This window comes from Paenibacillus sp. TAF43_2 (assembly GCF_052113545.1).
Taxonomy (GTDB): domain Bacteria; phylum Bacillota; class Bacilli; order Paenibacillales; family Paenibacillaceae; genus Pristimantibacillus.
Window position 1 is genome coordinate 1 of record NZ_JBFRDK010000038.1, and the last position, 41,976, is coordinate 41,976.

The window sequence follows — 41,976 nt, forward strand, 5'->3', positions numbered from 1 at the left end:
CTGTACCGTTATCAACCGATAACAATGAGACGACGAAGCCGGATACGATGACCCAGGATAAAAAATAAGGCAGGTAGCTAACCGTTTGAATGATGCGCTTAAACGCCATATTTCGAATCTCATTAAGCATGAGAGCCAAAATAATCGGTGCTGGGAAAGAAATGAGCAGCTTTAAAAAACTGATAGCTATCGTGTTGCGCAGCACATTAAAAAATTCCGGAGCATTAAAAAATAGCCGAAAATTAGTCCATCCCACCCAACGGCTATCCCAAATCCCTGCGAAAATGTCATATTGCTGAAAAGCCATTAACACCCCATACATCGGAATATAACTGAATACAAATACGAAAATGATTCCGGGTAAAACCATAGATTGAAGATCCCATTGTTTCATAAATAGGCTGCGTCTAGTTGGCTTTGAGTTGATTTTCATTCGCCTTTTGCTCCTTTGCCAAGATTAAATAAATCAGACAACATAGGTATTTAATATCTCTATTAATACTAGTTCGATCCGCTTCTAACTGCTGCTACTGCTGCAGTTCATCCTTCCGATAGGAATAGTTCTAACAATGCTATGGAACCGCTTTCAGCAAACGAAAGATTCAATGGCACCAAATTTGATCAGGAGCATAGCTGGCATGATTCGATTACAGATAATTCCCACTCACTATAATTATTTTTCACATCGTTTTTTGAACATTTTGAATATTTCGAATATTTTTTAGCTTAAATTCGGTTAAGCTATTCATAATATCGGGTGATACCTCCTCACCACTGCTCTCCATGGCTAGAATGAGAGCACCAACCACCGGCTCTGTATTTAAAATAGTAATCGAACAACGCGGCGCTGCTTGCTTAGCCTTTCGTTCAATAATACTCCGCAGCAGCCCGTCCTGATCGCCGCGTGTCAATATACTGCCTGCCAAGACAATATCGAATTTCTCCTCGTTCATAGCTAATCGATTGATAGTTGCTGCGGCCGCTAAACCCAATTCTTCGCCCTGCTTTACCAAGATACGCCTCGCTACTTCATCCCCTTGCTGCACGGCATCGAACAACAATCTTGCAACTTCGACAGGCAAATAGTTGGAGTAATCAAGGAAATTATCCCTTAACGCCTCGACGCTTTCATACCCTAATTTATTTATCAGCAAATTCGATAAGCTCGTTTCTTCCTCTCTTCCCTCCCAGGCACGCATTACGCTGCGGAATACCTCTATACTCAAATCTTGCCCTCCGCCAAAGTCGCCGAACATATAGCCGAATCCCCCGCATTGAAAGGATTCGCCTTTTCTGTTCATTCCCGAGCAATTCACCCCTGTTCCACAGATAAGAACAACACCAAATGGATGATTCGTTCCTGCTCGAAGCGCTATTGTTGTATCACACGAAATATTTGTATTCGGAAGATTCATCTTCTGAATGATTGGCCTTAAGATGCGATAGTCGCTTTCTCTGTCCGCACCAGCTAAGCCAAACCAAGCAAATTCGATTTGATCAACGGTTAATTGGGCTTGCCGTAATGCATCTGAGACTGCACTACGCAGGGTATCTTCCGCTTGATCACGATTTGTTTGGTGATTGCCGTTTCCCCCACTTCCTACACTCRGAATGGTTCCCTCAGAATTAGCGACGAGGGCATAGGTTTTACTTCCCCCTGCATCAATACCCATATAGTATTTCAAGTAAATCGTCACTCCTATTTATATCGAGTTATTTTTTCTCAAGTAGGCCGTTGATTCTCTAATTAATAATTGGGGCGTAAGCTTGGTGATCGTCGTTTCCTGAATCGTGCCGTTAATATGCTTCAGGAGCAGTTCAACACCGATAGTGCCTAATTGTGCTTCAGGCTGCCTTACAGTCGTTAATCTTGGGAAAAACCCAGCAGCCAGCACCTGATCATCATAACCTACGACTGAAATATCATGAGGAACACTTAGCCCTTCTTCGCTTAGAGCATGGATAACCCCAAGTGCAATGAAGTCATCTGCTGCGAATATGGCCGTCGGCAGGCTGTCATCTCTAATCCATTTCTTAGCTACCTTGTAACCATCACTTACCGTAAACTGACTATACTCAATAGCAAATGGGGTTAGGCCTGCTTCGGACAAGGCTTGCAAGTACCCCCTTCTTCGCTCCTTGACACTCAAGAACAGCGTTGGTCCCCCAATATGGGCAATCTCCTTATGTCCTAGATCTATCAAGTGCTTCGTTGCCTCATACCCACCTAAATAATTGTCTACAACCACACTCGATACATCCTCATGCTCTTCTTGATTATCCAGTAGAACGAAAGGAATATTTTTTCTTTTCAACTCGGCGATATAGCTTTCTTCTTCAATCGGGGAGAGGACAATAATGCCATCCACCCTGTCCTTCTGAAATAAGAAATTGCTGGTGTCCCCTTCCCCCTCATTTTCCGATATAGACAAGGTTAGAAAGTATCCTTGCTCTGCTAATTTCCGATTGGCTGCCTTAATCACTCTATCGTAAAAAGAATCGTTAAGATTCATAATGGTCATGCCAATAATTCCGGTCTTTCCTCGAATCAGGCTTTGGGCAGCGGAGTTGGGCTGATAATTCAATTCTTCCATCGCCTTTAATACCTTCTCCCTGTTCTTTTCACGAACAGACGGTGCATTATTGATGACTCGGGAAACCGTTACAACAGATAAGCCGGATTTTTTTGCCACATCATGTATATTCACTGTAATGTTGTTCTCCTTTTAGTAAGTATTAAAGTTAAATCCTTTTAATTTCAATGTGATGCTAGCATCCATCCAGCATTGTGTCAATCCTGGATGGATGCTAAGCGTTGTGTATCCTATAAATAGCTGCTTAACGCACAATCTTAACCTCATTGAACAAGGCCTGATTGGAGGTAGAACTGCCTGGATTGCTTAGAGCCAGCCCAATGTAAGCTCCGCTGTTCATGGTCAACGTGCGTCTGCCAACCTCTGTCCAGCTGACCCCGTTGGAGGAGATATAGCCAATGAATTGATTGTTTATTCGCTCCAGCTTAACCCAGCGAGGCAAGGACGCGGCAGTTACAGTGTCCGTTGTTACGCCTCCAGCTGCCTGCCTGTATTGAAATGATGCTCCATTGCTAGGGGTGATAAGCATGTCGACATGCCTCGCATTGGCACCCAAAGTCTCACGAATCATGACTCCCGCTTTTGCCCATCCGTTCATATTTGTCATATTGGAAACCTTAGCGATAATCGATCCATTACCGGTTAACGGAAGATAAGCGTATCGCATTTTGTCTGCGGTTCCCCATATATCAGTGTCTCTGCTCGATAAAGTATAAGTTCCTGACTGAAAATGGGCAGCTCCTGTAGTCGAGTTAATATCCGTGGTTTTCCACAGTACAGGCAAAGCGCCGCTAAGCGAGACATGATCGATTATCGCTTGACTATTGGCCGAGCTGCTCGAATTGCTCAGTGCCAAACCTATATACACATTACTGCCCATTGCGATTGATGCGCTGCTCACTGCGGTCCAGTTCTCCCCATCTGTAGATATCGAGCCTGTGAACTGATTGCCGCTGCGCTCCAGCATTAACCACGACGGAGGAGCTTCAGCTATAATATGATCGACTGTGTTCCCTTGGTTAGCTGCGCGGTATTGAAATGCGGCTCCATTCACAGGAGTTACGATCATGTCCGCATGTTTAGCATCCACAGCAAGCGTTTCACGGATCATTAAGCCTGCTTTCGCCCAGCCATCCATATTATTCATTCCTGCAACCCTAGCAACAATCGCTCCATCCCCTTGCAGAGATTGATAGATGTAGTTTAATTGATCCTCATTGCCCCATATATCCGATGCGTTGCCAGACAATGTGAAGACCCCGCCGCTATAGCTAGCACTACCTGGCTTAAAGCCAATATTTCTTGCCTTCCATTCCGTTGGAATATTCGCTGCATAGTCTTGTGCCACAGGCCAGGTCCTTCGCGAATTAATATCGCTTAGCACGTTCTCATCCCAAGCTCCATAGGAGAAGAAGGAGAGATGAGTCACTTGTGGAAAGTGATCTCTAATACCGCCATATACCTCCTGATATTCATTCACTGTCCAATCGTTATCCAGTGTTGGAACAATCGTTACTCCAGAGCCAGCAAACGACGATGTATCTGACAAAATCCCATTGGCGCCATAGACCCATTCCGTATTAAATTCCCAATCATCAAAATAAGCCATTGGTGCAACAAAATCAATCGCATCCTTGAACTTCGCAACATTCTGACCAACCTCTGTAAATTCCGGCGGTAAAATATAAACACCGAGCTCCATATCTGCTTTTATCTGATCGATGTCTTCACGAACGTCCTGCACATAGCCGCCGATTTGATCCGTTCTCCATTCATTCCATTCATTCCTGCGATTAGAATCCACATTAAAGTTAATATCGAGCGGAGAAAATCCGTAAATACTCTCGTATAGGTTAACCGTGTAGCTGCTTACATCCATGTTGTAATCGTCAAATCTCAACCAATCGAGTACCACGCCATCTATATCATAGTTGCTTACAACCTCTTCAATTATCGAGCGCTCATAGGCTTGAACATCGGGATGGATCGGGTTGACGAAATATTCACTGCCATTCGAGCCTGTAAAAGGGACTACATTGCCGTCAACGAAAGCGTGCATTTGCCAGCTTGGATCCTTAAGAAATGCTGCCTGATCATGGAACTGGGGAATCCATGCACGAACTTTGATACYATACTGATGCGCCTGCGTGATCACATGCGAAAGCGCGTCGAAATTCTCATAGCCGGCGGCAATCGGGGCAATCGCACTGTCATAGAATACATGACCAGAAGGCACCTCATCGTCTTCATCCTGCTTCACGTTCATACTAATAATATCGACATTGTACTGAACAGCTTTTTGAATGAATGCCGTTACGTCAGCTACATTTCTAAATTGGTTAACGGTCCGCACAATGATCTCGGTTCCGAACGGTGCTTGTTGGCTTGCCTGAACTCCTAATGAATGAGTAGGAAATAGAACACTGACAATTAACACAAACACCAGCAATTTCAAACCTTTTGTTTTAATCACCCTAACATCTCCACCTTTTTCGTTAAAAGTTTAAAGCATTTAACTTTCAGGCTAAAAAAAATGTTAAAACCGTGAGATCACATTTTGAACGACTAACTGTTTGATGATTAAGTCCTAATATTGGTTAGTTTTTCAAGTTGTTATTCAAACTACTGCAAGCATCTCGAAAGTTTAAAGCTTTTAACTTTAGCTAGATATTATCACTCAATCGGAAATACGTCAATAACTGGAAGAAAAAATATTGTTCTTCAGTGCTAAGTGATTCGGTACTATACTGACAAGAGGAACACTACATTCAGGATGTGTATCAGGTGCCTCGCATTTATCCGATCACGTTCGCAGTGGACACAAAGGGAATAAGGGGGTAGAAAAAGGAAAAGAACTCCTTACACCCGTCCCCAAGCGGAGCGTGCAAGAAGTTCCTATCGAAATATTGGAGTTACAGCATCTACTTGTTCAACCTAAGCTTCTTCGACATACTCCCAATCTGGATAAAAACTACATTATTTAACGACGCCATGGGGATCTATAACAAATTTCCGGGAAACGCCGCGATCAAAATCTTGATACGCTTTTGGTGCATCATTTAATGAGATAAGTGTGGCATTCACGGCTTTAGCAATTTGTGCACGTCCGCTCATGATCGCCATCATTAATTCTCTGTTGTATTTCATAACTGGCGTTTGGCCTGTCACAAACGTGTGGGACTTCGCCCAACCGAGACCAAAACGAATTTTCAATGTTCCAATTTTCGAATCCTCATCCACAGCACCCGGATCCCCTGTTACATAAAGTCCCGGAATTCCTAAGCTGCCGCCTGCACGAGTAACTTCCATAATGGAGTTCAATACCGTTGCTGGCGCTTCGCCATGCCCCTCCCCATGCCCATGCGCTTCAAAACCAACACAATCTATCGCCGAATCTACTTCAGGAGATCCCAAAATTTGATCAATTTGTCCAGCCAAATCACCATTCTCACGCAGATTAATCGTCTCACAACCAAAGCTTTTCGCTTGGGCTAGACGCTCTGCATTCAAATCGCCGACGATAACAACCGCTGCCCCTAGCAATTGAGCAGAATGCGCTGCAGCAAGACCTACCGGACCTGCACCGGCAACATATACCGTTGAACCCGGGCGAACCCCAGCACTAACTGCACCATGGTAACCTGTTGGGAAAATATCGGAGAGCATCGTTAAATCCAGAATTTTTTCCATTGCTTTCTCTTTATCTGGGAACTTCAATAACTGAAAGTCTGCATAGGGAACCATGACATATTCGGATTGCCCGCCCACCCATCCGCCCATATCCACATAACCATAAGCAGAACCAGGACGGTCTGGATTGACATTTAAACATATATTTGTATTACGTTCTTTACAACTGCGACAACGTCCGCAGGCAATATTAAAAGGAACAGAGACCAAGTCACCTTTTTTTATAAACTCGACATCACGACCTACTTCAATGACTTCACCTGTTATCTCATGACCTAAGATAAGACCGGATGGAGCCGTTGTCCTTCCTCTAACCATGTGCTGATCGCTTCCGCAAATATTCGTTGTAATCACTTTCAGAATAACCCCATGCTCACATTTACGACCTACATTCAATGGATTGACACCCGGTCCATCCTTCAATACCAAGTCTGGATAAGCGGTGTCTCGTACCTCAACACTTCCCGGCTTGCTATAAACAACTGCCTTGTTTCCAGACATGTTCTCATCTCCATTTACTAGATTATTTAATTACAGTTTAGATGCTTTATCAGCCTGTATGCCTAAATAATGAAGATTCTTTACCACGAAATTATGCAAGTGCAAGCTTAGTTATACGTCCATCGAAAATCCATTCCGCAACATAGACAGAACCCTTGGAATCCACACAAATACCATGTGGTGAACTAAATTTATTATCCCTGTAGTAAGACTTAGGCAAATTCGGCCAGCCTGCTTGTTTGTAAGCCTGCTGATCTTCACCTAAATGACAGATCAACCGATCATTTTTGTCGAAGATCGTAATCCGACTGTTTAAGTCTGGGAAGAAGATATCGTCTCCGTGATAATAGAAGCTGCAGGGCTGATCCATATCATCGACGATGGCTCTTTTGAAATCGCCCTGTAGAGTGAAGACTTGAATCCGATGATTGCCACGATCAGCTACATAAACTTCTTCCATACCGCTGCGAATATCAATCGAAATACCATGCGGGCAGTTCAACTGTCCTAGTTCCGTACCTTTCCCACCCCACGAACGGATATATTCTCCTGCTGCTGTATATTGATGAATCCAGCTTTGTCCATACCCATCGGATACATAAATATCACCATTTGCCGAAACGGCTACATCTGTAGGGACATATTTAAGCTCCTCGTTATAAATATCAGGACGATCAGGTGTTCCCAATGTCAATAAGTGCTTTCCGCTCAAATCCATTTTCACAACATTACCGCGAGCTGTGTCTGTGATATAAAGGTATTCGCTATTTTGCTCCTTATGAAGATAAAATCCGTGTGCGCCACCCTCGAACTCTTCGCCCCAAGCCGCTTGAAATTGTCCAGTCTGATCAAATTTGAAAATGGAGGGTTTTCCTGTATGAAAGACATAAACATTATCCTGTTGATCTACGACGATTCCATGTGTATAGCCAAACTCCAAGTGAGAAGGAAGCTTTGCCCAGCCTTGAACAAGATCGTAGCTGCGTGCCGTATTTCCTAATTGCGGTGTTTTGTTTGTGATCATATTTAAATCCTCTTTTCCTTAGTTGAGTGATTAACTTTTTTGTTAGCAAACGCTATCATGAATTGGCTCATCATTTGATTTAAGATCAGCTTCTACCCGCCCGCGAATCAACAAATGATAGTGTTGTCTGATATGATAAACTCCCAAACTAAATTAGTCTTTGAACTGACGAGACTTAATTTTGCACTATGTGGACATTTTGATAAAAAAACGGAGATTTGATCATTGCTTCTTCATTAAAAGAAGAAGGGAAGGCTTTTCTGCCTCTCCCCTCTGTACGAAAAGGCAGGCGCTTTTTCTGCAAACGACGCTTTCGGAGACAAGCAGGACACACACAGGAACAAAGCCAGACTGAAAGGCACAATCAGTTACTATTCTTTAATTCATTGATATAATCAGCCATCAAAATAACTCGGCTTTCCAAACGCGATTTTTCAGCGGCGAAAGCAATCAGATGGCTCTTTACAGAGACACCTGCACCTGTAAGCCCTTCTTCCTTCCCATCACTCCGAACAAGACGTACGAAATCRCTCATTATACCTGTATCACCGCCGCCATGACCTGCCAAGTCCGTATCCAAAGTGATAGTCTCCGTCTCCCGAGTAACGAAGCTCGTCACTTCAATTACATTCTTCTCCATATCGCCTCTGATCTGACCATGAGTGCCCATTAGCTTCACCGAGCGTCCGCCTTCATAAGTAAATGCGCTCATTGTAAACGCAACCGTCACTTCATTTGCAAATTCCATGTTCACTACCTGATGATCGACCACATTGTTATCGCAATGATACACGCATCTTCCATATGGCCCATTTTTCAGTGCTCGAAGCACTCCCTCATCACTTGTATCGTTGCTAACAACCGTGCGAAGCACTTCACCCACCCAATCATCTCGTTCAATATACATTTTAGGTGCATAATAAGGGCAGCTGTCCTGTACCGGGCAACCGTCCAAACAGTACTTAGGCGCGCCTTCCGGCGCACTTTCTTTGMGGAAATGAGTTAATGAGCCGAAAGATGAAACTTTAGTACAATCTGCATCAACAAGCCATTGTAATATATCCATGTCATGGCAGCTTTTTGCCAGAATCATTGGACTCGAAACCTCTGAAGCACTCCAGTTTCCTCTTACAAAGCTATGTGCTTGGTGCCGATGTTCTACATTTTCAGTATGTTGAATTGAAACGAGTTTGCCGATTTTTCCCTCCGTAATAATCTGCTTGATCGTTGAAAAAAAGTCCGTATACCTAAGTACATGACATATCGAAAATACCCGATTATATTTCTCAGCATATTCCCCCATGACAATACATTCTCTTGGATCGGGTGACATCGGCTTTTCCATTAGCACATGGTACCCTTTCTCCAATGCTTTCAACGCAGGCTCATAGTGCATTTTATCCTGAGTACAGATGAGAATCGCATCGGCTAGCTTCGGCCCTGCAAGCAGATCCTCCCAGTTCAAGTAACAATTCTCATTCAGAACACCATGGTCTTTTTGGAATCGCTCTATTCGCTCAGGATCGATATCCGCAACGGCAACGAATTGAATGTCGTCTGGATGTTGCAAGGCATATGGAGCGTAAGCCCCTCCCCCTCTTTGTCCAGCTCCAATTAATACAGCAGTAATTTTTTTCATTCCTGTGCTCCACTCCATCTCTATTGTTAGTTAATATCAGCTTAAATAGGTTCGTCCATTTTGAAAATAATAAAAAGTTTGTATTTCTTCGAAAAGTAATACAAATCGACTACTATTTAATATCTTTTCTCTGAATGCAATCTGATAACTTTCAAGTTAATAAAAAAAGCCCAATATCCGCAATGGAATCAGGCTCTTCAGAACGATGCTAATATTGAAATGGCATATCATTTTCATGATCTATCTCTTGCCCAAGCTGCAGTCTGTAATCACTCAAAGACATGCCAAAATGCTTTTTAAATCGCGTGTAAAAATAATTATTTCTCTCTAGTCCCACCTTTTCAATAATGGATGTTAAAGGAAGCTGCGTATTGCGCATATATTCGTCCAGTTTTTGCATTCGCGTATCGAAAATATACTGCGCAATAGACTGCCCATGTGCAGTTTTGAATATATGGCCGACATAGTTAGATGATAACCGTAATTTTTCGGCGATAGAGCTCAGGCATAATTCTGTATTGGAATATTCCTGCTCGACAATTGCGACAATACGTTGGATTAGATGGTCATTACTATTGGAAGTGTTCCTGAGAACCTCCACTTTATTACACAGCTTCTGTAAAAATGAATCCATTACGCTGTCCATATCTGTACTCACTTCTGCATTTTGAATCCCGCGCAAAAACTTTTGTAGAGTTAAATCCTGGCTATCCTTTACTGCAGGCATCTTGCTTAGCACACTGGAGTAAACACTGTAAATCAAATGAACAATGCAATACAAAATTTCGTCGTAAGTGTATTGATATAACTTTGGACTGATACTTTGATAGATTGCGGCAGCAGATTCATAATTGCCCTCGAGTACTTTCTCAACCAACTGCTCTTCTTTCTTGACGGGTATATGAAAATTATCCGTGTTGATTTCATCCATCATGTAAGGAGTAATAATACAACCATGTCCGTAGCGCATCTTCAACAGAATGGAGCCCTTCATATTATTATACATGCTAGGTAAATGCTCAATCCCCTGAAACATCGTGCTGTACGCCATAGATAAAGAAATACGAAGATACTTAAGTGTATTACTGTGTACCTCGAGCAAGTAACGCTCCATTTTCTCCTGCAGCACTTTATATTGGGTTACTGTGGAACAATCCATAATCACYACGAATTTATCGGGCTCACTGCTGAAAATTTCGCACACACCATAGTCCGCTGCCAGTTCTGTTGCAATATTCACAATAGCATAGCGTAGTGCCCATCGTTCCTTCTGGCTATTCACAGATACAAATTGGCTGTAATTATCGATTTTAATGAGGCACATGCACAACTGACTGGTGGCGATATAATCCAGTTTGATGTCATGTAGTTTCTCCTGCACTTGGTCTATAGAGTGTGTAGTACTATCACTTAATAGTGCATTAAGAAAGTCTTGTTTGACCGCATAGCCAGCTTCATGGATTATTTTATCAAGCTGTTGATTTCTCTCCTTCATAGACTCGAATACAGACAAAATAAATTGAAATTCTTCCATTCTCGAAATGACTACATCGTTTTTCTCAGAAGCTTCGCCGTTAATAATTTTCGTAATCGTTTGAATCGGATGATTCAGTCTGCGAGCCAAGTACAGACAAATTATTGCGCAAATGATAAATACAACAACTACGATACCCGCAGACACCATTGATGCTTTAATTACATCCTTAAACGTTTCTTTTACAGGAGTAAGACCCATAATATACCAATTGTTTGCGTTGCTTTTACTGCTGGATACCAAATAGCTGATACCCCCAATTTCTCGTATCTGATTATTGCTTCTAACAAGTTCATTTGCTTGCTGGCTTAATCCGCCTACTTCACTCATATTATGCTCAAACTCCGTTGTGAGCGTCTTACTTAGAATAGAGCCGTTTGAATCAACGACTAAAAAAGAAGATTTCGTTTCAGGGTCATTGCCATTGATCGCTTGAATAGATTCCGTAAGCGCTTTCGTGCGAATGTTGACGACAATAGCATTTTTCAAGCCCGATAAAGTCTCCCCCGGTTCAAATAAGATATAGGAACATGTATCGGCCGATTGCGTTGCTTCTTCTACAGATGTCACAATAGGCCGACCACGATACTCCGCTATAAAGTTTTTATCAGTTAGCAGCGCTACAATCGCTTGATCTGAGAAGGTAGAGGCTGATTGGCGTTCACCGCTCCTTGAAGAATAAAACAAATCCGCCCCCGCATTGTAAAGATAAACGCTATCGATATCTTTTAGTGTCAGAAAGTGCTTGTCAATGACCTTGCTTGCTAAAATCGCCACGATCTCATCATTTTTCTTCATATTAATAAATTGGATGATATCTTTATCGCTGTACAGTGCATTTCCTAATTTTTTTGCAGTCTCATCTAGGTAGGTAATACTGTAATTGTAATGTTCAATCAGCTCATGATTGAAGCGGTTAATCATCGAGATACTCGTGCGTAAATAAGTAATGGTCAAGAAAACAGTAAGCAATACAGTGATGAGGATCGTAATAATCAGAAAGGAGAAGAATGATTTGCGAAAAAAGCTCGTACTGTTTTTTTCCAATATCCTCGGTAGCTTCATTGTGATCCCCCAGTTCATACGACTTCGATTTTCTATGTATTTACAATTATCATCATAATAGCATAAGTATCCATTTAGCATCACAACGATTAAAGCTCTTTGTAGATTTCATTATTTTTTAGAGATGCCATCTGTCGAAAAACTAAGAGAATGATGGTTTTGATTGTTGTGGATAAAAGTACCACTAAATACAATGAGGGAAGTAAAAGATTAATTGCAAGGAAGGGGGTGAACTCAATGAAACTAACTACAAGACCAATTCATAACAGAACATTGCGCAGCGTACGTAAACAGTTTCCTTTCTATTTAATGATGTCACCTGGTCTACTATTCATTGCAATCATGTGTTATATCCCAATGGGCGGTGTCATAATCGCCTTCAAAGATTACAATGCACGCGATGGTATATTCGGAAGCGCATGGATGGATCCGCTGTTCAAAAACTTCGAATTTTTCTTTAAATCCGAAACAGCGAGAATTGTTACGTTCAATACACTTTTCTACAATATCATAGAGATGGTTACCGTTACGCTCGGTGCACTAATATTGGCCATTCTATTGAGCGAAGTGAAAAATAAAAAGCTCTCAGCCACCTATAAAGGTGCTTTATTGCTGCCAGTTTTCCTTTCATGGATTGTAGTTCAGTATATTGTGTTCGGTATGCTTAGTGTAGACCGAGGTATTGTCAACAATATTATCGAATCAAATGGTGGAGAAGCTATTTACTGGTACAGTGAGCCTTCACATTGGCACTATATTCTTCCCTTAGCCTATTTGTGGAAGAATATCGGTTACTATTCGGTATTGTATGTAGCAGCGATCGCGGGGATTAATACGGACTATTATGAAGCTGCTCAATTGGATGGCGCTTCGAAGTGGCAGCAAGTCAAATATGTTACACTGCCGCTGCTGAAACCAATAATTATCGTCCTCATGTTGTTATGGGTAGGTAAGTTGTTCAATGGCGGATTGGGCGACTGGAATGGATTCTATACCCTTTCCAATGATTCAGGAGCACTATATGGTGCAACAGATGTTATAGACACCCTTGTATTCCGCTCTCTGAAAAAGCTGAACGACTATGGCATGTCGTCTGCAATTGGTCTATATCAGGCAGTGATTGGTCTCGTTCTTGTCCTGATTTCTAACTATATTATTAAAAAAACAGACCCCGACAGCGCCTTATTTTAATCGATCAGCGTAGAGAAAGGGAGGGATTTTCATTTTAGCAAGAAACTTTCACGTGTCAAAGATCGTGATTCATCTCATATTCATTGTATCAGCACTAACCTGTATTATTCCGCTGCTATTAGTTGTATCGATATCGTTTACAGCTGAAAAGTCGCTTATGGTCGACGGATACAATTTTTGGCCCAAAGTGTTTGATATTTCAGCTTATCGATACGTATTTAGCGGAGCAGGCTCGATTGCCAATGCATACGCAGTAACGATCTTTGTAACCGTTGTTGGTACGCTGCTGCATTTACTTGTTACTTCGATGCTGTCCTATTCGTTGACGCGACCTGAAGTTACCTATCGAAATGCACTCACTTTATTCGTGTACCTTCCCGTGCTGTTCAATGGCGGACTTGTTCCCTCCTACATTTTAATAACACGATATTTACATCTTAAGAATACCATCTGGGTTCTCATTGTCGTCTTCCTTGTGTCAGCGATCAACGTGCTCATTATGAAAAACTTTTTCAAATCGATTCCTAGTTCCTTGTTCGAGTCTGCACGCATAGACGGCTCAGGTGAAATTCGTACTTTTTTCAGTATTGCACTTCCACTTTCAAAACCGTCACTGGCGACTATCGGTCTGTTCACAGCGATTTCCTACTGGAATGACTGGACGACCACTGCCTTGTATATCGAAAAGCCGAAGCTGTACACATTGCAATATTTACTGCAATCTTTAATGAACAATATCGGCTATTTGCAAGCCAATGAAGCAGCCTCTAAATCTATGGAATCCGCTATCGGCATGCTTCCTAGTGAAGGAGCACGGATGGCGACCTGTGTACTTGCCATCGGTCCGATTATATTACTGTATCCTTTTCTACAGAAGTATTTCGAGAAAGGCTTAACAATAGGTGCTGTAAAAGAGTAATTTTACAAGAATCTAGTTGAGAATAAAATTAGTTTTTAGGGGGATATCAATGAAAAGAATTTCTATGTTGTTGATCAGCGTAACTCTGCTTCTCACCATGATCCTGTCTGGCTGCTCGAAGGCTTCACCAAACGCTAACGGCGATTCTACGACTCCAGCACCTGATACTAAAAATGCTGAAAAAGAAAAGGAAAAAGAAGAACTCGTTACCCTTAACTTCTATATGTCGAACAGCCCTGTCAATGACTTTGACCGCATCATGAACAAAGCTAATAAAATTATTGCTGAAAAAATCAATGCCAAATTGAATTTAGTACTTGTAGACGGCAGTACTTATGCAGATAAAATGAATCTGATGATCAATTCGGGCGACGACTGGGATCTTGCTTTCACTGCATTCTGGGGTGGAATTAATTACTTTGGAAACGCCGCAAAGGGAGCGTATGCTGACTTAACTGACCTTCTTCCTGTACATGCGCCTGAAACGTTTTCCCGCATCCCTCAAGGTCTATGGGATGGTGTGAAAATAAATGATCGTATTTATGCAGTTGTCAATTATCAGCAATGGGGCGTTGCCAAGCGCAGTGGCTTTATCTTCCGCGAAGATGTTCTCAAAGAAACGGGGTTTGACTGGAAAGCTGTTAAAGGCAAGCCAACCATAGAAGCTCTCGAAATGGTAGGACCATTCCTTGGCGAAGCGTTAGCTAAGCATCCTGATATGATCGGATTTGAAACTAGCGCTAATCATAGTTTTTTTGCCAATGAGCCGCTTTACTGGGATATGGAGCCTGTAGGTGATTTGCTAACTCCTGGCTGGGTCAATCTCAATGCGCCAGACAAAGTTATCAACCAGTTTGAAACTCCTGAGTTCGCTAAATACGCAGAAATTATGCGTGACTGGTTCAATAAAGGCTATGTGCGCAAAGATGGTGCAACGGTAAAAGATACAACTCCTGATCGTAAAGCTGGCAAAATTGTTTTTGCGATGCACTATGGCTGGCCTGACAGCATCGATCTTCCAGGTCAAGAGCAAGCTATGTCCATGACAGAATACAAAGATTTCCCTGCTCTATCCGTATCTACTACTCGTACATTGATTTCAGCTGGAGCTGCCTCCAATGCAGCTATTGCTATCAATTCAGGTTCAAAAAACGTTGAAAAGGCTTTGCAATTAATTGAGTTGCTAAACACTGATGATGATCTATACAAACTCATTACATTAGGAGAAAAAGACGTTGACTACACCTACAACGAAAAAGGTGACTTCACTCAAATTGAAGGCAAATATAATTTCAACTGGAATGAATGGCAAATCGGTCAATCCTTCAGCCCAACATTCAACCGTGCCGATCATGCCGAAAATGCGGCTGGCGACATGAAGAGAAAAGCTCAGTCAATCGTTTTTGAAAATGATCTGACAGCAGATGTTTCGCCATTATCAGGCTTTGTATTTGACCCAACTCCTGTAAAAACGCAAGTTGCCAACGTAGCTTCCGTTATGACTGAGATGATCCCGGCTATCAGCTCTGGTTCGATTGACCCGACTACAGCCGTGCCTAAATTCCTCGAGCGTTTGAAAACTGCTGGCGTAGATGACATCATCAAAGAAAAACAAGCTCAATATGACACTTGGAAAAAATAAAAATCTATCACTCAGTAATGAAATCCGGTGTATCGCTTACACCGGATTTCTATTTAATGAGCCAAGTAGAAGGGAATACGCTATTCGTTATTCATTTATGTGTAAATCTTTTTCACGCTATTCTTTCGATCGAGTCAACTTGTAATGCCCTTACATTTTCTAATGCCAGCAGCCACTCTTTAGTTTTTTGTTCTAATACCTCATAACAACCATTAAAAAAACGATCAAACTGAGCGCCATACAGCCGGCGAACTTGTAATTCGGTGCAGCTATCTCAAACACTGATTTCTTTAGTAAACCGGACAGCAAGTTGTTTACAGCCGAAGCCGGCGAGATGGGATTAGACAAAGCCCAGCTTCCAAGCAGCAGCACCGCAAAATAAGTTGGGCTGATTTGCACGCTCACGGGATCAATGGCTCCAGCGAGCATAGTCACTGGCACGATTGGATGGAGACCAATTATTGAAGTGCTTGCAATCAAAAGAACGGTTAATATCGTGAATGTGAAGGAAATCGGCATTGGAACAAATTCAAGCAAATTCGGAACCTTTGAGCCGAAGTTCGTAATCCCAATTGCGCCACTGAAAAAGCCGGCGGCCAGAAAAAGCGTAATCTCTTTCTGCAAAGCCGGCAAAGTGATTGTTATATGATTTATAATTCCTTCTCTGTATATACTCATGCTCCCCTTTATAATACACCAGAACAAGGGGAAAGCTGCTGCAGCCATACAGATTAATAAGACCATTGGCAGCTTGATCATACGTTCCATGGTTAAGATGACAATAATGGCGCCTATTAAATAGATTCCGAGTCCAACTGGAAAATTCGAGTTCTCCTTTTTGTCTACTGCCTCTTCAAATTCATCTAGACTAGCGTCACGCAATTCCCGAAAATCGACTGCCCAGCTTATGCCGAGGCTAAGAATGGCGAGTCCAAGCATATAGGGCAGAACGGACGACCAGGACAGTCCTATCGTAGAAGTCACTAGTGTCATGGCAGCGAAATAAGGTGACCAGAGAATCGCTCCTGCAAACCCTCGGTTGAGCGCATTTGCAAGCAAACGGCTCATCCCTGGCTGCGGTTTAATAAAGACCATTTGATAAACAACCGGTATCGAACCCACGTTGATAAATACGCCCATAATTTGAGTGAGCAGCTGCGTTCCCAAGAATAGAGCGGCCTTGCTGTGCAGGTTAGCTTCGTAAAACCGCTTCAAGGCCTTAACGTATTCAGGAATACGAACTGGAATTCCGAACAACGGGGCGAATAGGAAAAGCGTTACAATGGTCACGTTTATTCCAGCCGACTCGAACCAAATCCTAGCATTTGCTTTCTGAAGCGCAAGAAGTACAACTCCAATAGTCACAAAGAAAATCGTGAGCCAAAACGTCATCCCCYTCAGTTTTGGCAACAGCAAAGCGATTGCAGTAAACACCAATCCACCGAGCAGAAAGACCAGCATTTCAAGCTGCGCCGCTTGCAACGCAATATACACAGCGGCAATGGAAAATATTATTATTCTCTCCGCTGCCGTCTTAATTGCGGATGTCATCCGATCCGCCCTCTTTCATTTCATCTTAATTGAATTGCCAGCAGCTTAAGCTTAGGTTGCCGTATTGGTAGCTGCGGTGAAGAAGTTTTGCGTTGCGGTTGACGTCACCTGCTCCCATGGCGAGAAGAAGCGGAATGAAGTGCTCATTCGTCGGTACGGCCTCTTGGGCATGGGGAGCGAGCTCACGGTATTGAAACAGGGCTTCGGTATCCCATGACTCCAGCTTACTTTGAATCCAGTTGTCGAATTGCTCCCCCCACTCGTCAATTCCCTCGGACCGCCAGTTCAATTTCCGTAAATTATGAACGGTCCCACCGCTTCCGATGATAAGAACATCCTGCTCGCGAAGTTCTGCTAATGCCTTGCCGATTTGATATTGTCTTTCATTAGATAGATAACGATTTACGGATAGCGCTACGACCGGAATATCTGCATCCGGATACAGTAGTTTTAGAACAGCCCATGCCCCGTGGTCCAAACCTCGTTTTTCATTTTGAACGTTCTCAATACCATGCTTTGTAAACAAGTTTTGAATCTGATTTACTAATGATCGGTCGCTTTGTGCCGGATAGGTCATCTGGTAAAGCTCATCTTGGAACCCGCCAAAATCATAAATGGTTTCATAAGTTTCTGCGGCGCTAACCGTCTGTATCGATTCCTCCCAATGAGCGGAGAAGAGAACGATAGCTTTCGGTCTTGGCGCGTGCTCTTTAAATTGCTTAAGCAACATTGTATATTCGTTATCATCGAGCACGATTGATGGTGCACCGTGCGCGAAAAAATAGGATGGCATCATGTGATCTCACTCCTTATTTATGTTTAATTCCGCATCCTTCTTAATCCACTTCATAAAATCTAGCTGGTTCTCTTCAGATATGCCGTGGTCGGTCGGATATAGTTTGAAAGTTAAGCGCTCCATCTGGTCTTTTAAATAGGCAGCTGTCTCGTGCCCGATACGAACCGGGAATACGGAGTCGAATTCTCCATGCGAGACAAATACGGAAACATCCTTAGCACTTCGAAGTGAATACTCCGTTTTCACAAACTCAGGAATATATCCGTTCAACGCTACGATTCCCTTTAATTGATCTCCCATTGTAAGTGCAAGCGTCATGGACAGGATTGCGCCTTGGCTAAAGCCGAGCAAATAACGTTTGTCAGGATCGATTGGATACTCCTCAGTCGCATAATGAATGAATGCTTCGAGATCTGTAACCGCTTGGTCATACATCTCTCGAATTGGGTTTCCTAAGCTTTTCAAATCGTAATATTGGAATCCCGTACCAAGCGGCAAATTACCGCGAATCCCTATGATGATGAAATCTTCAGCCAATGGAGCAACCAAACCGAACATATTTTGTTCATTCGATCCTTTGCCGTGGAAGGTGAAGATCGTCGGATATTTCTTTCCTTGCTCTAGTTTAACCGGTAAGTGAACGTCATATTGATATTTCGGATTCATCTTCGTTTCCTCCATGCTGTAAGTTATTCACTTCGCTTGCGCATAATAAAACCGTCAACAGAGAACGGTGATCGATCGGCAACAACCAGATACAACGAGACCAAGATGAATCCAAGATCCAGCTCATAACCAGCCATTTGACCGTTACCAAGAAGTCCAGCCGATAATTTCGCGGTTATAATTGCACCGATGAGTATAATGACAAACAATCCTGCTGCATAACGAGTAAACAGCCCCAAGATCAACAATATACCGCCGATAAGTTCAATCGCTGCAACAACATAAGCTAAAACTCCCGGGATGCCTATCGAACTGAACCACGCTTCTACATTGCTTATTCCCTGAAACTTATCCACTCCGTGAAATATAAATATGATGCCCAACACCACACGCATGATAATGGAAACAAAAGCTGTTTTAGTCATTCTTTTTTCCTCCAAAAATATTAGTAATAGAAATATATTTTCTATAGGTGTAATTTAAAACGATTTACATTGACTTGTCAATATAAATATTGATAATATAAAATTAAATTTAGTATTACAAATATTCTAGAGGTGTGATTAGATGGATATTGGCTCCACTATACGAGCGATCCGGAAGCGAAAAAATATCACAATCGCTCAAATATGCGAAACAACCGGCCTGTCTCAAGGATTTATGAGTCAGGTTGAAACGAATAAGACCTCACCGTCCATCTCAACATTAGAAAGTATAGCTCAAGCACTTAAAGTGCCACTTGCCTACTTGCTTCTAAAGAAAGAAGAGCGAATGAGAATTGTTCGGAAAAACGAGAGGACAATCACTACAAGCGGTTCAGAAAATCTAAAAGTCGAACACTTGAGTTCCACAAAAAACGTACGGATGATGATTATAGAGTTTCCTCCTGGTTCTACGACTGGCAGTACTCCTCATGCACATGAAGGCGAGGAGGTTCATGTGGTCATTAAAGGGAGAATTTACGCGGAACAAGGGGAAGATAAGGCTGAATTTGGAGAAGGTGATTCCTTTAGTTGGAATGCTTGTACGCCACATTTAGTAAGAAATATAGGTGAAGATAAGGCAATCGTGCTGATCTCCATCTATAAAGAGAATGAAAATGAAAATGAGAATGGATAGGACCTCATCTAACTAAGCCAAAAACCCACAATCGAGCCAGATAGGCCGAATGTGGGTTTTTTTAATAACTTTTGAATACCGTTATGAGGTAAATTCGAAGCAGATGGAATTTCCAACGATTTAAGGCAGCCGCAATCAGATGGAACCAAGAACAACGCCTAAATCTTATACGCCTTCATAGCCTTGCGGATTTCTTTCAAGCTAGGGCGTGTGCCGTACATAAGTACGCCGGTGCGATAGATCTTAGCGGAGATGTAGACCGCTGCGTAGATCGAGACGAGCAAGATGCCGAAAGAGAGAAGCGTCTGCCACATCGGCACTTCCGTCAGCCCAAGGCGGAGCAGCATGACAAATGGCGAGAAGACCGGAATGTAAGACGTCACCTTCACAAGCATGCTGTCCGGCGCGCTTATGCTGAAGATTGCGATGTAGAAGCCCGCTAGAGAGACGAATGTCAGCGGCATGACCGCTTGACCCAGGTCTTCCGTCCGGCTTACGATCGAACCGACCGCCGCGTACAGCGTAGCGAACAGGAAGAAACCCGTCAGGAAGAACAGCAGCGCGTAGATGAGCAGAATCGGATCGACGAGCGACAAGTCGATGTCGAGATTGCCTAATGCCCCTTTGTTATGCGGCATGGATATGTTCGTCAGAATGACGGCTAAGTAGAATGTGACCTGCACGATGACGACGACGAACATGCCGAATATTTTGCCGAACATTTGCTTCAGCGGCGATACGCTCGTAATGAGAATTTCCATGACACGCGAGCTTTTCTCCGCCGTAATCTCCGACGCGATCATGTTGCCGGAGGTCATGATTGCCATGAACAGGAAGATAATCATGACATAGATGACGCCCATGTTGACGCCTTGCTCTGCCGGTGTTCTGCCCGTGTTGCCGCTGCCCGAACCTTCGCCGGTATAAATCTGAACGGTGCCGATCTTGATTGGAGCCGATAGCTGCGCCATTTGCTCGGCCGTAAGGCCCGCATCCTGGAGCACGTTCGTTTGGCGAATTTGCAAAAGCGCGCCCTGCAGTGATTCCGTCATGCCGAATTCCATCAGCTTCTCGGATTTGTAAGTCATTTCCGGGAAACCGCTGTCCGTCATATCGCCGAACTCAAGGTAGCCTTTGATTTCCCCTTCATCGATTGCTTTTTTCAACTGCTTCTCGTTTGCCGAAGCATCGTCTTTGTCCTCAAAAGGAACCATCACGATGTTCGAATTTCCTTGTTTCTCGTAGTACGCCTTCAAGCTGTCGCCTGTTGCCGTGCCGCTCGCCGCTTGTTCGCTCTGCGACTGGATATAGCCGATATTTGTTACTTTGTCGCCTTTATCAAACTGTGCAATGATATAAGGAAGATTAATGCCGATGCTGATAATTAACGCGATAATCAACGTAGTAATGACGAAAGCTTTGCCTTTGACCTTATTCCGGATCGTAAACCCTACTACCGTCCAGAAACTATTCATGACGATCACCCACCATTCGGATAAAGATTTCATTTAGCGTCGGTTCCTTGATTTCGAAATGATTCACGTTCGCCTGCTCCATCGCCAAACGCAGAATGTCAGCGCCCGCCGCTTCGTAGGAGATGGCAATGTCGTAGCCGCGCTCCGTGCGCGTGACGCCGGTTACGCCGGCCAGCCGATCGAGTCCGCTAATTTCTTTGTCAGCGCCAAGGATGACCCGTTCTCTCGGGAATTGTTTTTTAATATCCTTCAAACTGCCCTTTAAGACCGTGTTCGATCGATGCAAAATCGTAATGTTGCGGCACAGCTCCTCGACATGCTCCATCCGGTGCGTCGAGAACAGGATGCTCGAGCCGGAGTCGCGCAGCTCCTTCACCGTCGACTTCAACAATTCGACGTTGACGGGGTCAAGTCCGCTGAACGCTTCATCCATGACGACGATGCGTGGTTTGTGGTTGACAGCCGCGATGAACTGAATCTTCTGCTGATTCCCCTTCGAGAGCTCTTCGACCTTCTTGTTGTAATATTCCGGCACCTCGAACCTCTCCAGCCACTGCTTCAGGTTGCGGTCGGCATCCGCCTTCGACATTCCTCTGAGCTGCGACAGATAGATGATCTGATCGCTGACCTTCACCTTCGGATACAGCCCGCGCTCCTCCGGCAAATACCCGAGCAGGCTAAGCTGCTCATTGCTGTAAGGCTTTCCGTTGTAGAGAATCCGCCCTTCGTCCGGATAGATCAAGCCGAGCACCATCCGCATCGTCGTTGTTTTGCCGGCGCCGTTGGCCCCGAGCAGGCCGTAAATCTCGCCCTCGCTTACCTCCAAGCTAATTTCGTTGACTGCTGTTTTATCCCCGTATTGCTTAACTACCTTTTCTACTATTAATGGATTCATTTCATTACTCCCCTCTATTAGTTCATTCTTGTATTTAATCTATCTTGTGTAAGCAAAGCATTCATAATCTCATCCAGCTCAAGTGCCTGCCTGCTTACAATCTGATAGCCTTCCTCAGCACACCATGCTTCAGCTTCTGCAGCCTGATTTGTCGCAATTCGATAGGTCGTACCGCCTGCATGCTCTACAACAGTTTGACCTGGGATTAATGCTGCTTTCTTCGGAGTCAGATCCGCTCCACTTACAAATAACGTAAACCAACTGCTGAATAGCTCATCCTTCTCGTACATGCCAAGCACTCTGCCTTGAGCCATAAATATTATAAAATCAGCAAGTCGTTTCACCTCTTCGATGATATGGGAGGTCATAAGAATGGTACGGTCTCCTCGATCCATGTACCGATGAAGCACCTCAATCATCGTTTTCCATGCAAGCGGATCAAGCCCCGAGGAAGGCTCGTCGAGCAGGATCAGCTCCGGATTATGTGTTAGGGCTAGTGCAAATTCAAATTTGCGACGCATCCCCTTCGACATTTTGCCAAGCAGCTGATTATCATCGACCTCAAGAATGCGAAGCAGCTCCCGATAACGATTCACATCCCATTTGTCATACCAGAAGCGATGAAACTCAGCTTTCTCCGTCCCCTTCATGTTGTCCTCATGCGGGGAGGATTGATCATGCAGGTAACCAATTCGTTTTTTAACCTCTGTGCTGAGCCCATTCTCCACTTGCTCTCCAAGCAGCTGAATGGTGCCCTCATCCGCTTTATCCAGATCAAGCATTAAGCGAAAGGTGGAGCTCTTACCGCATCCGTTCGGCCCAACAATGGCAGTGATGTAACCCTGTGGAATACTCATATGGACCGGCCCTAGTTTGAAGCTCGCACGATTTTGCACAACGCCGTCTAATTGTATCGCCATCGTCTCATTCATCATATGTCCCACCCTTTAATCAAAATGCTTGCTCATCGCTTCTTTAAACATCGTCTGCAGCTCTTCCTCTGTGCACTGAACCCGCTTGCCGGCTACAACTGCCAGCTCTAGCGCTTCAATAACAGCAGCAAGACGATGCCGGTCACGTTCCTGATCACCAACCTGTGCTACATAGGTGCCAGTTCCTTGCCTTGTTCGAAGCAGCCCTTCCGCTTCCAAATCGTTATATACTCTTTTTACTGTAATCACGCTGCACTTGACGGTTTGGGCAAGCTCGCGTATCGATGGCAGCAGCATCCCTTCCGAAAGTTGGCCGCTGACGATTAATGCTCGCAATTGTACTTCGATCTGATGATAAAGCGGCTCTGCACTTTGTTCATTAATTTGGATCGGCAGCCGCATGAGGTTCACCTTCTTCCATTCTCAAATATCTATGCTCTGTAGGTTCTTTTCTCCAGCCTATTTTCAATTCGTTTAACGCCGAGGAACGCAGCAGCAACACCAATAGTTAAGGTTATGATTGGCAGCCACCAGCTGCCGTTCTCGATTGCATGCAGCGAACTTGAAACAATATTTCCAATATCCAGAAAGGCTAGACTGATTGATAAGATAAGCAGAAAAGCGAGATAAGTGATGTTGAAGAAAAAATATGTTTTTCCTGAATGCCCCAATTCCCAGTATACATAACCAGTCCCCATTGTCAGTGAATAGCCAAACCAGCTTGCTCCATATAACACGAAGCTTAAGGCTGAAATATCAACGCCCATATTCCGTGCAATGATAAATTGCAATAGGAAGAAAATAAGTTGAGCAGCAAACAATACGATAGCCAGCTGAATGATTCTCCCTAGTGCAATTTGTTTCGATGAAATCGGCAGCGTTCTCCATTGTGCGATCTTCCTCGTATAGGAATTCTCTTTCCAGGAACGCATCATTGTCTTATTAGCAATGAACCCTAGAACAGGCAGAATCGAAAGGTAAATGAAATCGAGTGACCAGTTTCCGAATGGGCCATTTTCCCCTATGAAGCCATCCCGCATTAAAGGAACGGTAAATAACAATAGATATCCGATAAAAAATAATGTAAAAAGACTTTTCCAACGATCTTTAGCCAGCTCATGCTTCGCTAAATACCATGCACCCTTCCATAACCCCACAGCATTTGCTCCCTTCAATCGCTTAGCGAATATACTGTATATATCCTTATACACAGTATATTCAGTGTATACACTGTTGTCAAGTACTTCCATAAAAAGATTTTTGGAGGAGAATTCCCTTCTACGGTAAATACTCCTGTACAATGGCAATCCCCCTATTTACAAGCCAATCACTTCTGCAAAAACATAAAAAAAGCCATGTTCTCAAAAGAGTAGTCTCTTTTGAAAACATGGCTTACACATTGTCGTTCTATCCGAAAATAGCATCAATAACGGGTTTCGTATGGCCGCCTGGATACATAAGATACAGCAATACGTACACCGCTGTGCCTGTAATAGCTGTAATAAACCAAACCACTGAAGTTACTTTACCCCATTTGCGATGCTTGGCAAACTTCTTCTTATAACCAAGCGTTAGTGTTGTAATTCCGAATGCGCCGCCAACTGTAGCAAGCACGATATGGAACAATAAGAAGACAAAATAGTAAGGCTTTAAGCTGTCTGGGCCGCCCCAGATTGTATTTCCTACGAATATCGAACGCGATACATATACGATAAAGAAGATCGTTGCTGACACTGCTGCATAGAACATAACCTTCTGATGCTCCGCCAGCCTGCGCTTAATCGCGAGCCTCCAGCCTACGGCTACCAGCACCGCACTAAGCACGATGAAGAAAGTACTGATTGTCGGTACAATATTATATTTGTCCACTTTTACCCCACCTAATGTTCGTTAAATAATTGGTATTAAGCTGTTCCTGTATTCGTATTCGGCAATTCATCGTCCTTATGCTCACGCTTGAACCATTGCTTGAATATATACGCCAATATAATGCCGTACATAATTTCCTGCACGAACTTCATGACGATTCCGCCAAGCTGCTGGTCTTCAACAACGTCCATAATATTAAAAAATTGCGGACCGCTAAAGCTCTCCAGCAAACGGCTCGGATCACCCGATACACAGTACCCCATCGCTGTAACCCAAACATTAGGATCGCTATAAATCGCATACATAGACGTTTTGGCAAAAATGATTAAAGCACAAGCTGGTGTCAGAAGCATGCCGTTCGCAAACACATAAGCCATTCTCTTCACATCGCTAAGTCTGCTCCACTCCGGAACAGGTGAGGCAATCTGCCACCACATCATAAACGACGTTACAAGCAAAATAAAATAATAAAGACGATGCACAGAGAAGTGCGTCATCACATAGTCATGGACAATTGGGACATGATAAACCGAGAACAAAATATTAAACAACAAAAGACAAATAATAGGATGCATCATGAAGCTCAGTTTTTTCCAAAACGGAGTGGAGAACATTTTTCGCCATAAGAAGCTTGGAACCCCAAGCAATACTAGCGGCGGTACAACTAAATAAGATACTGACATATTGACCATATGAAATGTAAACATAAGGTGACCTAATAGATTTAAAGGCCCTCCGTGAACCATATAAAACATAATAGCAGCCGAAACAAACATAAACTTCTGAAGCTTTGTCGCTGCATCAGCTTCAGGAGCATTCTTCTCGCGCCATGGTCCAATTAAGTAGAAATATAGAATGACGATTGCGGCCATTCCGAATAGAAACATGGGGGTCCACAATTCCTCGAAGCGAAAATATTGTAAGCCAAGCATCGTGGAAACTCCTTTCAATTACGCTAACTTTTTTACAAAAGAGGAGGGACCCAAGCCTCGGGACCCTCCTCTCCTCCAATAGTTAAATCGGTTACCACCAAGCCCAGTATTCAGCCATAATGACACATGTGAAGACGATGAATACACCAGTCAAAATCCCAATAATTGCGAAAGTATGACCACGGTCTTTCATGTGCATCCAGAATGCCATTTGTACGAACACTTGCAATACCGCTAAGCCGATCAAAATGATGTAGATAAAATCTTTGTTAATTTCTCCGCTTATTACAGTCGCGAATGCGATGAACGTAAGCAAGATCGAGAAAATAAACGCGATAATATGCTTCTTAGGTCCTTCGACCTTATGACGCTTGGGGCTTTCCTCAGTGGCTGTATGATTGCTTGCCATGGATTAAACCACCTTTCCCATCAAGTAAACGACGGTGAAAATGAATACCCATACAACATCGATAAAGTGCCAGTACATACCAGCTACATATACCTTAGGTGCTGTTACTACAGTCAAGCCTTTTCTTGCTAATTGAATAATGATCAATGTGATCCATGTAATACCGAAAGCAACGTGTGCTCCGTGGAAGCCTACCAGCGTATAGAACGAGGAGCTGAATGCGCTCGTTGTAAAGCCGTGGCCTTCATGTACATAGTGCCAGAACTCGTAAATTTCAAGAGCAAGGAAACCTGCGCCAAGAATGACCGTAATAATCAGCCAGTTAATTAACGCCTTCACTCTGTTTGTATGCAGCGCATGAACAGCGAACACGCTTGTTAAGCTTGACGTAAGCAAAAGTGCTGTCGCAAGCGCAACGAGTGGAAGCTGGAACAATTCATGTGCTGGCGGTCCATCAAGGACTTGATTCCGTAGTGCTAGGAACGCTGAGAACAACGTTCCGAACAATACAGTTTCTCCGCCAAGGAAAAGCCAAAAGCCTAATACTTTATTGCGTCCCTCGAGGGTCGCCTTTTCGGGCTCATGAGGCAATTGCCCCTCTACATGCGAATGCGCACTCATGCTTTACCCCCCATATCTCTAAGGATTTCTTCTTCTTCAATGTGGAAGCCGTGATCATCGATTACGGAACGAAGGAACATGCAACCGAACAAGATCAGCAAACCAACAATACCGAGAGCATAACCTGATTTGAATGATCCAAACAAGTTGCCCCAATCTTTAGCGTACATGAAACCTAAACCTGCGATAAACAATCCAAATCCCATGAAGAAAGGCAGGATCGAAGGAGAAGGCATATGAATTGGACCAATTGGCTCCGCAGGCGTCATGCCTTTGTGACCGTCCGTTTTTTCTTTCCAGTATGCATCATAGCCGCGAACAAGCGGTGTTTGTGCAAAGTTGTATTCAGGAGGTGGAGATGGAATCGTCCACTCTAGAGTACGACCGTCTTCCCATGGATCAGCTGGTGCATTTTGTGGTTTGAAAGCTGTGATAACAACGTTCAACAAGAAGAAAATTGTACCAAAGCCCATCAAGAATGCGCCTACTGTACTGATCATGTTCATTTCGTTGAAACCAAGACCGTCGAGATATGTCCAAATACGACGAGGCATACCTAGCAAGCCAAGGAAATGTTGAATAAAGAATGTTAAGTGGAAGCCAATAAAGAATGTCCAGAACGTCAATTTACCAAGTGTTTCATTCAGCATGCGTCCGAACATTTTTGGCCACCAGTAGTGAAGGCCTGAGAAAATACCCAGTACCAAACCACCTACGATAACATAGTGGAAATGCGCTACGACAAAATAAGAATCATGATATTGGAAGTCAGCAGGTGCTGCTGCCAGCATGACGCCGGTAACGCCGCCCATTACGAAGGTTGGTATAAATCCGACAGCGAACAAGTTAGCTGTCGTGAATTTAATGGAACCGCCCCACATCGTAAATAGCCAGTTGAAAATTTTGATACCTGTTGGAACCGCGATAAGCATCGTTGCAATGGAGAACAGCGCATTCGCAACCGGTCCAAGACCAACCGTGAACATGTGATGCGCCCAAACCATGAAGCCCAAGAAGCCGATCAGGATTGTAGCGAATACCATCGAGCTGTAACCGAACAAACGCTTACGTGAGAATGTACTTATTACCTCGGAAATAACGCCGAAAGCCGGCAAGATGAGGATATAAACCTCAGGATGCCCGAATATCCAGAAAATATGCTCCCACAGGACCGCGTTACCGCCGCCAGAAGGATCAAAGAAATTTGCATCAAACAATCTGTCGAACATGAGTGCCGCTAGACCAACTGCCAGAGCAGGGAATGCGAACAGGATTAGCGCCGAAGTAATGAACGCAGCCCATGTGAACATCGGCATACGCATGAACGTCATGCCTGGTGCACGCATGTTAATAATCGTTACGAGGAAGTTAATACCCCCGATAAGTGTTCCGATACCAGCTATTTGCAAACCTAGTACATAATAGTCAACGCCGTGATCGCCGTTATAGGTCGTCCCCGCGAGCGGTGCATATGATGTCCAGCCTGCATCTGGAGCGCCGCCAGTAAACCAGCTCACGTTAAGCAAAATACCGCCGAACAAGAATGTCCAGAAGCCTAATGAGTTAACGAAAGGGAAAGCTACGTCGCGCGCGCCGATTTGAAGCGGTATAACCGCATTCATTAAGGCGAATAAAAGCGGCATCGCTGCAAGGAAGATCATCGTCGTTCCGTGCATGGTTAAAAGCTCATTATATGTATCCGCGCTAACAAAGTTATTTAGCGGCTTCCACAATTGAACCCGAATCAAAATCGCTTCCAAACCACCGACAAGGAAGAAAAAACCGCCGGCAATCATATACAATATTCCGATTTTTTTATGGTCAACCGTAGTCAGCCAGTCCATCAGACCGCTGTAACGTTTGACCTTATGCGTATGCGCATGAGCCAAAGTAGGTACCTCCTTCAATCACCGATAAATTATTGTTCGTAGTTAAGCTTCAATTCAGATAAGTATTTAGCAATACCTTCAATCTCTTGTTCAGTCAAATCTTCGATTTTACCCATTTGGTTGCCCGGTTTAACTTCGTCCGGGTTTTTGATCCAACGGTGCAAGTTGTCGTATACTGAACCTTCATTGGAATATTGCGGATCATCGGTGTTAACAAGTATACCCCCGACAGTCTCACGGCTTCCGATACCTGTCAAGTTAGGATAAGCAGGTCCGCCCAAATCACCCACTGCGTGGCAAGATAGACATTTGCTTTCAAATGCTTTAGCAATTGCCGGATCGCTTGGAAGCGCTACAGGTTCTTTAAGTGCAGCTACCCAACGATCAAATGACGACTCGTCCACAGATTTAACTTTAAAGTCCATCAAACCATGTGAAGGTCCGCAAAGCTCAGCACATTTACCCAGGTAAACGCCTTCTTTTGGTGCAGAGAAGTACATTTTATTTACGTTTGCACCAGGGTTGGTATCGATTTTCCCAGCAAGCGATGGAATCCAGAATGAGTGAAGCACATCTGCGGATTTCGCTGTGATGGAGATCGTCTTACCTTTTGGAATAATAAGCTCTTGAGCTGTCTTGATTCCGTAAGCTGGGTATTCAAACTCCCACCAGTATTGGTGTGAAGTAACGATGACCTGAACCGCTTCCGGATCTTTGCTGTAGTCTTTAGCAAGATTAAATACGGATTGAACGGTTGGAACACCCAAAATGATAAGCATGATGATTGGAATTACTGTCCAAATAATCTCAAGCTTATGATTTCCTTCCACCTGCTTAGGAATTGTTTTGTCTCCCGGACGTCTGCGGAAACGAATAATTACAAACAAAGAAATCGCAAATACGGCAACAATCACGATCAACATGATTCCAATTGCCAGCTTCATCAGCCCGAATTGTTCTTCCGCTACAGGTCCCTGAGGATTCAGCGTCGACAAATCGCTCCGCCCGCAAGCCGCTAGTACTAGCACCATCATGGCCATAAGCGGCGCAAGCCGTTTTACAAATCGCCACCGTTTCATCATTAATCAACCCCACTTTTGACGTTTTCGCAGCTGCCTAATTTTCACGTGGCATACGGCTGGCTGCGTGTTTCACAGATGTTATTACAACTCCTGCAACTTAAATCACTTTATTAAATATAAAGTTGAAGCCCCTATTTGTCAATGTTCCACAGAGAGTTCACAAATTGTTCTCAAAGCTGTCAAATTCGCATCATTACTGCGTTTTTTCGCATGATAAACTGTCTTGTTTAGCCCGTCTGCATGGCATTCTCTCTATCCTACATTGTGCACCAAACCCATGGTCAATTATGTATGCTTGCAAAAACGTATATTTACGGAGCCGCGGCAAAAACTAAAGCCATTATCGTATGAATGGGGGTCCGTTCTTTATGGTTAAACGAATTGCCGCATTGCTGTTGTCGGCAGTCATGATAACAACTTCAGCCGGCTGTGCCTACAAACAGTATGCTCAGCAAAGCGACACCGATTATGGAAGCCGTCAAGCTAACGATCCGAAGATGCTCGGCGGCAGAGCTTATGGCAAGGCTACGAACAATGCTGACCAGCATAATAATTCATTTTTTGAATACAGCTCCGTCATCTCACGCAAAGTAACTGATCTAAACGGCATAGCTTCCGCAATCGTTATGCTGACAGACAAAAATGCTTATGTCGGTTTAATGCTTGATTGGACCGCAGTTGGCACTCGGAATTCAGGCGGCAAAAGCGAGCAAGACAATACAGGTACTAGTGATGGCGTATATAACCATGATACAGGCAGTCCGTATGGCAACAGCAAGATCCTTGTATCACCGTACAACTCCTATTTCTCAGTCAACGATGTTAATGATTTGTCGGATGAACTTAAGCAGACTGTCGCTGTCAGAGTACGCGAGCTCGCTCCAGCTGTACAAGAAGTTCATATTTCAGCCAATATGGAGTTCGTAAATTACTTCAATGATTTTGCCAAGGAAGCATGGGGCGGACGATCCTTAATGCCACATATCGATAAATTCAATACCGTAGTGAAATATCATTTTGCCGGTGGAAAGGATATGCCCCCTCCTATTACACAACCGGGCACCTATAGCCCCTCCGAGACCCAAATGAATCATTAAAAAAAAATCGCTTCTATTATATATATAGCAAAAAGGCACTTCTCTCGAAGAGCCTTTTTGTTATTTCTATCATTTTGCTTTTTAACGCATTGGAGCAAAGCCGCTGATTTCTGCCAAGATTGCTTCAGTTTGTGATAGCAGCTCATCTGTCAGCTCGATGTCTACTGATTTTATGTTTTCTTCAATTTGAGCCGGTCGGCTCGAACCGATAATAGCTGAGCTCACATTCGGCTGGCGAAGCACCCATGCTAATGCAAATTGTGATAATGATGCTCCAATCGTTGCAGCCAGCTGCTCCAGCTTCTCTGCAACGCGCAGTACATCTTCACGCAAATAACTGTTTATGATGCCATTTGTTTTATCATTTGCAGCACGACTGCCTGCCGGCACGACTTGGCCTGGCTTGTACTTACCTGTTAGAATCCCTTGTGCAAGCGGTGAGAAAACAACCTGCCCCATGCCTACTTGCTCACAAGCTTGGATAACGCCCCGTTCAATATACCGCTCAAACATATTGTAAATTGGTTGATTCGAAATTAGCTTTCGGAGGTTAAGACGTTTGCCTATCGCTGCAGCATCCGTAATTTGCGCAGCTGTCCACTCGCTGACTCCTGCATAAAGCACCTTCCCTTGTGCCGTCAAATCATCGAGTGCCCGCAAAGTTTCTTCAACCGGCGTTTCCGAATCAAAACGGTGGCATTGATAAAGATCTATATAATCTGTACCCAAACGCTTCAAGCTTGCATCACATTGCTCGACGATATGTTTTCTAGAAAGTCCGCGATCATTTGGTCCTGAGCCCATTGGGAAAAACAGCTTTGTTGCGAGAACATAACTGCTGCGTGTATACCCTTTTAAGGCATCTCCCATAACTTTTTCGGCTTCCCCATTATTGTAAGCGTTAGCAGTATCAAAAAAATTAATGCCAGCCTCATAAGCTTTATGTATACATTCCTTAGCGGTTTCCGCTTCTGTTGCAGTGCCGTAGGTGAGCCAGCTTCCAAGTCCAATTTCACTTACTTTTAAACCGCTGTTGCCAAGTCTTCTATACTTCATCCCAAAACACCCCTCTTAATCGATTTACTCCGCTCTTCATTTGTAGTCTATAGTACAACGTTCTACTATTAAAGTAGTGAATGTTTTTTCACTTTATTATCATGAATATACATACTATACTATTGGTAGCAGGTAACAGAGAGGGGAATTGTCGATGAGTGCACATAATTACATTCCGAAGGAACCGCTTCATATCGAATGTAATATTGAGAAGACATTAGATGTGATCGGCGGTAAATGGGCTTTTTTAGTGCTGAGAGAACTGTTTTGCGGCACCAAAAGATTCGGAGAAATACAGAGGCTTATTCCGGCGGTTAGTCCTCGTGCATTAACAAGCACGCTCCGTCATCTCGAGGATAAGGGCGTGCTTGAACGCAAAGTTTTTCCAACCGTGCCCGTTACCGTCGAATACACACTGACACCTAAGGGCGAGGACTTGCATCATATTTTAAAAGAAATGAAGCTTTGGTCGGCTAGATGGACATAGGCTAATGCTTCAACAGCTGATCAGGCAGTGACTTTGTGCTTGCTTGAAAGCGATCAATAGCAGTCTGATAAACGCGTCGATCGCTTTCATTACGAGACAATCGTTCAAGTCGAATCAGCTCCGCCTCAAACTGCTCAATCAACATAATAACACGATCCTTGGGTTTGGATTGCTGACTATTTTGCGGCTGCTTGCTTTCTTCGCCAGTATCAATAAGCAGCTCGCCGTTACTGTCGATTTGAGCAAAAAACACCTCTGATTCCTTCACATTTCTCTTTTCCAGCTCATGCAGCAGCCACTGCCGGTCATGTCCTAGATTTGAGAGCACTTCATCCTGTATATCCCCATCCATCAAAACGGTCATTGCCTCTCGCTCATTCGGCACCTGCCAGCCAAGCGTATCCGGCGTTAAAGGCTGATAGGCTTTCTTCAACAGCACATTTACTTCACCGCTTGATTCCATAACAGCAAACTCCACGTCGGCTACACGGTATACATCCTTTTTCCGCAATTGCTCGAGCATCTCGTCCAAGGTCAACCGTTCCTTGTGCAAGCTTTCTTTGAGCAGCTGGCCATCTTTAATTAGCACAGTACCTTTTCCGTCAATAAAGTCGCGGGCTTTCTTGCTTTTCATGGTCAAAAATTCCATTCCAACCGACACACTAACCCAGACTCCTAATGATACCAGTCCCAAAAACCATAAATTGTCGAGATCAAGCGAGATATATGCGGCTATATTACCGATGGATATACCTGTTATGTACTCGAACAGCGACAGCTGGGAAATTTGGCGTTTTCCCAAAACCTTCGTAAGCGCAAATAAAATAGTGATGGCCGCTAACGTTCGCAATACAATTTCAATCCAACTTGGCATTTTACTTCCCCCTTCCATTTCTAGAGTATCCAGAAAGGAAAAAGTCATTCGCAGTAATTTTTTGTTGCAATTAAATATAATATGTAGTATGATAATGGGAATGTATAATATTTAACCCCATAACATCCCCAGTAAGATTCAATGATTTCCTCAGTTTTTGATTTCTTTGCTGTTAATTCCAAACCTGTTACGTGATGTATTTCTGATTCACACTGGCGCGGTCATCGGAGCCGCGAGGACGGAAGAGAGGTAGGGCTTTCGTTGTTTTAGGATGCGAGTTTAAGACAACTTGGTACACATGCTGTTTGCTGTTAACAAGGGGACCCAGTACGGCCTTTCTTATAAGAAGAAGAGGTCCGGTTAAATATATGATACAAACAAGGGCTGTCCGGCTAGCGCATTTATGTGCTATTGGGGCAGCCCTATCCAATTTTTTAACCTTTAATTATTCATTAGGACAACCGCTTGCTGCAAAATGACCCGAACGATTCACTTTTGTCGCGAGGTACCTCTCATTATGCTCCGATCGATCTCCCCAAAGCGGAATACGATTTTTCACATCAAGTCCCGCCGCCTTCAGTGCATCCAGCTTCTTCGGATTATTCGTAATGAGCGACACTGGTTTCTCACGAAGTGCTTTCAATACCAGTATCGCATCACTATAACTGCGAGCGTCATCAACAAAACCAAGCTCCTCATTCGCCTCTACGGTGTCATAACCCTTCTCTTGCAGTAAATAAGCCATCGCTTTGCTGAACAAACCGATTCCTCTTCCTTCATGATTGGCCAAATAAAATAATGCGCCTGTACCTTTTTCCACAATCATATGCATTGATTCATGTAGCTGATAACCGCAATCACAGCGTTTACTGCCAAAAATATCGCCCGTATGACAAATGCTGTGCATTCGAATCCACGCCTCATCTGCCTGTTCGAAATCGCCATACACCAGCACGCTTGATTGCTGCATTTCTGCTAAATTAATCGACGAAAGCTTTTTGATGATTTGCTCCGCATCGTCAAGCTGCTCTTTGCAGAGCAGCCAACAATACCATTGAAAAATTGCCTCGCCTTCATCAAGCTTTACCGGAAGTTGAATGGGACCGACTAAATAAATAGTGCCGTGATCGCTTTCAATCACTTTTATCTTCTGATCAACTATAGATACTGCTTCTTTAAACATATCGCATAGCTCCTGACCTGTTCATAGTCTTTGTTTCGACTATTATGTTCGGTAAGGACATTAGCTATGCTAAGTACAGTTCGCAGCATTCGGATGTCGCCTATAGAACCGGGATCATTCCTTTGTTTAACTCTCGGTATGTTTCAATAGGAAGCTTCGGTTCACGCTCGAAGGACAGCAAGCCATTTTTCTCCTGCTCAACATCCGTTAACTGCGTATAACAATAACCTTGCAGTCCGCCAGCCGCTATAATCGGACGCATCACGGCAACTAAACGGTTCAAGAAATCCTGATCGTCTCTAGCCGAAGAATACCCCCAACCTACTTCATTATCCTTAATATACGAAATACCGCCGAACTCCGATAGCTGCACCGGCTCCCCATTATAAGTGAACCCAGGCACAAGTATTTTTCTGCCTTGAGGATCACATTTGACGGACATTTCTGGCGTTGCATATCTACTTGCCAGTATCTCTTCATTGCTCTCGTAATCATGAACCGTGTAAATATCAGATTTCACATGCTCCCAGCCATCGTTTGAGATAACAGGTCTTGTATCGTCTAGAGATTTGGTCAAATAATAAAGAGTAGAGGCATGGTGCTGCTGCCTTTTGTCTATTAATATATTTGGCGTTCCCCAGCTTTCATTAAGCGGAACCCACACGACGATACAAGGATGATTGTAATCACGGTGAACAGCCTCCTGCCATTCATTCATGATACGCGTCACGTATTGTTCGGAGTATTGATACGCATTGGCCATCTCGCCCCAAACGAGCAGTCCTAGCTTATCGCACCAATACAAATAACGCGGGTCTTCAATTTTTTGATGTTTTCTCGCCCCATTGAACCCCATTTGCTTGGTCAGCTCGACGTCCGTACGGAGCATTTCATCGCTTGGAGCTGTTAGCACACCACCTGGAAAATAACCTTGATCCAAAATTAGCTTCATATAATAAGGGCGATTGTTTAAGCAAATAACGCCATCCTCAATCGATATCTTTCTCATGCCGAAATAGCTTTTGACATGATCCAATTCTCGTTCTCCATCAAGCAGCATAAATTCAACGTCATACAAGTTTGGCTTCTCCGGCGACCACCAGCGGCCAAGCCCATGATCATTAAAATCATGAAGCTTGATAGAGACCTCCTCTTCCTGCTCCATAACACGAATAACATCCTCAGCGATTAATTCACCTTCAAACGATATTTTAATGCTGAGTCGCAAGCCATTATATAATTCCGTTCCCTTAATAAAGCTGCGAATATGAATTTTATTATGATCGATATCCGGCGTCAATCTCACTCGGCTCACATAAGCTTGATTAACAGCCTCCATCCAAACCGTTTGCCAAATCCCAGTCGTTCGCGTGTAGAAAACTTGCTCTGACTGCTCCTTCCAATACTGCTTCCCTCTAGGCAGCGTGACGTCTTTACTATAATCCTGTGCACGCACGACTATGCTATTGGGGCCTATTGCATTCAACACAGCAGTAATATCCGCATGAAATGGGGTGTGGCCTCCCTCATGACTTGCTACTAAATGTCCATTTACCCATACCTTTGCTTCATAGTCAACAGCACCGAAATGGAGAATGATTCGTTTCCCTGCATACTCCGTTGGAACCTCAATACTTTTACGATACCATACGATATCGTGAAACGATTTTTCATTAATGCCGCTTAACTCGCTTTGGTAACAAAATGGCACCTGAATCTTGCGATCAAACTGTTTTCTCTCGAACCATTTATTATCACAACCTGCGTTTGAGTCATCATACTCAAATTCCCATTCCCCGTTTAGGTTTAACCAGGATGATCGCTCAAATTGCGGTCTTGGATATTCATTTCGTATTGCATCCATCATGTTCCCACTCCAGTCCTATTGCTTATGCTTATATATTATTTTTTTAGCGGATTTATCATTAAATGGTTGAACAACATTGTTGAACGTTCTGAACGAATGCCTACCTTGCCATGCAAAAATGGATAAGGGTCGGTATAATCAATAACTGGAGTTGAGCCATCCCCCAGAAATACTTTTATGTTCCCGTCTTTTGCAACAACTCTGAACGAATAGGCTTTTCCGGTTTCCAGTTCTGCGCTTTCACTAGCTAATAAATTGGAATCATAGTTCATCCGATTCAAAGTGAGCTGCGAGGAAGAAATGCCGATGTAATAGCCCATGACTGCATCCCTAACCTGAGCCGGATGGTAGGATTCATTGGAAGCTCGAACAAAAACGCCTCCGATATCCGTTTCTGCATTCAACTGCACATCAAAAGCAAGCTCATAATTGTCCCAATTGTCACTGCCCGCAAACAACATGTCATCATCTATGCCGCTGCCGCTATAATCATCCTCCGATTGTCCAAACAGCCCCATTCCCATTTGTGAGGATAATGAATGGAACGGCTGCTCCTTATCCAGCAGGTCTATAGCGAACAGCTCAAAGGAATGCATTTCCACTGGTCCCGCTTTCAACTCTATCTTAAGCTCATGAAAACCTGCCGCAATTTCGATTGTTCCGATTCGAAGCTTCGCTGTGCCTTCTACAAAGGCTCGGTCATCGGCTTTGATCTTCGTCTTCACAGCTTCGCCGCCGTCAATTGACCACGCCAAGACAACATCCTTCTCCGGCTTTTTAAGCGTTAGGCCGATCCCGTATTTCGCATGATCCTTCACATTCAGCTTGTATTTCAACCAGTCACCGCCCTGCAGCAGGCTCACGGAATAACTGCCGTCATCCAGCTTGCGAATCGGTACACCGTCTGTTTTCCTAAAATCACTGATCTCGGATGACTTCTGCTCCAAATGAAAGCCGCGATCAGCTTCCTTCAAATAATGGACTGCTTCAATTGCTCCAGGCGCAGGCTTATAAGCCTCAAAATCACTGCTGCCGCCTGCTTCATTCGTAAAGGCTGTATATTCATAAATGGGCTGCAACTGATTGGCGATATAGCCAATTTTCCCGCCGCTCGGCTTAGCTGTATGCTCCTCTATCTTTTTCATTCCGTCGAAGAAGACAAGAATGCTGTCATCACGCTGCTCAACACGAATCGTATGCAGCTTCGAGTAATCAAATTCATTAGGAAGCAGTGCTTGTGCAAGCTGTTTCTCTGATCCATTTTGAACCGTTACATATCCAATCTGATGTTTCCCTGGCCACAGCTTGATTGCTGAATAATTAGCTTCATCTGCATAAGAGAATACAGCTGCAATCGTACCGCTATCCACTGCACTGTCCGAAAGATTCAATCGGAAGTTATATTCCGCAATAAAGGCATCTTCCGTCGAAAGTTTACTCAGCACCTTTTGTTCAGCCGCGGATGATGATTCATTCCATTGTTCTGAAGAAATGCCGTCTGTGAGCCAGCTATATAATGAAGGCATTGCCGGCGCAGGTTGCATATGATCATGAGATGGACCAAAAACAACCAGCTTATCACCGTTATAGGCAAGTCGATCAATGTTCAATTCACGTACTGGCGGGCCTTCAGAAGAATGTCCAACCAGATTATGATAAGTCAAATAATAAGAGTCCATATCCGGCCCAAGCACTGTTGCACTATGGCCAAGCCCTTTAAATTCATCCTTTACGCTGATGACGATAGGATTGTTTGCAGGAATCGTATAATCACCGAAAGGCCCATCCTTGGATACTGCGTAGTTCACCCGATAACCGTTGCTAAATACGTGATTGCCCGTATACGTCATATAGTAAAGGCCATTTCTCTTCCAGATCATTGAACCTTCTGTCCAATGTCCAAGAAATGCATTAGTCGTTACGCCAACATCAATCGTTAATGGATTTGGCATTTCATGCGCAACGATGCCTTGCGTGCCTGCATTCGTAAAATACCATTTCCCGTCATCGTCAATAAAAACAGAGCCATCGATAGAATTTCCGAGATTTTCGGTTTTGACGACGAAAGGCCCCGTTGGGCTGTCGCTTTGCAGCACATAATGCCCTTGGCCTGCCGGGGATGTATATAGGTAGAATTCGCCATTCCAGTAAAAGACTTCAGGTGCATAAGCCCCAGTCGTAATGGGGTCTTCAGTAACTAGCCCTTCATATTTCCAATCTACTAAATTTTCGGAGCTCCAAGCTTTAATGCCCGGACGAAAGTCCTTTGTACTGCAATACAAATAAAACCTACCGTTGTAACGCATGATGAAAGGATCACCGATCCCGTAATCCTCCCACTCTTGCTCCAGCTTCAACGAATTTGTATACAATTTAGCATCCTCCTTCAACAGTACGACTGCTTTTTCTTCTGGCGTGGACTTGCAGCCACTTAACACGACTACAATGCATACAACGAGGAAGGCGACAAGCTTCGTCGCCCTCATTTGTGTAAGGTTAAAATATCTCATGCACTAACCTTTTAAGCCGCTAATCGCCATAGACTCGATAAAGTAGCGTTGGCAGAAAAAGAATACAAGAATGACTGGAACCATCGATATAATCGATGCTGCCAAGATTACCGGATAGTTAGAAGATCCCATATATTGTGATTGCATAGAAGCAATGAGAACTTGAATAGTTTGTTTCTGCGGGGAGCTTAAATAAATAAGCGGTCCCATAAAATCATTCCAAATGCCCATGAAGCTAAGTGCCGCTTGAGCTGCAATCGCAGGTTTTGCAACCGGCAGTGCAATGGTCCAGAAGGTACGGAAGAAACCGCTGCCGTCCAGCTTCGCTGCTTCCACCAGCTCATTCGGCAAACCTCCCGCCAAGTATTGGCGCAGGAAGAAAATAACGACGATATTGCCAAATAACCCGGGTACGATAAGCGGCAAAAGCGTATCCGTCCAATTAATTGACGAGAAGCCAATAAACTGAGGAATCATAACGACGGAAAAAGGAATCATCATCGTGCCAAGCAAGGATAGAAAAATAGCATCTTTAAACGGAAATTCAATCTTAGCGAATGCATRTGCCGCCATTGTTGAAACGAATATTCCAATGACAAGTACAAAGACGACAATAATCATGCTATTCATAAAACCGCTTAGCAACGGAGAATCATTCCAAGCCGTTACATAGTTTTTGAATGTAGCCGGGTCTGGAATCCATTTAGGCGGAATTTCAAAAACGTTGCGTTGATCTTTTAATGAAGTGGATATCGTCCAAACGAACGGCGCCAGCATAATAATTGAGCCGATACATAAAATGAATGCCACCCAAAGGTTTGTTAGTCGTTTCTGTTGCATTTGAAATCAAACTCCCCTCGCAAACTGTAACGGTAAAAGATTAATCGTTGTACACCCATTTTTTCGATAAACGGAACTGAAGGAGTGTAACGATGAAAATAATAATGCCAAGAACCCAAGCCACTGAGCTGGCATAACCCATATTAAAATACTTGAACGCATTTTCGAAAATATAAAATACTACGGTTGCCGCACTATACTCCGGCCCTCCGTCGCCTGCCAATACGTAAATTTGGCTAAACGATTGGAACGCGCCGATAACGCCCATGACAATAACGAAAAAATGAATGTTCGTCAGCAGTGGAATGGTAATTAACCGCAGTTTCTGGAATGCACTCGCGCCATCCACTTCAGCTGCCTCGTAATAGGACGACGAAATCGATTGCAGCCCGGCTAAATAAAGAACCATCGTACCGCCAACGCCGCCCCATACTCCCATCAAAATCATGGAAGGTTTAATCCAATTGGCGTCACCTAACCAGTTAGGCCCTTCGATGCCGAACCAACTCCACATCGTTTGGTTGAGCAAACCAAAATCTTGATTCAATATCCATTGCCATAACAACGACACCGCAATAATGGGTGAAATGACTGGCAAGTAATAGATGGTCCGTAAAAACGAGATTCCTTTGAGCGGACGGTTCATCATAATAGCAAGCAAGAGTGCCACAATCATGCCAATGGGTATGCCAAGCATCATAAATACAGTGTTAAAAAGTGATTTGTACACCTTCTCATCGTGAAAAACTTCGATATAGTTGTCAAAACCTACAAACTCAGGCGGCGTAACCAAATCCCAAGACGTAAAGCTTAACCACGCGGAGTAAAGAAGCGGTGCGACTCCAAAAATGAGAAAGCCAAGCACTGGGGCCGCCACAAACAGGTAGGCCCATGCATATTCTTTGCGGATATAACTAGGTTTACTTTTCCTCATGCGTACACATCCTCGCACTAGCTATTCGTTATTTATGTTTATCATTCGAAACTTTAGTTTACTTATTTCCCTTGTCATACAGCTCTTGAAGCTTCGGCTGCAATTCCTTCGCCCAATCCGCAGCAGTCATCTTGCCATCCCATACTTTGCCGGCCTCTTGCCACATCGTATCGATCCACTTCGTATCCTTTGAACCAAACTCAATTGGCGGATGACCGTAATCTTCAATAATATCAAGGAATACCTGACGATTTGCTGGTGCTTTGTCATAAGCTGCAAACTCGCCTTTTGCCATATCAATCAAGTTTGGCACCGCTTGCCCAAGCTCGTAGTTTTGCTTTTGTCCTTCTTTATCCAGTGCAAGAAATGCTGCTAAGTTAAACGCTTCTTGTGCATGCTTCGATTTGCTGGATACYGAGTAACCCATTGAGCCAACCCAWGTTCCTGCTTTGCCTGTCTCCGGATTCACCGGCCATGCCGCGATATCCCATTCAAACGGCAAATCCCAAAATCCCGGTTGATCCCATGGTCCCATTGGGAACATGCCTACTTTGCCGGCTACAAATCGCGAGTACGAATTCATTGCTTTCTCATCCTCCGGCGACGGCGATACATTGTGCTTGAGGCGCAGATCTGCTACCCATTGCATTGCTTTTGCAAATTCCGGTGTATCAATCGTTACTTTGCCTGTTGTATAGTCGATGAAGTCGCCTCCGCTTGCCCATACTGCGCCTTCCAGCGTAAAGTTGGCTCCGCCATAAATATCGACTTTGCCATCGCCATTCTCATCCTTCGTCAGCTTCTTCGCTGCATCTAACCAGTTGTCCCATGTCCATTTGCCAACCTCTGCCGGCGGCAATTCAAGCCCAGCTTCAGTAAACATCGTTTTGTTGTAGGCCATTGCCCATGGACCTACGTCCTTCGGCAATCCGTACAAATCCCCTTGCCCGAGCTGCTTGCCGTCAAAACGGTAACGATCAAGCGCTTGCTTCCATACGTTATCCGCTTGGAACAGCTCGGTCGATTCTAGAAACGGCTGCAGGTTTTGAATCGTGCCTGCTTCGGCAAACTTGTAAAACTGCGGGCCCGATAC

Annotated in this window: 36 protein-coding genes and 1 pseudogene; 6 read left to right on the plus strand and 31 right to left on the minus strand. The window is 43.9% G+C overall.

The annotated features are described in order from the left end of the window. The 8 genes and pseudogenes from AB4Z17_RS10865 to AB4Z17_RS10900 all read right to left on the minus strand — a co-directional run. Positions 1–433, minus strand: a pseudogene (locus AB4Z17_RS10865) (sugar ABC transporter permease); the annotation flags it as partial. A gap of 247 nt (positions 434–680) precedes the next feature. Beyond that, entirely contained in the window at positions 681–1,685 is a 1,005-nt protein-coding gene (locus AB4Z17_RS10870) for an N-acetylglucosamine kinase (protein ID WP_441959749.1), read from the minus strand. 18 nt (positions 1,686–1,703) lie between these two features. Then, on the minus strand, positions 1,704–2,708 hold the full coding sequence (locus AB4Z17_RS10875) for a LacI family DNA-binding transcriptional regulator (protein ID WP_441912204.1): 1,005 nt from the start codon (positions 2,706–2,708) through the stop codon (positions 1,704–1,706). 130 nt (positions 2,709–2,838) lie between these two features. Beyond that, the gene (locus AB4Z17_RS10880; protein WP_441959751.1) at positions 2,839–5,067 is read right to left on the minus strand and encodes a family 10 glycosylhydrolase; all 2,229 of its coding nucleotides are present in this window, start codon (positions 5,065–5,067) and stop codon (positions 2,839–2,841) included. Between the two features lie 503 nt (positions 5,068–5,570). Then, on the minus strand, positions 5,571–6,785 hold the full coding sequence (fdhA, locus tag AB4Z17_RS10885) for a formaldehyde dehydrogenase, glutathione-independent (RefSeq protein ID WP_339204842.1): 1,215 nt from the start codon (positions 6,783–6,785) through the stop codon (positions 5,571–5,573). Positions 6,786–6,876: 91 nt separating this feature from the next. Next, entirely contained in the window at positions 6,877–7,809 is a 933-nt protein-coding gene (locus AB4Z17_RS10890; RefSeq protein WP_441959752.1) for a hypothetical protein, read from the minus strand. A gap of 364 nt (positions 7,810–8,173) precedes the next feature. Further along, a complete protein-coding gene (locus AB4Z17_RS10895; RefSeq protein WP_441959754.1) occupies positions 8,174–9,448 on the minus strand; it encodes a Gfo/Idh/MocA family protein in 1,275 nt (424 codons plus the stop codon). Positions 9,449–9,656: 208 nt separating this feature from the next. Continuing rightward, entirely contained in the window at positions 9,657–12,047 is a 2,391-nt protein-coding gene (locus tag AB4Z17_RS10900; RefSeq protein ID WP_441959756.1) for an AraC family transcriptional regulator, read from the minus strand. Between the two features lie 237 nt (positions 12,048–12,284). Between AB4Z17_RS10900 and AB4Z17_RS10905 the strand changes: the two genes are divergently transcribed. From AB4Z17_RS10905 to AB4Z17_RS10915, 3 genes are read left to right on the plus strand one after another with little or no spacing between them, the layout of a single operon-like run. Further along, on the plus strand, positions 12,285–13,238 hold the full coding sequence (locus AB4Z17_RS10905) for an ABC transporter permease (protein WP_441912212.1): 954 nt from the start codon (positions 12,285–12,287) through the stop codon (positions 13,236–13,238). A gap of 52 nt (positions 13,239–13,290) precedes the next feature. Then, on the plus strand, positions 13,291–14,157 hold the full coding sequence (locus AB4Z17_RS10910) for a carbohydrate ABC transporter permease (protein ID WP_441959758.1): 867 nt from the start codon (positions 13,291–13,293) through the stop codon (positions 14,155–14,157). A 49-nt stretch (positions 14,158–14,206) separates the two neighbouring features. Next, complete coding sequence (locus AB4Z17_RS10915; protein WP_441959760.1) at positions 14,207–15,799, plus strand: ABC transporter substrate-binding protein; 1,593 nt, start codon at positions 14,207–14,209, stop codon at positions 15,797–15,799. 192 nt (positions 15,800–15,991) lie between these two features. Here AB4Z17_RS10915 and AB4Z17_RS10920 read toward each other — a convergent pair whose 3' ends face one another. Genes AB4Z17_RS10920 through AB4Z17_RS10935 form a run of 4 tightly spaced genes read right to left on the minus strand, consistent with a single transcriptional unit; the run spans position 15,992 to position 19,237 of the window. Continuing rightward, positions 15,992–17,350, minus strand: coding sequence for a hypothetical protein (locus AB4Z17_RS10920; RefSeq protein ID WP_441959762.1), 1,359 nt, complete (start codon positions 17,348–17,350; stop codon positions 15,992–15,994). Between the two features lie 25 nt (positions 17,351–17,375). Next, positions 17,376–18,146 carry a DODA-type extradiol aromatic ring-opening family dioxygenase gene (locus AB4Z17_RS10925; RefSeq protein ID WP_441959763.1) on the minus strand — a complete coding sequence of 257 codons (771 nt, stop codon included), beginning with the start codon at positions 18,144–18,146 and terminating at the stop codon, positions 17,376–17,378. 6 nt (positions 18,147–18,152) lie between these two features. Then, positions 18,153–18,812: an alpha/beta hydrolase gene (locus AB4Z17_RS10930; protein ID WP_441959765.1), complete on the minus strand. Its 660-nt coding sequence runs from the start codon at positions 18,810–18,812 to the stop codon at positions 18,153–18,155. 23 nt (positions 18,813–18,835) lie between these two features. Continuing rightward, positions 18,836–19,237: a DoxX family protein gene (locus tag AB4Z17_RS10935; RefSeq protein ID WP_441912224.1), complete on the minus strand. Its 402-nt coding sequence runs from the start codon at positions 19,235–19,237 to the stop codon at positions 18,836–18,838. Positions 19,238–19,379: 142 nt separating this feature from the next. Between AB4Z17_RS10935 and AB4Z17_RS10940 the strand changes: the two genes are divergently transcribed. Further along, entirely contained in the window at positions 19,380–19,931 is a 552-nt protein-coding gene (locus tag AB4Z17_RS10940; RefSeq protein ID WP_441959767.1) for a helix-turn-helix domain-containing protein, read from the plus strand. Between the two features lie 158 nt (positions 19,932–20,089). Here the strand turns inward: AB4Z17_RS10940 and AB4Z17_RS10945 are convergent, their stop codons facing one another. From AB4Z17_RS10945 to coxB, 11 genes are all read right to left on the minus strand, one after another. Continuing rightward, positions 20,090–21,439 carry an ABC transporter permease gene (locus tag AB4Z17_RS10945; RefSeq protein WP_441959769.1) on the minus strand — a complete coding sequence of 450 codons (1,350 nt, stop codon included), beginning with the start codon at positions 21,437–21,439 and terminating at the stop codon, positions 20,090–20,092. Continuing rightward, positions 21,399–22,301 (minus strand): ABC transporter ATP-binding protein, encoded by a 903-nt coding sequence (locus AB4Z17_RS10950; RefSeq protein ID WP_441912229.1) that lies wholly within the window; start codon positions 22,299–22,301, stop codon positions 21,399–21,401. Before AB4Z17_RS10950 ends, AB4Z17_RS10945 begins: the two co-directional genes overlap by 41 nt. Positions 22,302–22,318: 17 nt before the next feature. Beyond that, on the minus strand, positions 22,319–23,236 hold the full coding sequence (locus AB4Z17_RS10955; RefSeq protein ID WP_441959771.1) for an ABC transporter ATP-binding protein: 918 nt from the start codon (positions 23,234–23,236) through the stop codon (positions 22,319–22,321). A 12-nt stretch (positions 23,237–23,248) separates the two neighbouring features. Then, a complete protein-coding gene (locus AB4Z17_RS10960) occupies positions 23,249–23,635 on the minus strand; it encodes a GntR family transcriptional regulator (protein ID WP_339204857.1) in 387 nt (128 codons plus the stop codon). Between the two features lie 29 nt (positions 23,636–23,664). Continuing rightward, on the minus strand, positions 23,665–24,390 hold the full coding sequence (locus tag AB4Z17_RS10965) for a hypothetical protein (RefSeq protein ID WP_441959772.1): 726 nt from the start codon (positions 24,388–24,390) through the stop codon (positions 23,665–23,667). 250 nt (positions 24,391–24,640) lie between these two features. Beyond that, positions 24,641–25,102: a DUF420 domain-containing protein gene (locus AB4Z17_RS10970; protein ID WP_339204859.1), complete on the minus strand. Its 462-nt coding sequence runs from the start codon at positions 25,100–25,102 to the stop codon at positions 24,641–24,643. 35 nt (positions 25,103–25,137) lie between these two features. Then, complete coding sequence (ctaG, locus tag AB4Z17_RS10975; RefSeq protein ID WP_441959773.1) at positions 25,138–26,034, minus strand: cytochrome c oxidase assembly factor CtaG; 897 nt, start codon at positions 26,032–26,034, stop codon at positions 25,138–25,140. A gap of 91 nt (positions 26,035–26,125) precedes the next feature. Then, positions 26,126–26,443, minus strand: a complete 318-nt coding sequence (locus tag AB4Z17_RS10980) for a cytochrome C oxidase subunit IV family protein (protein WP_076267149.1) — start codon at positions 26,441–26,443, stop codon at positions 26,126–26,128. Between the two features lie 3 nt (positions 26,444–26,446). Beyond that, complete coding sequence (locus AB4Z17_RS10985; RefSeq protein WP_076267150.1) at positions 26,447–27,064, minus strand: cytochrome c oxidase subunit 3; 618 nt, start codon at positions 27,062–27,064, stop codon at positions 26,447–26,449. Beyond that, a complete protein-coding gene (ctaD, locus tag AB4Z17_RS10990; RefSeq protein WP_076267396.1) occupies positions 27,061–28,908 on the minus strand; it encodes a cytochrome c oxidase subunit I in 1,848 nt (615 codons plus the stop codon). The genes AB4Z17_RS10985 and ctaD overlap by 4 nt, the downstream gene beginning before the upstream one ends. Before the next feature lie 74 nt (positions 28,909–28,982). Continuing rightward, entirely contained in the window at positions 28,983–30,035 is a 1,053-nt protein-coding gene (gene coxB / locus AB4Z17_RS10995) for a cytochrome c oxidase subunit II (RefSeq protein WP_076267151.1), read from the minus strand. Between the two features lie 368 nt (positions 30,036–30,403). Here coxB and AB4Z17_RS11000 point away from each other — a divergent pair, with 368 nt between their 5' ends. Further along, positions 30,404–31,132 carry a YhcN/YlaJ family sporulation lipoprotein gene (locus AB4Z17_RS11000; protein ID WP_441912236.1) on the plus strand — a complete coding sequence of 243 codons (729 nt, stop codon included), beginning with the start codon at positions 30,404–30,406 and terminating at the stop codon, positions 31,130–31,132. An 81-nt stretch (positions 31,133–31,213) separates the two neighbouring features. Here AB4Z17_RS11000 and AB4Z17_RS11005 read toward each other — a convergent pair whose 3' ends face one another. Then, positions 31,214–32,188, minus strand: coding sequence for an aldo/keto reductase family protein (locus AB4Z17_RS11005; protein WP_441959775.1), 975 nt, complete (start codon positions 32,186–32,188; stop codon positions 31,214–31,216). A gap of 154 nt (positions 32,189–32,342) precedes the next feature. On the opposite strand from AB4Z17_RS11005, the gene AB4Z17_RS11010 reads away from it, so the two are divergent. Beyond that, the gene (locus tag AB4Z17_RS11010; RefSeq protein ID WP_076267153.1) at positions 32,343–32,675 is read left to right on the plus strand and encodes a winged helix-turn-helix transcriptional regulator; all 333 of its coding nucleotides are present in this window, start codon (positions 32,343–32,345) and stop codon (positions 32,673–32,675) included. A gap of 1 nt (position 32,676) precedes the next feature. Here the strand turns inward: AB4Z17_RS11010 and AB4Z17_RS11015 are convergent, their stop codons facing one another. From AB4Z17_RS11015 to AB4Z17_RS11045, 7 genes are all read right to left on the minus strand, one after another. Beyond that, entirely contained in the window at positions 32,677–33,549 is an 873-nt protein-coding gene (locus tag AB4Z17_RS11015) for a DUF421 domain-containing protein (protein ID WP_441912239.1), read from the minus strand. A gap of 445 nt (positions 33,550–33,994) precedes the next feature. Continuing rightward, entirely contained in the window at positions 33,995–34,732 is a 738-nt protein-coding gene (locus AB4Z17_RS11020; RefSeq protein WP_441912240.1) for a GTP cyclohydrolase II, read from the minus strand. Positions 34,733–34,832: 100 nt separating this feature from the next. Continuing rightward, positions 34,833–36,596: a glycoside hydrolase family 2 protein gene (locus tag AB4Z17_RS11025; protein WP_441959781.1), complete on the minus strand. Its 1,764-nt coding sequence runs from the start codon at positions 36,594–36,596 to the stop codon at positions 34,833–34,835. Between the two features lie 38 nt (positions 36,597–36,634). After that, positions 36,635–39,109 carry a family 43 glycosylhydrolase gene (locus AB4Z17_RS11030; protein ID WP_441959777.1) on the minus strand — a complete coding sequence of 825 codons (2,475 nt, stop codon included), beginning with the start codon at positions 39,107–39,109 and terminating at the stop codon, positions 36,635–36,637. Positions 39,110–39,112: 3 nt separating this feature from the next. Then, complete coding sequence (locus AB4Z17_RS11035; RefSeq protein WP_441959778.1) at positions 39,113–39,949, minus strand: carbohydrate ABC transporter permease; 837 nt, start codon at positions 39,947–39,949, stop codon at positions 39,113–39,115. A 40-nt stretch (positions 39,950–39,989) separates the two neighbouring features. Next, positions 39,990–40,883: a carbohydrate ABC transporter permease gene (locus AB4Z17_RS11040; protein ID WP_076267158.1), complete on the minus strand. Its 894-nt coding sequence runs from the start codon at positions 40,881–40,883 to the stop codon at positions 39,990–39,992. Between the two features lie 58 nt (positions 40,884–40,941). Then, positions 40,942–41,976: ABC transporter substrate-binding protein (locus tag AB4Z17_RS11045; protein WP_441959779.1), on the minus strand; the 1,035-nt coding region annotated here is incomplete at its 5' end.

Bases quoted from the DNA above. Each gene is read 5' to 3' on its own strand.
- fdhA (WP_339204842.1), bottom strand. From the start codon at position 6,785: ATGTCTGGAAACAAGGCAGTTGTTTATAGCAAGCCGGGAAGTGTTGAG.
- AB4Z17_RS10890 (WP_441959752.1), bottom strand. From the start codon at position 7,809: ATGATCACAAACAAAACACCGCAATTAGGAAATACGGCACGCAGCTAC.
- AB4Z17_RS10905 (WP_441912212.1), top strand. From the start codon at position 12,285: ATGAAACTAACTACAAGACCAATTCATAACAGAACATTGCGCAGCGTA.
- AB4Z17_RS10915 (WP_441959760.1), top strand. From the start codon at position 14,207: ATGAAAAGAATTTCTATGTTGTTGATCAGCGTAACTCTGCTTCTCACC.
- AB4Z17_RS10925 (WP_441959763.1), bottom strand. From the start codon at position 18,146: ATGATGCCATCCTATTTTTTCGCGCACGGTGCACCATCAATCGTGCTC.
- AB4Z17_RS10930 (WP_441959765.1), bottom strand. From the start codon at position 18,812: ATGAATCCGAAATATCAATATGACGTTCACTTACCGGTTAAACTAGAG.
- AB4Z17_RS10935 (WP_441912224.1), bottom strand. From the start codon at position 19,237: ATGACTAAAACAGCTTTTGTTTCCATTATCATGCGTGTGGTGTTGGGC.
- AB4Z17_RS10940 (WP_441959767.1), top strand. From the start codon at position 19,380: ATGGATATTGGCTCCACTATACGAGCGATCCGGAAGCGAAAAAATATC.
- AB4Z17_RS10945 (WP_441959769.1), bottom strand. From the start codon at position 21,439: ATGAAATCTTTATCCGAATGGTGGGTGATCGTCATGAATAGTTTCTGG.
- AB4Z17_RS10950 (WP_441912229.1), bottom strand. From the start codon at position 22,301: ATGAATCCATTAATAGTAGAAAAGGTAGTTAAGCAATACGGGGATAAA.
- AB4Z17_RS10955 (WP_441959771.1), bottom strand. From the start codon at position 23,236: ATGATGAATGAGACGATGGCGATACAATTAGACGGCGTTGTGCAAAAT.
- AB4Z17_RS10960 (WP_339204857.1), bottom strand. From the start codon at position 23,635: ATGCGGCTGCCGATCCAAATTAATGAACAAAGTGCAGAGCCGCTTTAT.
- ctaG (WP_441959773.1), bottom strand. From the start codon at position 26,034: ATGCTTGGCTTACAATATTTTCGCTTCGAGGAATTGTGGACCCCCATG.
- AB4Z17_RS10980 (WP_076267149.1), bottom strand. From the start codon at position 26,443: ATGGCAAGCAATCATACAGCCACTGAGGAAAGCCCCAAGCGTCATAAG.
- AB4Z17_RS10985 (WP_076267150.1), bottom strand. From the start codon at position 27,064: ATGAGTGCGCATTCGCATGTAGAGGGGCAATTGCCTCATGAGCCCGAA.
- ctaD (WP_076267396.1), bottom strand. From the start codon at position 28,908: ATGGACTGGCTGACTACGGTTGACCATAAAAAAATCGGAATATTGTAT.
- coxB (WP_076267151.1), bottom strand. From the start codon at position 30,035: ATGATGAAACGGTGGCGATTTGTAAAACGGCTTGCGCCGCTTATGGCC.
- AB4Z17_RS11000 (WP_441912236.1), top strand. From the start codon at position 30,404: ATGGTTAAACGAATTGCCGCATTGCTGTTGTCGGCAGTCATGATAACA.
- AB4Z17_RS11005 (WP_441959775.1), bottom strand. From the start codon at position 32,188: ATGAAGTATAGAAGACTTGGCAACAGCGGTTTAAAAGTAAGTGAAATT.
- AB4Z17_RS11010 (WP_076267153.1), top strand. From the start codon at position 32,343: ATGAGTGCACATAATTACATTCCGAAGGAACCGCTTCATATCGAATGT.
- AB4Z17_RS11015 (WP_441912239.1), bottom strand. From the start codon at position 33,549: ATGCCAAGTTGGATTGAAATTGTATTGCGAACGTTAGCGGCCATCACT.
- AB4Z17_RS11020 (WP_441912240.1), bottom strand. From the start codon at position 34,732: ATGTTTAAAGAAGCAGTATCTATAGTTGATCAGAAGATAAAAGTGATT.
- AB4Z17_RS11025 (WP_441959781.1), bottom strand. From the start codon at position 36,596: ATGGATGCAATACGAAATGAATATCCAAGACCGCAATTTGAGCGATCA.
- AB4Z17_RS11030 (WP_441959777.1), bottom strand. From the start codon at position 39,109: ATGAGATATTTTAACCTTACACAAATGAGGGCGACGAAGCTTGTCGCC.
- AB4Z17_RS11040 (WP_076267158.1), bottom strand. From the start codon at position 40,883: ATGAGGAAAAGTAAACCTAGTTATATCCGCAAAGAATATGCATGGGCC.